Here is a 57,671-nt window from a genome sequence, read left to right as displayed (position 1 = left end):
GAAGACAAAGAAGGCGTAAAGCGCTATACCACGGATATCCGTGTAGAACAACTCATGTTGTTAGGTTCCAAATAAAAATAACTGCCGGCAGGAGCCATCCTGCCGGTTTTTCGTTCCAAACACCCAATCACAATGAAAACGAAAATATTTAAAATAAGACTCACCGATGGCCTGATACAGCAGGACCAGGCAGCGCTTGATCTCTTTCTGGCCGCTCATCATGTATTGACCTATGAAACCGCATTCGTGAAGCAGGAAGACGATTGTTACTGGTCCGTCATCCTGTACTACGAAGAAATGCAGGTGCGTATCCAGGAAATGCCGCCCGGGAAATATGCCGCGGAGCAGGAGCAGCTGAATGAAGATGAAATAAAGATTCTCGATTCCCTGAAGTTATGGCGCAGCGAAAAGGCGCGGGAGAAAAAGATTCCGGTTTACCTTGTGGCGACCAATAAGGAGCTGCTCTCGATAGCGAAATACCGGCCGGCCAAAAAAGAGGAACTGGTGGATATTAAAGGTTTTGGGAAATACAAAATCGAAAACTACGGTTCCGAAATTCTGGAAATTCTGGAAATGGTCTGAATGCGGACGCGCGTTCCTGTAGTTACGGCTCTTCGCCAGCTTGGGTAATCATTTGCGTTTGCGTAATTTTGCGCCTCAAGAAACTACCGCTTATGAAACCAGGACTGGCTAAAGGAACGCGCGATTTTTCCGCACAGGAAGTCCAGCGCCGTAAATATATAACTGATATACTGCGCCGTAATTTTGAACTCTTTGGATTTCAGCCGCTGGAAACGCCCAGCTTCGAAAACCTTTCCACCCTGACCGGAAAATACGGTGAGGAAGGTGACCGGCTGATATTTAAAATCCTGAACAGCGGCGATTATGCTGCGAAGGCAAATGATGCCGATTGGGAGGCGCGGAATTCGCAAAAGCTTACGGCACAACTCAGCGAAAAAGCTTTGCGTTATGACCTCACGGTTCCCTTCGCCCGGCACGTGGCCATGAACCACGGGCAGCTTACCTTTCCTTTCAAAAGATACCAGATCCAGCCGGTCTGGAGGGCAGACCGTCCCCAAAAAGGCCGTTACCGCGAATTCTACCAGTGCGATGCGGATGTAGTAGGCAGCGAGAGCCTGTGGCTGGAAGTGGAGCTGGTGCAGCTGTACCTGAAATCATTTCAGGAGTTAGGGGTCCCGGTGGTATTGCACTTAAATAATCGCAAGATCCTGTCCGGTCTGGCGGAATATGCCGGGATCGGCAGTCAGCTGGTTGATTTTACCGTGGCACTGGATAAACTGGATAAGATTGGCCGGGAAGGCGTTGTAAAAGAATTGTATGAAAAAGGAATTTCTGAGGAAGCGGTGGCTAAACTGGAGTTCCTGTTTACACCGACAGAAGATGCGCTGGAAAGCATACAGCTGCTGAAGGAGAAATTTGCCGGTAATGAAACCGGCAGCGCAGGTGTGGCAGAGCTGGAATTCGTGTTGGAGCAAAGCTTTGGGATGGGTGTCCAGCGTGATCAACTGCGGTTTGATGTAACCCTGGCGCGTGGCCTGGATTATTACACCGGAGCAATTTTCGAGGTGAAAGCGCAGGGCGTGCAGGTAGGTTCTATCGGCGGCGGCGGCCGCTACGACAGCCTCACCGAAATGTTTGGTGTGAAGGAAATGCCGGGCATCGGAATCTCTTTTGGTCTCGACCGCATCTACCTGGTTATGGAAGAACTGAATCTGTTCCCGGAAGACGCCGTGCATCAGGCACAGTATCTTTTTGCCAACTATGGAAAAACAGAAGCACTGGAAGCCTTGCAACTGATCATGCAACTGCGCAGCGCCGGTATTGCCGCCGAACTATATCCGGAAGACGCCAAGCTGAAAAAGCAGTTTACCTACGCTGAAAAGAAAGGAATCCCCAATCTAGTCTTCTATGGTGACCGCGAGATCGCTGATAAAATGATTACTATTAAAAACCTTAACTCCGGCGAACAGCATACCATTGCATTGGAAGATTTTCTGACCGGCGTGCGTACCGGTTTGTAAAGTGTGGGCGTGTCTTTTATCTGGCCATGCTTTAATTCTTTCTTAAGCAAAAAAGATTTGCGCCGATTGGAATTATTTTCGTAACATTGCACTTCAAATTTACAGGCACCGCTTGCAATATTTGAAAATGGGGGATTAGCTCATCTGGCTAGAGCGTTAGACTGGCAGTCTAAAGGTGGTCGGTTCGATCCCGATATCCTCCACAAGCCGTTTGCATTTGCGAACGGCTTTTTTATTTGTGCTCGTCTTTATTTCTCCATAAAAAACCACCCGTCATTCAGGTGGTTATTGTTTAAGGAGATATAAGGATGCCGAATATCAATTACCAGCTTTCGTCTGCGCTTTCATCATAATCTTCTTCATCCTCGTAGTCATCCTCTTCGTCGTATTCATCATCATCATCCTCATCTTCAAAATCATCGTCGCTGTCTTCCTCTTCCGCTTCGAAGTTAATGAACGATTCGGCGATATCGGTCAGTTCAAAATCTGTTTCTTCTTCTTCTTCCAGCGTATCTTCGAGCAGGTCCACGGCTTTGTCGTAGCCAAGCGTAATTGCAAGCTGTACCAGGCCGCCGTAGGTAGCGATCTCATAATGCTCGATTTTCTGGGCTGCGATAATCAGGGCAGCATCTCTGGTCATCGAACCATCCGGTGTGGATTTTATGATTTTTTCGGCTTCTTTAATTAAACCTTCGATCGCGTCGCATTTCTGCTTCGCAGGTTCTTCACCGATCTCGCGGAACACTTTTTCGAGCCGTGTAATCTGGCGGCGTGTCAACAGTTCATGGTCTTCAAAGGCGTCCTGCAGTTCCTCGGTGGTCGCGGCTTCACGCATCTTTGGAAGCTTTTCTACCATAGCGTGTTCAGCATAATAAATATCTTTCAGTGCGCTCACAAAAAACTCCATCAGTGGTTTATCTTCATTCTGCGGACTACTGCTGCTGCTGTCTGTGGAGGTGGTGCTTGCGCTTTTGTTCTCACCTGTGTTTTTGTCTGTACCTGTACTGGTCGTGCCTGCCGAATCGGTGGATGTGCCGCTGGTTGTTTTAGTGCTTTTATCACCGGTTGCTGCTGCAGAAGCTGTTTTACCGAGCTCGCTTTTGCCTGCCGCTGCTGTTTCGGTTCCGGTCCTGGTATCGGTGTTTTTATTTTTATCAGCTGCCGCCGCTTTTTTACCCGTATCAGTTCCGGTGCTGTTTCCGGAAGTTGCTGTTGCGCTGTCGGTGCTGGTGGTCTTGGCTGTTGTGCTTTTATCTTTATCAGTTGACTTTTCCATTGTATTTTTTTTAATGTGTAAGAAAAATAAAGGAGACCCGAAGCCTCCTTTATCAGGGTATATGAATATAAACTAAGAGTTGTTTCCTCTTCTTCCGAAACCGGATCTGCCCGATCTGGAAGAGCTGCCGCGTCCGCCACCGTGTGATGCGCGTCCGCCCATGGCTGCAATTCTTCTTACTTCAGATTTCGGCATGGAAGCAAAACCTCTTCTGGAAGTGCCGCCGCCGGAATTACCTCTTCCGGAACCTGAGCCTGAAGAACGTCCGCGTCCTGAGCTGCTGCCTCCTGAGTTACCGCCTCTGCCGGAGCTACCGGAATTTCCTCTGCCCGATGATGATCCGCGTCCGCCGCCGTGAGAAGCGTGTCCGCCCATGGCTGCAATTCTTCTTACTTCAGATTTCGGCATGGAAGCAAATCCTCTTCTGGAAGTACCGCCGCCGGAATTACCTCTTCCGGAACCAGAGCCTGAAGAACGTCCGCGTCCTGAGCTGCTGCCTCCTGAGTTACCGCCTCTGCCGGAATTACCGGAGTTTCCTCTGCCGGATGATGAATCGCGTCCGCCGCCGTGAGAAGCGTGTCCGCCCATAGCGGCAATTCTTCTTACTTCAGATTTCGGCATGGAAGCAAAGCCTCTTCCGCCGCCGGAATTACCTCTTCCGGAACCAGAGCCTGAAGAACGTCCGCGTCCTGATCTGCCGCCTCTTCCTGAATTATTTCCTCCTCTTCCTGAGCCACCGGAATTTCCTCGGCCGGATGATGATCCGCCGCCGTGTGAAGCGCGTCCGCCCATAGCGGCAATTCTTCTTACTTCGGATTTAGGCATAGAAGCAAAGCCTCTTCCGCTACCTGAACGGCTGCGGCCTGAAGAACCCCGGCCCGAACTGCTTCCTCTGCCGGAAGATGATCTGCCGCGTCCGGAGCCGGAGCTACTGCCACCGCTGGTAAATCTGCCCTGGCTGTCTCTCATGCGGCCGCTTCGGCTGTCGTAGTGGTCGTCTTCATCGTCATCATAGTCTTCGTCATCATAGTCTTCGTCGTCGTAATCTTCGTCATCATCATAATCATAGTCATCGTCATCATAATCATCGTCGTCGTAATCATCATCATAATCATCATCATCATACTCGTTGTCGTAATCATAATCATCGTCATCATAATCATCGTCATCATAATCATCGTTGTCATAATCCTCATCGTAGTCGTCATCATCATACTCATCTTCATCATAGTAATCATCATAATCATGATGCTGTGACTGGTATCTGTGGTCGTCTTCGTAGTCGTGGGATTGGGATCTGTTGCTTCCTGAACGTGAATTGTTCGATCTTCTGCGGTTCATAGTAAAAATTTTATGTTAATAATTGGTGAAAGAAAATCACCGGAGCAGTAGCTAGCATTTTGCTCCGATGATTCGTTATGCAGAGCATCAAGTAGAATGCCAGAGAAATGATAAATACACTATTGTGTAACAAAAATTATTAATATTATATGTTTAATATATATATGTGTTAAATATATGTTAATCATAAATAAAAATACCTGCACTGTAATGGTGTTAACCTTTGCCGCCATTTTGCCTTAAAATTGAAAAGTGGCCAGAGCGTAATTGTTGAGAATTTTCGTGCCGCCTTCAAAAGGAATTAAAATAATTTAAGAACAGCAGACAGAGTGGAGTTTAATTGTATAGGAAAACCGCAGATGGGTGGTTGTAGTAAAACTACTACACTTTTCAAATTTTAGGTCTGAAAGCCGATTTAATTCAATGAAAGCTGGTACATTTACGAGAGTGCCTCTAAACAATGATCTTTATTGATGTCTTGACAGAAATAGAAATCAGACAATTATTAAGGTAATTAAAAGTTATTATGACTGGCGGCTGAAAACAGAAAGGAATTTTTCGCGTACTAATCTCCTGATTATATGCTTTGCTTCTGTTTTCGGTGCTTCTAAAAAAATCCGAAGCTATGACTACAATGAGTTCTGACCCTACACCTGCGCGAACCGCTTTCACCTACGCCTGGTATAAAGAGGCTGAGTATGCGATGCGGACCCGTTCCTATATGACGCTGGGCACAGGCAAAGCCAATGAAACCCAAACGGAAGAAATATGGACCTTGCAGCCCGGCGAATTTAATCAACTGGATCTGCATATCTCACCGAAAGTGTACCCTCAGTTTGACCGTCAGATGAAGCCGTTTTATGATCTGCTTCATTCAATTGAAGCGGTGACCCGACACCTCGAATTGCAGTTGGGCTTGGATAAAACCGTTTCGGGGATCCGCAATCAGGAGGAAATCTGGCAGAAATGGGAAAGTGTGAAAGAAAAAGAGTTTAAATTTCTGGAACTGATTAACCAGAACAATAAACAGGTCATCGATACATATGATCAGGAAATTGCACAGACCGGTGAGAACCTGCGGCGCAGCCTGATGTATCAGTTGATGTTTTATCCGTTTTCTGAAGACCAACCGGAGAGCGGCCCGTTCGCTGCACGCGAAACTCCCTCGGTGCTGTTTCCCGGTGAGCTGCTTACGTACGCGTCCTCGTACGAAATTAAAGAGGCAGCTGCAGGCTATGAAATGAAAGTGAAGGGCGCTGCGGAAACGGTTCCGCCTCCGTTCCCGAAACGATATGAGCAGGAATATAAGGAAATGCTCAACCTGCCGCTGGAGTACGATTTTAGTCTGGAAGGTAGCTATTCCTTTAATGGCGACTCGGTTTTAGCAGAAGCTGTCTTTCATGTGAAAGAACGATTGAATGACCTTATGTTTTATGTATGTGAATACCATATTGAACTTTTAAAATAAGTACGGAATGAGTCAGTTATATATAGCGCAGGATACGCCGCTGAAATGTACAGACGGCAGACGTCTGATCGGAATCGGCGTGAGTTCACAATCATCTGTATTTCTGAAAGGCGGCACCAAATTAATGGCTACGGAAAAAGACCGGTTTAAGGATAACTTCATTTGTCCGAAAATGATGGCGGCCGGCGCCATCGCCGGTGCAGCACTGGCGGCTGCTTTTTCCGGGGGCTTGTTTATGATTGCTGCAGCTGCCTTCGCCGGGAGCGCCCTGATTGATGATGCGCTGAACATCTGTTCGTTGCTGTGTAAAGGCAGCCAATGGTCCGGTACGCATCCGAAAGTACGGATTGAAGGGAAGAAACCCTTGCTCCAGGATTCAAAACTTAAATGTTTCCTCGGCGGACAGGTAGGTTTCATGCTGTTGTCGGCGCCGGAAATTCAGGAGGCCATGAATGCTGCTAAAATGGCGCAGGATTCGTACCAGGACAATGACGCCAAAAATCCGGCGCAGATCGGCGATTACACCCGTGTAAATACGGACAGCCAGGCGGCGCTGGATGAACTGTTCGGGCCGGGAACCTTAACGCCGGCTGATTTTAATACCAATGCCAAAAATGGTTTTTATGCATCACTCTACCGCAACGGTGAAACAGGCGATTACTTTGTGGCTTTCCGCGGCTCCGAACCAAAAGGCTGGCAGTTTTATCATGACTGGTTTATCGAAGATGGCGGCCAGGCCTTGGGTTTCCGTACCCCGCAAATCGAAAAAACCAGAATGCTGGCTGAAAAAATATCGCGGGCGGCACCGGATAAGGTGCAGTTTACGGGCCACTCGCTGGGCGGTGGTAATAGTGCCATGGCCTCCTACTATACAGGATTGCCCGGCTATACCTTCAATGCCAGAGGGGTGCACCGCCGCACCCTGGAATACCTGGATGAGAAGCAAGCCGTGGGAAGCACGGATCAGATTATTAATTACAGCACGAGCAACGACATACTTAACGCGCTCCAGAACAACCGAGAAGGCTTGCTGGCTACCATCGGCGGTTCCCGTTTCAATCTTTTAAAAGCCCTCGGAATCGGAGGTCTCGCCGATGGTGCCGTGCCGCGTGCTTTGGGACAACAGAATGAAATCTTCGGATACATCGATAAAAATGAAGGACTCGGCCTGAGTACAATTGGCAGCGGACACAGTGCTTATGCCGATGCCCTGGAGGCGATGGTCGCTGCCATGAATACCACCGTACTTGCCAAAAATGTTTAGACCATGAAAAAGAATCTTTTATACTTAATACTTACCCTTATGTTTCTTACTGCCTGTCTTGATAGCCGTTCCCGCCGCAAACAAAACCGTGAACAATACCCGCCGGAAAGAATGTTTACCAATGTGCAGCTGGACGCGGCCAAAAGTATGTATAACGGCAACCTGGCCAAAATGGAAGAAACGCTGCGTGCACATCCGGCGCAAATCAATCAGCTCAGCCCTCAGGGATATACACTGCTGATGTACGCCGCCATCATCGAAGATCTACCCGCAATGGAAAAACTGCTGGAACTGAAGGCGAACCCGGATATCATCACTCCCTTTCAGGGGCTGAATGATACGCCGGTAAATCAGGCCGTTGCGACTAATAATTATGAAATGCTGAAACTTCTTTTAAAATACAAAGCGTCACTGAATCCGGCCTTAGGAAAGTCGCCGCTGGTGGTGGCGATGACGCTCGGTGATGCAGCTACCGAGAGAAAAATGATTGATTTTCTGCTGGAACACGGTGCGGATGTAAATCATCAGGCGATCAACGGGGATAATATCCTGGAGGCGGCCGCGAGTGATGATCTCGAACTGGCCGAATATCTGCTCGCCAAAGGAGCACAGCCCATGATCCCGGGTACGACGCTCGTGCCGGTAGCCAGCTTTGTGGAATGGAAAGAAAGTCAGTTAAAAAAAGCAAAGAAAACTGATGCAGATTATCAGTCCCGCTTGCAGGGGTTTAAACAAAAACTTCAGCAAGACTATAAAGTGTCCTTTCCGGTCCGGAAAGATCCTGTGCAGGAAGCGCAGCATTATATAAGATTATATGAGAAACTAAACCCTGCCGATAAAACCACCATTAATTTTGACAATAACTATGGTCAAAACCGGTACGAAGAGAGCCGACGGCTATTGGCTAAATAATCTTCCGGACTATATATAATAATGAATAACAGAAAGATGCATGAAAATTGCTACTGAAATTTATTTAAACTTCATCTGTGATCAGCTTCAATTAATGCGCTAAATTATCATCGTAAACTAATTATAAATCTTAATTAAAAAATATACTTCGCCACCTTTTTAACTTCTCCAAAACACAATATTATGCTTAACAATAACTCTAATTCCGGTATGAACGGTGCTACGGTGCAGGAAAGCAATCCGAGAAAACAGCCTGTTTCTAAAATTTATAACGCGGCCGCTATTGCAGCCAATCAGATCCTGGGTATTAACCGGGTGGTTAATCTGAAGATCATCGTGGAAGGATATATTATCCGGCATTTTGATTATTTTACTTTAAACCAAAGTGCTTCGCGCCATCATGAGTTCGAATTAAAATTGCCCGGTGACGCGCTCGATCAGTATGAAAATCATGAACTGAATGAAGCACAAAAGTTTCTGGGAAAACGGCTGACGGTGGTGTTTCATTATAAAGATGTAATGGACAGTCCGGAGCGAACTTTTGTAGGTGTCATTACGGAAGTGGGGTACGAGCAGGAGCAGGGAAGTCTGGGTAAAATAGTGCTGACCGGTTTTAGCCCAACTATATTGCTGGATGCGGCACCGCATACCCAAAGCCTGGGCGGCGGACAACCGATTAGTCTGAACAGTGTGGCTTCTGAACTGATCAGTCAGGGCCTGGGCACTTCCAAATATGATGTGCGGGTTGAATGCGGATATCAGAAAAATTTGCCATACACGTCGCAATACAATGAAACTCATTTCAATTATCTCGCCCGGATGGCGGAGGCATACGGTGAACAATTCTTTTATGATGGCGAAGTGCTGCATTTCGGGAAACTGCCGCCGCCGCAGAAATCACTTGAATTTGTGTACGGCAGTAACGTAACGGATATAAAAATTAAGATGCGCGCGGTGCATGTGAAGCCTACTTTTTATGGTTACAACAGTGCAAACAACGAGAAACTGACCTCGGGCGAGTCGCCGGTGCGCCACGTGTCCGATATTGCCAACAGGGCTTATCAGATTTCGCAGCAAACCTTCAGTACTCCTTCGTTACGGGTAGCACCGCTGAAGGCAGAAAATTACCATGATGTGGAAGCATCGCAAACGGGAACGGCCGGCAGCAGGGCGGCGGAAGTGTTCGTGACCAGCGGCAGCACGTCTATTCCTTTTTTATATCCCGGCTGTACGGCCGAAATCAATATGCGCAAACGCGACACGAACAGTACGTCCTATTTTACCAAACTGATGGTTACCCAGGTGACGCACAAAGTGGACGGGCGCGGCCATTACGAGGGCGCTTTTGAAGCAATCGCAGCGGACAGCGGTTTTTTACCACGCCCGGAATTTACCCTGCCGATGGCCGAGGCACAGACCGCCACGGTGATCAGTAATTCAGATCCAGCGAACCAGGGCCGGGTGCAGGTGCGTTTTGACTGGCAGATGCATGACGTTACGGATTTTATCCGTGTGATGACACCCGACGGCGGGGGCAGTGATAAGGTCAACAAGAACCGCGGTTTTATGGCCATCCCCGAAGTGGGTGATCAGGTCATGGTAAACTTTATCCACAACCACCCGGACCGCCCCTTTGTCATGGGCGGCATGTTCCACGGCAAGGTGGGCGGCGGCGGTGGCCAGGGCAATAACGTGAAAAGCCTCAGCAGCAAGAGCGGGAATATAATCTGCTTGAACGACGGCGCGGGGATTGAGATTAAGGATAAAAACGGGAATTATGTGACTTTAAGCGGGTCAGGTGATGTGACCACATTTGTGAGCAATGATAATACGGAAGATATCGGGAATAATCATACAACGAATGTTACGACAAAAACTACAATCAACGTAGGTAAAGATCAGAGTGTTCTGACTATGGACAATGGTGGGAAAATAAGTGTAAAAAGCAATACTGAAATAAAATTGGAGACGGGAAGTAGCTCAATCACTATGGATAAAGATGGAAATATTCTTATAAAAGGAATTAATATAACTGTAGAAGGAACTACAACAAAAATAATTGGAAGTTCGCTAACAGAAATCGGTAAAAAGGGAGCAAATGCAGGAATGAAAATTGATGGAGATGTTACTATTAAAGGAGAAAAAATTATTGAAAACTAATAATGAATAAAATTCAGTTAAAAGAAAAAGCTAGTATTTCTGATATTGCCAAAGATTTAGGATTAGACTTAGCAACTTTAATAGAGTTTCATAATGCAAATTCACAGCCTCATGAATGGATTAGAAGAGATTTTACTGTGGCTTCATGGGTTAATGAATTATTGATACCAGATACTGTTGAAAATTTAAAAGAAAAAAAGCTTCAGCAAGAGTTTCCACATTTTGTGAATCTGGATCAAAAAGAATTTGAAGAAAGATATAAAATTCTGCAAAAAATAGATTTAAGTGTTGCCGGAAATAGCTTGGTTGATTCTGAAACAAATATTATCTGGAAGCTCAAAAAATTAAAAAAGTATAAATATTTTACAGTAAATGTACAGCAAGAACAGCATGAAGTGAATTATATTAAATCTATGTATCGTCAGTTGGCTGAATATATGCAAAAGTTTAATCGCCCTTTGGAGATACTTGTTTTAGCTCTGAATTCCGATGGTTCGATAAATTCAATATTAAATCAGGAAGAGATTAAAATGGAATGGGACATTTTAAGATCAGAACTAGCATCCGAAATGATTGGAACTTTAGAAGAAAAAAATATGTTAGATAATGGGGAGCAAGACTTTACAGATACATTACCATTATTGAAAAATAATTTTCTGTATAATTTATTCTTTAAAGAATTGTTTCAGGAGTATCATGAGGTAGGTAAATTTGTTGAGATTCCTTCTCATACTTACATCTCTCAAATTTTCAGCAATGAGAAAGTTAATTTGATTACAAAGAGAAAAGTTGAAAAAGAGGGTGATATTATTAAAATTAAATTTTATTCAGAATCTAAAAACAATCTTAACCAACATTTAAAAAGAATTTATGACAGTAATCTAAAAGACTTTCTTCGTGAAGATTTCAATTATCTTTTAAATTGGTCTTTAGAATATCATTTTAATAAAGAAGGTAAGCTGTTATTTTGTCAGTCAAAAACAAAAGAACAAGCTACAAATCAATATTCTCATATTATGGAACATATTATTAATATTGTTTAAAAAAAATTATAATGAGCAAGTTATATGTGCCTGATGGAGCATGGTTAGTATGTTCTAAAGGAATGAAAAAACAACAAATAAAAGTTACAAGCCAAAGCAAAATCACTATTGCCGGAGGATATTTAAAAGCAACCATAGATGACAGGCCGGGAGGCAATTTTATTTGTGGTAAAATGATGCTTATTGGGGCGGTAGTGGGTGCAGCATTGGCAGCAGTATTCATAGTAGGAACCATTGCTACTGGGGGAGCTCTGGCTGTTGGAGCAGGTGCCCTTATGGCAGCTGGTGCAGCCGGAGGAGCTGCAGCCGGAGGATTAATTTCTTTAATTCCCTCCATTTGTGCTATGGGATTAGATAAATGGACACCGTATGATAGCAATGTTCTTACTTCCGGAATACATCCATTACTTGAAAACTCTACTATTCCGTGTATATTAGGTGGGAATGTCATTATACTATATTCAGAAAAAGCAGCAGATGAAATGACGGATGTCATTATTGGTGATACTGCTATTGGAGTAATAGGAACCATAGCATTCTCATATCTTATGGGGCCTGCAATCCAGGCAATAGGAGGTATTGGAGCATCTGTAGTATCAATATCAAAATCTTTTGGTTTTTTTAGTGCTGCGATGGGTAATCATGGGTTAGGTATTTTAGGGACAGGCGGATTGATTTATGGAGCCAATGAAGTTCTTAGCGGTATTAAAAAGGTAGCATACGAAAATATCCCAGTTCCAGGTACAGAAAGAAGTTATGGTGATTACGTTGATGGTTTTGATACTGATGTTGCCCAACTTAGAGAAGAAGGACTGAGAAAACCCAGTGATGATTCCAAACCCAATCAAGAAATCATTAATGACGCCGGTTCTGCGGGAGATTTGGGGCAAAAGGCAGTAGGAAACAGAACTTCTAGTTATAGTGTAGACGAAAGAATTACCTCTGTACGCTTAGATGATATTGAAGAGCATGGCCCAACTGTCCGTACTGAAAATGGAAGGATTACAGGATCTTACGAAGGACGAAACCCTACCACCAATTCAAGTTCTAGAATTTTAAATCAAGATTTTGGCGGGCGATATCAAGAATATGAAAGAATAAATACAACCACAAATGCACAATACAATCCTCTAAGAGTAAATGATGCTTACAGTACTAGTAGAACAAGTATGGTAAATTTTGCAAAAGATCAATGGGGAAGACCCCAATTCAATAAAGACGGAGCCAGTGGCGGAGGTCTTTTGCTAGGACTTGTTCAGGATGCAGGAAAAGCTGTAAGTAACTTTTTACTTGAGAGACAAGCAAATGATGTTATTGAAGCCATGAAAAATGAGGAGCGGGAAGCAAGAGAAAAAATTACCGTATTAGCGGGTAAAGACTAAGTTTGATGGAGAAATTAAATGCAAGATTAACTGTATTGTTTTCTTTAGCGTGGCTAATATATTTATTATTTACGATTATACAATCATTTGTAGATTTTCAAAATGTTAAAAGGATTGATTGGCGCAAAGTCGAAAACGTAAGTTTTATATATACAGGCTACAAAGCAACCATTATTACCAGAGCTTATAAAAAAGATAATACAATTATCAAAAGAGATTATGGCTTTTTAGGACAAGGTATTAATATGGCTTTTTCAGGAGTTGATCAAAATAATAAAAACGTAAATCTTACTTTTTATGTAAAAAACAAAGACTATTCTCTGAATGAACAAGAAAAAACTGAAATTCCGTATTTTGCTTTACGAGAAATAGATCAGCCTGCCAGTTTTTTCTTTGTTCTTTTAGACTTATGGAAATTTAATTATTCCAAAACAATTGCTTTTATCATTTTATTTTGTCCTCTGATGCTCATATTTTTAGTTTCGAAGATTAAAAAGGATGAAAATTTTAAAGTAGAAAAACTTAATGTCAATAGTAAAATTGTAAATTATTCGTATATCTTTTTTACGATATGCCTGTTGCTTAATTTTATTGTGTAGAACTATGAAAAAATACTTATTAATATGTTTAGGAATTATTGCCTTGCTCGTAATAATTGCTATTATTAAAAATAATTATCTCTTTTCTTTCGGAGATACAGAGAGGATTGATAAAGGCTGGAATGCCTATGAAAAAAAAGATTATAGCAATGCTGTAGTTCAATTTGTGGCTGTGGATTTAAATAAAAATCCAAATATCATTTTTCCATTGGCAGATTCATATTTGGAGATTGGAGAGCCCTACAACGCCATAAAATATTTAGAAATAGCCTACAAAAGTAAAAATTATAGTGTAGAACAACAATCACAGATTACCAATTTGCTTGGTATTGCTTATACAAATGATAAAGATTATAATAAAGCAAGAATCTTTCTTAATGAATCGGATAAGCTAGGAAATCAAAAAAGCAAAAAAAATCTCCAGATTTTAGATTCATTGGAAAATACGTCTCATAAGTAAATTGATTTTATTTATTTTCTTTCAATACAAATAACTAAGAATATTATTTTTTTTTAAATCAAGTAATTTATTTGAAATGCTTTACTTATTTTAAACTCAGATTATTCGTGATTGAGTATCCAGATTTTCAATTCTTAAAGCTGAAGCTCAGTTTGCGAAAGTTACCGCAAATGCAGATCCATTAAACCAGGGAAGAGTTAACGTTCAGTTTGATTGGCAAAGCGGACAAGATACATCAGAATTTATCCGTGTGATGACACCCGACGGCGGCGGCAGTGATAAGGTCAACAAGAACCGCGGTTTTATGGCCATCCCCGAAGTGGGTGATCAGGTCATGGTAAACTTTATCCACAACCACCCCGACCGTCCCTTTGTCATGGGCGGCATGTTCGACGGCAAGGTGGGCGCCGGCGGTGGCCAGGGCAACAGTGTGAAAAGCTTGAGCAGTAAGAGTGGGAATAAACTGGAACTGCACGATGGAGAAGGTTCTGTATTTTTAACAGATAAAGGCGGTGCGAATATGAAATTTGATGGCGCGGGGAATGCGATTACAAATGCGAATAATAACAAGACAGTAAAAGTGGGTAATAACAACAATATTCACGCTGGAGGGTTGCATTGTACTGATGTTGGTGAAGGGCAAAGCGTTTTAACAATGGGAAAAGACGGTATAATAGATCTTAAGGGAGCCACAAAGGTAACATTCAAAGTAAGTGAAAGTTATATTGAAATAACAGGAACAGGAATAATGATCAAGTCAGCAAATATAACTGCAGACGGAGAAACGACTAAAATCATTGGAACTGAAAAAGCAACTCTTGGAAGTTATGAAGGTGATCCTGGCGTTGTTGTAAATTCCAATGTAACAATTAAAGGTGGTGAAGTTGATATAAATTAGAAGTATGGATTTTATAAAATACAATATAAAGGAAGAAAGCTCGTTGGAATCAATTGCAAAAGAAAAAGGCGAAAGCGTAAAAGAATTGCTAGATTTTCACAATTCAAACGCTTCAATTACAGAGCAAATCTATGCTGATTATATTCCTTTCCACATCAAAAGCTTGTTTTTACCCGGAGTAAAAGCAGCAAGAGGAGATTTTGAGTACGACAAATCTTATAAAAGAAGTAATGCGAGATACAGGACTGAGCAGGTTAATATCACAAGAATTGAAGAAGAAGTAAAAAGCTATTCCAAATTAAAAAAAGAGTATAATTTTAAACTTAATCTTTCAAAGCAACAAGTTGAAGTTAGTCTTCTTGATTATTTTTACGAATTTAATCCCCCTGCACTTTCAAGAATTTTTGATTTTATCTCTAAAATTGATTTTATAAGAAACAATTGTTTGATCAAAATCAATACAGCTGGAAGATTTTTAAAAATTGATAACAAAGAAGTACTCCAGAAAAAGTGGGAGCAGTTTAAAAAGCACGAATTATCTGACATTGAATTTGTAAAAGTAATAAAACAGACAAAACCGCAGGAATATGAAAATCTACTAAAACAAGGAGATTTACAGTTTTCAGAACTTTATGATGATGAAAAAGACTTTAATAGAGATTTATTTTATCTGGTATTACTTGATAAATATCTTAAAGTACCTCACGATCAATTGGAAAGTGAAATTTATGAATATCAGTCTCAGTTGTTTCCGGACGTTGTAGTGCCTATGAATATGAGATACGATATTTTAAAGATAGAAGGAGATTTGGTGACCTTGAGAAAAGTTTGGGAAACCATTGAATCTGATGAATTATTGGAGAAGATAAGCAAAGGTTACGAAAAATATCACCAGCCTTTAATTAAATATAAGTTTTCAAATTATAAATTGGATATGAGAAATTTGTTCACATTTAATCATAAAACAAAAGTTATGATTAATGCTGAACTTACAATTATTGAAAATATAGAGAATAACATTAAGTCTGAATGCATCTTTAACTTGAAAAAAATTGGGGATGAAGAATGAGGAAATATTATTAACGACGCTTCCATCCAATAATAGTAAATCAATAGCTTTTTCTGTTGCGGTCCTTTTGGTAATTATTTTTTCTTATTTTGTACCTGGATGGAATTATTTGATTGAAGTAAAATCATATGTGATACAGCAATTGAGTCTTATAATGGTTTTTCTGCTGCTTCTCAGTTTTTATTTTCTCCTCTTTATTTTATTCTACCAGATAATTTGCGAATTATTTTCAAAAAATGCTGTTTTGAAAATTTCACAAGATCAAATAATAACTCTATTTATAGAAGGTATAGGTGATTTTACTATCAATAAAGATCAATTGTGCATTGAAAAGAATGTTATAAAAATACGTGGTGAAAAACAGATCGATTTAAAAGTAAAAAATAGGAATAGAGCAGCGCTCCAAAATCTATTGATGCGAAAGAAAAAATCTATACAAAATGCAGCAAGAACATCTTTTTTGGGTGGATTTAGGGCGCTTAGCGAAGTATATATTTATTTCATTTTTTTAATAATAATCTACACTTTAACTGCTATTTACAGCTTTAAATTTATTACGCCATATATTGCAGATCTTCAAATCTTATTTCGGGCAAAAGGTGCTTTGCTAATGATTATAAGTGCTCTTCCTTTTATTTTGATTTTTGTTGTAGCGGCATATTTTTTTACCAATAGAATGTTTTTCAGTAAAAGGCAAATCAATTTTAATTTTTTAAAAACAAATTTAACATTGTGGACGGGAAAAAAAATACTCGATTTTAATAAGAATGAAATTAACAAGACTGTTTTTTTCAAGAACAGTACGAATGATGTAATAAAATGGATCGTTATCTACAGCAAAACAAAAAGAAATTACCTTATATACAGTAAAGGGATTGACATGGGTTTTCAAGATTTTGCAAATGATTACAAGATCTTTTTTGATATAAAAGATAAAGATGCGATCAGATCATTTTCATCTCCGAAAAGTGTTTTGTATAAAGAAACTTTTTATCATGAGTAAATATTTGCCACAAGAATCATTCATCGTATGTTCACACCAGGTTAATCCATCCCCGGGTGTTCTGCTTGCAGATCCAAATCTGTGGAAACTGAGTGTTATTTATAAAGCAGAACAAAAACCTTTATTAACAGAAGCTGATAAAATCTTAAAAGAGGACTTTGAATGTAAAAGTAATTGGGGACAAGCTGCAGGTTGGGGGTTCTTTTTTGGAGGACTCATTGCAGGTCTGGCAATTGCGGCTGCAGTGGCATTTTCAGTTTTAACTTTCGGTGTGGGGGCAATTATAATAGGTGTATTGGCAACTGCTGCTATAGGAACAGGAGTGACTTTAGCACTGGCTTCAAACAGCACAAAGTGCAATCCTAACCTAGTTGAATGGGTGAATTCGCATTCGAAAGTAAAATTTGAAAATAATAAAGCATTAACCCAAAAGTCTTTTTTGACATGTTCTGCGGGACCGGGAATTTTAACTCCTTTTATCGATGAAACTGAGGCAAAATCTGCAGCAAAAAATATTTCTTTCAGAAACATGGGTGAAATTAGTCTGACCGCCGCAATAAGTGGGTTGTTTGGATTCACAGTAGGTTATACAGGTGGCACTGCTTTGGCAGGCGGAGGATTAGGAGCTGGACTTCTTGCAGGTGGAAAGGAGATTGCTGTGGGAGTAGTCGGTGCTTACCTTGTTTATCAGCCAGTTTCGAGCTTAGAATCTAAAGGCATGCAATCATTATACGGCAGCAAGAATGGAGATCAGACTTATGATGAATTGCTGGATGCCAGAAGAGATTTGGAAAATAGTTTTGTAGTAGATACACCCGATGATCCATATATTGGTACTTCACAGACAACCGCTGTAGGTAATATAAAAGATCATTCCTTTGATCTTTACCGTCAAAAGCAAAATGAAAAGTACATAAAAGAAATAATGAACTTAAAAGGTACTCGTGCTGAAAGAGAAGCCAGAACTGCGGAAATTGTAGCTGAGATGAAAAAAACAAGATCGGGATCTGAAGCTGTTGAGGCAATGAAACGAAGAAATAGTGGAAAAATCTATCCAAGAGAAAGAACCAGCAGAAAAGGAATTAGCGTTATAAATCAACATAAGTCTGAAACAACAAAAGCCATAAAATCTGAGGCTGCAAAAGGTTTCAGCGGAATGAATGCCGTTGGTTTAATTTTACCATTATTGGTTTCACCTGTGAGTGAATGGACTTTCAGTGTTCTGGCAGATTCTTTTGCGAGCCAATCTGGTGGAGGAATGACAATAAATTCCACCCAGAATTAATTCAATACGCGAAAGTAAATTCTGAAAAAAACAGCTGTTGTGCAAAGTCTCCCGAATGTTAGTGATTCCGCCCAGATATGTGTAAAAACATACTATAAAACTCTTATTTCACCAAACGGATAATCACCGAATACGCACATGAAGTAGATGCAAAGTTTTCTACAGTGGCACTTTCAACGCCGTTGCAGCAGATCCGAACTATCTTCCCCCCCCGTCTGTAATTTACCATTTCAACTGCAGGATTCTAACCTGCAAAAATAACTTGGAATTCAGATCCCACGAGCCAGGGCCGGGTGCAGGTACGCTTTGATTGGCAGATGCATGACGTTACCGATTTTATCCGTGTGATGACACCCGACGGCGGCGGCAGCGATAAGGTCAGCAAGAACCGCGGCTTCATGGCCATCCCCGAAGTGGGTGATCAGGTCATGGTAAACTTTATCCACAACCACCCGGACCGTCCCTTTGTCATGGGCGGTATGTTTCACGGCAAGGTGGGCGGCGGTGGTGGCCAGGGCAATAATGTGAAAAGCCTGAGCAGCAAGAGCGGGAATATAATCTGCTTAAACGACGGCGCGGGGATTGAGATTAAGGATAAGAACGGGAATTATGTGACTTTAAGCGGCTCAGGTGATATGACCACGTTTGTGAGCAATGATAATACGGAAGATATCGGGAATAATCATACAACGAATGTTACGACAAAAACTACAATTAATGTAGGTAAAGATCAGAGTGTTCTGACGATGGACAATGCGGGGAATATTTCTCTTGAAGGCAAAACTCAAATTGAGCTTAAAGTTGGAGAAAATAAAATAACCATCAAAGAAGATTCGATTATCATCTCTGTAGGAAGTGGAATGCTTGATATGAATTCTGAAGATAATGCATTGCTTGTGACGCAAAATAATTTGAGTCTGCACAGTAAATCTGACACGTCAATTAATGCGACGGGCAATACATATGTTACCGGAACCCAGGTTGATATTAACTAAAATGAAATATACTACATACCAAATTCAGAAAGATGATACCCTGGAAAGTATTGCGGAAAAGCAGGGATGCACGGTGAAGCAGTTGGTGCAGTTTCATAATCAGCATGTGGAAATGACGCAGCAGATATATGGGACGCATATTCCGTTGCATATCGAAAAGCTATATATTAATGATCTACCAGATAAAACAGAATTCGATATTAATGAAATATCGTTTGATCAAAAGGCTAGATACCGTTGCGAGCAGTCTGTAATGACCTACGTCGGAGGGATTTTAATCAACCATATTGATACGAAACGAGAATTTCTGGTAGATAAGTTTCAGAAGAATGGCGAAAGTTTTGTGAATACAAAGCTGGTAGAGAATATTATGAATTATTATCCGGAAGAAATGAAAGACGCTGTTGATTTGATTTCAGATATAGATTTACTTGCCTGTAATTTGCAGGTTTCTTTAAATAGAGAAACCGGAAAAATTGATAAGCTAATCAATCACAATAAAATTGTTGAGAATTGGAAACTGCATAAAGAAAACCTGAAAAGCAAATATGGTTTTTTAAGAAACTCTGAGACAATAGAAAACTTGCAACTATTTCTGCAAACTAATGATGAAATTTTTTTGAATGCAGGAAAATTAAAAGAATGGGTAAACAACAAGATGTTTTTTGATTTGTTCTTTGATAAATATTTGGTGAACGATGAGGATGTATTCAGTCCTTTTAAAAAAAGTTTTATACTCTCAGCTGTTCGAAGGGAAACCAATTCCATTTGAGTTCAGACAAGATATTATTACAGAAACCCAAAATACAATTAATGTAAGGAAAGTTGGGGAGATGATAAAAGACAGCGTAAATACAGCTTCATTGGAAGAAATATATGATATTAAGTTTAAACCTCTGGTTAATTATAAGTTTTCTGAATTTAAATTCAGTTATAGAGAAAATTCTACTTATGATTTAGAAAATACTTGGATTACAGCTTCAGACGTTACAATTATTGAAGAAATAAAAAATAATGTAAGACTGATGATCAGTTATAAATTGACAAAAATAGAAGTATAATGGCAGAGTCATACGTTCCACAAGATACAACGGCTGTATGTACGATGATGACAAACGGTGCTCCACAAATGATTAAGATTACGAGCCTGAGTAATGTGATGTACAGTACCAAAACACAGCCTTTTTTAACAATTAGAGACAACAAATTATCTGGTTCTTTTCAGTGTAAAGCCCCTGCAAAATTTTGGGATGGTCTTCAGGCATTAGCTTTAGGAATTGCCATTGGCGCTGCTATTGTTCTTACAGGGGGAGCTGCAGCAGTGGTTATTGTTGCTGCGTGTGCAATAAGTGTTGCAGCAGGAGGCGCGGCGCTCTATAAAATGGCGCACGATTGTGATGCTACTTTAGATAGAGAATGGCAAAAAGTACATGAAAAAGTTCGCTTCAATCAGGGAAAGGCTATTTTAAATCGTTCCTATTTAGATTGCCCCAAAAAAGGTAAGATCACCATTATTATGGATCCTGTCATTGCTCAGAGAGCAGCAGATTTCTTAAGTAACAACAATAATAAAGAAGTTATGATGCAGATGGGAAGTCAGCTGGTGATGGGGGTAATTACAGGTGGTACAGTGGGTGCTTCTGTAACTGCAGTTGGCGTTACAGGTGCGCTTACTTTGGCTTTATATACGCCAAGTGAAGCATTTGGAGATACAGATTTTGGATCTAATAATGAAGGAGCAGCACGTATAATTTCTGCTGTGGGAAGTGATGTTGTAACAGCTGGTGTTGGTGCAGGTCTTTCGGCTACACATATAACTACCGAAGTTGGCGGAACAATAATTAATTCAAATGTAGGAAATGCAGAAGGTGGTTTAGTACAGTATGGTGCTGGTTCAGCTACCGGAAATATTACCAGGAGTTTTGAAGGTGCTATCCGTAATTTTATTGGTCATCGAGGTTTAAAAGATAAAAAATTTGCAGGTTATAAAGGTATTGCTGGATTTATAGCTAATATAGCTATAGGTACTTTCGCCGATAAATATGAAAATAGTTTAGCGGCAGAAACAACATTGAAGGCCCAGAAATTTAATGAATCAGATATGAATAAAGGTATTAACGTTATTGCCACAAAAGCTTAAAATATGAAAATTGTATATAAAATTTTAGGATTAGTATTAATTCTTTTAACGCTTAATTTTCTTGCTACTTGGATTTTTGTAAGTAAAAACAATGGTAAAGATTATGTTGAAGAATATATAAAGACTTCAAAACAAGTTAAAATTAAAGTGAAACGAGAAAGCTTTGATGAAATGTTTAATGGCTACAGTTACCTTAAGCAGATCATTTTTTTTAAAGGAATTTTCGGAGGTAGTAGTAACTATACTTTTCAGGATGAGTTTACTAAGCGATATTATAAAATTGTTCGATTTGATAAGTATGGAAAAGAATTTAGTTTACCACAAACAAGCGATATAGATAATCAAGAACTTTACGTTAAAGTAGATCCTTCTCAAATTAATAATCCTTCTTTTGGTACAAAAGAAAATCCTATTCTTGTTTTTTCTTATATGGGAATAAACAAACAATTTACAGTTGATATACAGACTGATATAAAAGGAGATGACGGTTTTTATTTAAAAAAAATTGTACCCCTTTCTCCTACAGAAGAAGAATATCGTTACAACGTAGAACAGTATTTAACTTACATAATGCCTAAAGAAGAGTTTAAACAGCGTTTTAAGTAGCAGTGAGCTTACAATATGAACTTTACTTTGAGTACCTCTTTAATAGGCTTTGTGTAAATGATTTATTAAAACGGTACTTTAAAAAAAACTTTTTCCAAAAAAATAAATTCCAGCACTTTTTTTTAACACGAAATTTCATAATATCCTCGCTATTTAAATAATAAGGTCGAAGGAATATCTAAAAAAAACCCTAAAAGATCCGCTTGTGCTGGTGACAACCTCTGCATAAGTTCAAAAACCAATACTCGATCAGGCTTAGCTATTTCGATATGAAAACCAGTCCGCCATTTTCAAAAATTCTCATCAGCATTAGTTTACCAACATTTGCACTGCCGGCCGAAACCGTTGATTGTCGTTCATACACTTGATATCAGCAAGAAAAACACCCTATTACCTCCCATATTTACAATGACTTCAAACTAATGTTTATTTTTTAGTAAAAAGCCATGGCGGCATCGAAATATTTTTCCTAACTTTCCTCAGTGTTTCAAACCATGGGTGTATGCAGACAATGACCATTCCAGACAAGCAGTATAATATCCTGAGTACCGATTTCCGGGTGGAAACGGTGGCTGCTAATCTGCTGAAATATTACGATGCCAATGCTTCCCTGTTTATTCGCAGGGTGGGAACCAACGATCGCCCGTACCTGAAGGACATTAAAAGGATCTATAACGGCCATCATTTGCTGGACGAAGAAGCGGTCATTATGGAAACCTACCGGGAATCGCTCTACGATTATTTGCCGGAAGGTCTGTTTCACTCGCCCTCATTGGGGCATGCCGGTCATCAGGTGGACAGTGTGGTGCGCGAGATGCGCCGCCAGAAGCAGGTCGAGGAACATGCCCGCCGCTTTTTTCAGCCTTTTGAACTGGAGTTTTTTTATACCGAAATCACGGCGCTGTTGCGCGAAACCGAATTTGATATTCGCGATAAATCAGATGTGTTGATTGATACACTCGCTGAACTGTGGCCGCTGCTGACCAAAGTGGATCGCGGTACGGCGAAGATATTTTTTTATATCCTGCCGTTTCTCCACGAAGTTCGCGGAAACCGCCGCTGGATTGAGCGTTTTCTGACGGCTTTCCTCCAGGTGCCGGTGCTCATTGATTTTGTGCCGAATACCATTACCGCCAGCGATGATACGGCCGGCCTGGCACGCCTGGGAAATACACGTCTCGGCCTGACCCTGATTCCCAACGGAGCACATCAGGACGGCGTGCGCAACTGGCAGGTAAACATTGGCCCGATTCCGTATCTGAAGATTCCGAATTATGTGAAAGGCCATCCCTTCCGGGAATTGCTGCTGGAAATATATGAATATGTAATGCCGGTTTCGGTTAAAATAGAAACGCGGTTCATTACGGAAAAGTCACCGGAATCATTTGTGCTGCCACCCCGCGCCTGCGCAAGATTAGGATTTTCCACCTTTATTTAAAATATAAAAAGAGTTCAACAGACAGATTAATAATACCATATGCAGTTCACCTCTCTGAAAGGAATTTTTCTCAGTTATCTGCTCATGCCACTCATCGCCACGGTGATGGTGTTTATTTTAAGTGCGCTGCGCCGCAGCCGTCCGGCCATCCGGGTGCGCAATATTATTTTGTATGTGCTCATTGGCGGACTGGCCCTGGCGATTCCGGGCTTTCTGGGATTCTCCGGCAATCTTTTTAGCCCCTGGTGGTATCTGGTGGCCATGCTGGTGTACCTGGGCCTGGGGATTCTGCATGTGAATCTATTACACCGGTTTTTCCGTCGCCATTTCAATATTATGTGGAAAGCAGTACTGTTTGAAGTGCTGCTGAGTCTGACCGCTTTGGGCGTCGGCGGATATATTTTTACACTTATTTTTAAGTGGATGAGCAACGGAATGGGGAACGCACTGATGGCTGCCACCAGCGGAATTATTTTCGTGGTACCCTTGGCTTTTTATTATTGCTATCTGCAGTTCGTCAGTATTCCTTTTGATATTTATAAAACCTGGCAATACGATCCGGATCAGAAACCGCACAACTTTCAGGGAGCTGATTTCGACCGACTTATGGTTTTAAATGTGGAGCTGAGTAAGAATTCTCAGGATCCGCAGCGGTTCAACATCAAAGCTAAAACATTACCCACAGGCATTACCTTCGGCGACTGGTTCCTGCGCGTGGTGGATGATTATAACTTTAAAAACGGGAATTCGCCTATCCAGTTGCGTGATGCTGCCGGACAGTCCTTTTATTGGATATTTTATGTAAAAAAATCGTTTTTCAGTATGCGGAAGTATATTGATTTTGAAAAAGATATTACCGAAAATAATATATCGCAGAATGAAACCGTAATCTGCAAACGTGTGATTAATCATAAAGAGGCCGAGTAAGCCTTCATTATTTTATTATAAAGATTTTAGGAATGATACAGTCTGTAAAACATTTTGCCGTGAACTGGGTTGATGGGATGAAAGTTTCCCGTGAACATTTTACCCAGCAGGAAGATTTTATGCTTGATGCCCTGCGGGACACGGCTTCTTTGCCGCTCAATGCTTTTAATTATGGTCTTTTGCCGGCAGCAGATCCGTATGATAAGCATACACTGTATGAAATCCGCAGTACCGCGACCAATGATGCCCAACTCATTATCCGCAAGTGTGCGGCCATCACCATGGCCGGTCACCGCGTGGAAATTGCCGATTATGAAAAAAACCTGCGCGAAATATCTGCGCGTCAGCAAGCAGACTCCGGCGAGGCAGATGGCGAGTTTTATATTCTGGCTTCCGTTAATCCGTTTGACAAAATTCCTTTCGGCGATATTGATTCTGAAGAAATTCCGCCGCGCCATCCTTTTACGCGGTCCAACTACCGTATCGAACTGGTGGAAACCGCCGTGCTGCACAGCAGTTTCTCGGGCGGGAACTATCTGGTATTGGGCAAGGTGGATATCCGGTCCGGCATTGCGCGCATTGATCCGCATTATATTCCGCCGTGTACATCCGTGGAGAGTCACCCCAGACTGGTGGAATATTATGAAACCTACAGCGGCATCTGGAGCAACCTGCGGCAGTACTGTTTCCGTATTTTGCAAAAAGCCGCACACCAGAATCAGAATAATACGCTCGCAGAAAATGTGAAGACATTGTGCCGGAGCCTGGTGGGCCACCTCAGCGAAAATTATTTCCGTTTCCGCAATATGGTGCCGTCGCAGCCACCGGTCTATTTAATTAATATTTATTCCCAGCTGGCGCTGCGCCTGTACAATGATACCCAGATGATGGTGCCGGCCGAACTGGAAGAAATGCTGAATTACAGCTTGGAATGGAGCGAAGTGGCACCGCATACTATTTTGAATCAGCTGACCTCCGTGGCAGAAATCCAATACACCCATCATGACAGCGGAGAAATCTTCAGCAATATATTGCTCCTGTTGAAGAGCCTGGAGCAGATCATGGGTAAACTCAGTGAGCTGGAATATATCGGCCAGCGCAAGGAAAATATTATTGTGAACGAGCAGGCGGTCCGCACCGGTGTGGATCCGCGCAAAGGCTGGAGCGTTATTGATTAATGCACAATTCAGCAGCGGGCCACCCGGTGGCATTAAGTAGTTATTTAAAAAAACAGGACAGGTGAGGTAGGAAGATAGGGTAGAGGGACACCTAAAAAAAACAATACAGGCTTATGTTAAAGGAACCAAACAGTGCGGTACGGTTTTCTATTGCCGAAAGCGATTTTTATTTCAAGCAGTTTCTCACCAAAATGTTGCTGGAGAATCCTTTTTACAGCATCGTGAATGACTGTAATAACGGAAACGAGCTGATCAATCGGCTCTACCGCCGTCAGGAAGATGTCTTTATTCTGAGCCTGTACATGCCCATTCTCAGCGGTATCGAAGCCATCCGTTTCATCCGCAAATCACATCCGGAGGTTCCTATTATCACCTATTCCGCTACCTACCAGGAAGACATGGCCGGGTTGCTGGAAGAAATTCCGCATGTGTACTATTGCCAGAAAAGCAGCATTATCATCCGCGATATTCTGCGGAACTGTGTCCTTTCTTCGCAGGACAAATACGACGATTATAAAAAAGAATGGGCCGCGCAATCCGAAGCGGTGCAGGAATACATGAGCCGGCAGAAGGAGCAGCAGAAAGAACTGTCCGTCACGGAAATTCAGATTATTAAGCTCTGTTATGAAGGATACAGTAACAAGGAAATTGCAGAAATGCTGTGTCTCAGTAATCGAACCGTCGATACTTATATCAACCGGCTTACCGAAAAGCTGGGCCTGAAGAGTAAGATCGATCTGGTGCGGTTCTGTGTGGAAAACGGATATTATAATTCAAGCATTTAATCTTATGAAATCATACGGACAAAAAAAATTAAATACACAGGAAGTTCGGAACGCCACGCTTCGTTTCGTACTCTCCTTCGCGCTGCTGGCCGGCCTTACCTTTCTTACGGTCTTTATGTTTTTTAAAAGCTCCCGGATGCAGGCTAAAAATGTACGTCAGGAACTGGAAGAGTATCGAATGATGCTGGGACGAAATGAACTCCTTAAACAAAAAATGGATACGATTTATGTGAAAATGTCCAAACTAAGTATGAATAAGGTAGAGAACGATATTTTTCTGCGTAATTCCATTATCGAAGATATGACGCTTTGCCGGCAACTAATCGGTGTGGATAGCACGGAAAGGCTTAAACACTATTCGGCGCTGCTGAATGATTTGCAACCCATGCTTACCTATAAGAATGATTTGATTAAAAAGAAAATGGAAGAACAGTCTGCCAGCCGGCGTTTGAAGGAATGCATGGGAAATGTGAGCCGTGTTACCAGCCAGATCGATTCGCGCCGTGCAGCCGCGGCTACGCGGGGTGGTCGTTTATTTAAGTCTAATTCAAAATAACAGTCATGCAGATCCAGATCACCTTATCCCGAAAAGAAAAAAGATATTATTTCCTCTATTTGCTGGGAATGCTGTGTTTTGCCGTGGGAGTGGTGGCCGTAGCCGTATTGTACAGCCATCCCTCGCCGTTCTCAGAATCAGACATGCATGCGATTTATACCCTGCAGGAGAAAAACAGATTTGAAGAAGCCCGTAAACCTTTCCAAAAACAAACCGACAGTACCTTTTCTAAACTTGAAAAATTCGATGCGGAAAAGACCTCTCCGCTGGAAGAAAACGATATTAAAATGGGAATCAGCGAGATTCAGAATGCGTTTGCACTTACCAATGTGAAAGATCCGCGGATTTCTGCTTTTGAGCAGATTGGCCGGTTCTATAAGATGTTTTATGATGATAAGAAGAGTGCGGCCGTGATTGAAGATAACATCCGGATTTTTGAAAAACAGTTTGATGATTGTTCTGTGGGCTACCGTGACCGCCGCCAGCAGATGATGCAGCGTGAAAACGCTGAATTGATGAGCAACCGAAGATAAAATATAACTATGAACTATTTACAAAAAAACAGGCGCACAATTACTTTCATTGTTCTGGGGATTGTGCTGTTTACAGCGCTGCTGATCTGGGGGATCAGAAAGCAGGAGTACACGCCCGAAGACATTTCGGCGACGGTGTATCCGATTTCGTTGAATACAGGTGAAACCATCACCTTCGAAGACAAATCGCCTTTTGGCCAGACCCGCAAATGGCTGCTCGGCGACGGCTTCGAAAGTGCGGAAAGAAAAGGTCAGCACGTGTTTAAAAAACCGGGTTATTATCAGGTCACGCTCCTGATTGATAATAAACTTTCCCGCACCTTTCCCGTACTCGTATCTTCCGGCGTGGTGGAAGTGGACACGGAAAGAGCACCGACCTTGATTGATGCTCCGACGCAGGCGATGCAACTGGAAAATGTGCTTTTCCGCGCAGTGTCTTCAGATGCCAAGGTCTATACCTGGAAGTTTGGCGAGTCCGGCCAGATTGACGCCAAAGAAAAAATGGCAACCTACGCGTTTAAAAATCCGGGTAACTATGTCGTGACTTTATATACCGACGCTGATGCTGAGCCGCTTATTCACCAGATCCGCGTGTTACCTGCCTATCCTGCATTGGAAGATGAACCCGAACTGGCGCCTGCAGGACCTACGGAAAGTGAAATTCACAGCAAAATCAACGATGATTTCCGCTACCATTTACAGCAGATTGCCAACGGTAATAATTTTAATTATCATTATAACTATCTGCTGACCACCTACTTGTGCAACAAAGATAATGTGTCTGTTTCGGTGAATGATAAAAACAATTCTTTCTATTATTACTGTACCGGTCTGCAGTTCGATAAGAATAATCTGATCCAAGAAGTAACCACCACTGTGGATACTTTCCGCAACTGCATCAGTAAAGTTGAAGTTAAACAAAGTAAGCAATAATCATGAAGAACTATACTCCCGCTCCGCTCAGCACAGTTGCCCTGGCGCTCGGCGCTTTCATAATCGTGAGTTGCCATGTGCGCATTCCGTCCCATTCCACACCCAAGCCCAAGGCGTATGGTGCCATTGATCAGATTGAAGTTTCCGAAGGATATCCGCTGAAAGCAGAACCCTGGGTGGTGATCTCCGACCGTGGTAATAATACCGTTTTTATGGACCGTGGTGATGAGAAATCGCCAAAAGAACTGGCCTTTTTGGAACCATTATTAGTTGTAAAGCACAACCGCAACAAAGGTTTGGTTAAGGTCGCGCAATACAACCCCGATGCTCTGCTCAAAAAATTACCGGCCAATTCAGTGAAAACGTATGGCTGGATTCCGATGAATCAGTTGTTGCTGTGGCGGAATGCCGTACCGAACCGCGAAAACGGATTTGCTTTAAAAGGAACCCTGGTGCCGCGCAATTCCGATGTGTTGAAATCCGGAGAAAAATATATGAAGAATGATTCGGTGCTGCTTTTCTCTTCGCCGGATCTCACGATGGCACTGCCAAAGAAATTACCGGTCGGACAGCTGGTATACGTTTATAAAAATGCGGAAGAAAACCGCCGCTACCTAGTCGGGAAAACACCATCGATTCCATTGGATAGTATCGACAGTAATGTGTATGGCTGGGTAAGCAGCAACATGCTGGCTGCCTGGGGCGACCGTACCGGCCTTCGCGTGTCACCGGATTATAATTATACCGAGGAAAACGATCTTTCCCTGCAGAAAGATGTAACCGACGGTACTTCCTCCAATGAACATTTTAAATTATCTGAAGCGGAAAGCCGCTCCGATGTGGAAAACCTGATTGGTGTGCGGCCTGCAACAATGCGGAAGACAGCCCGCGCCAGATTCTTCAGCAATGCTTTGGATTATTCCAAAAACTTCGTCTATAATGTTTTGGGCGAACCTTTATATTATCCGCGCTACCGGGAAATTACCAACCGTAATAAAAATCTGAATATCGTCTTCACCATGGATGTGAGCAACGAAAACAGCCAGAATGCGGCGGTGGCCAAATCAGCTTTCCAGGATTTTCAGTTTAAACTCAAAGATCTTGGCTATTACCGGAATGTACATTTTGGAGCAGTCTTATTTAAAAATAATACCTGCGGTGAGAACGTAGCTGTGTCAACCTTAAGTTCTGATTTTAATAAAATCGCGCAGTTCATTGATGAAAAATCGATGCAGATGAACTGCAACACCATGGGCGGCCAACCCATGCAGGAAGGCCTCGAAGCAGCAGGCGACCTGCTAACGCCCTACCGCGACGATACCAATATCGTGGTGCTGGTAGGTGCCAGCGCAAATATGTCCGGCAATACGGCCAATGCAGTCCGCAGCCTTTCCAAAGCAAGAGCAAGGCTGGTGTCGTACCAAACGGTTTCCGGCTCGGCTGATACGTACAATAACTTTGTGCTGCTTTCAGAAAATATCGTGACCAATTCCGCACGGAATATCGCTGAGCTGGAGAAGCAGCGAACCATCGCGCAAAACACAGTGATGAACCGCAATAATTATAACCTGCAGAAGGGTGAGGAAGGAATTTTCTCCCTGGATTACCCGAACAGCAGCATGACACAGGGCTTCGTAATTTATCCTAAAAAAGGCGAAATTAATTCAAACGCAAGGCTTGCTCGCTCGCTCGACAGTCTGATTGCCCAGGCCACACATCAGAACAAGATAACGGATGCCATGCTGACAGATTATTTCAAATCACCGCTTGGCTCTTCCAGAACGGAACTGAAAGCCGAGTATCGTCCACAGTTTCCGGATGCGCCGGCACTTATTCCGGTAGAAACCGCCTCACAGCTGGTGGTGTACAGCAATCCTTTTCTCACCAAAGGAAGCTATACTGCTGAATACGAAAATTATTATCCGGCGGTGCAAAAAGGAATTCTTATTTCCGAAAAGGAATATGAAGATTTAAAGAAAATGTACCAGTTGATTTACCAGGAAACCAAGCCGTATGGAAATGAGTTTTCACAGGAACGTGCGGTGAATGCGTATTTAAAAATTTTAAAGAGTGAAATGGGCGACAAATATAAGCGCCGTACGATGTTAGAGAATCCGATGGCCTATTCCGTCGCGGCGGTGACCGGCTTTGATAATTCCGGTGAGGAACTGCTGTCTAAATATAAGCTGGAAGGCTGGAAAAAGTCGAAGGTAGTTCCGTCTGATGCTGTGCGTGCTTATTTTAATCAGTACCGGATGCTCGCCAACCGCATGCTGGAAAACAAAGGCAACAGTAAAATAATTATAGACCAGAACGGTGAGAAGTTTTATTGGCTGAACGCGTATTTCATGCCGATGATCAATCCGGTGGACCAATTGTAAACTAGAATCAATTTTAAATTGAGTTCAACAATAAATTTTATAAAAAAACAGATAAAGAGATACAAGTTTTAGCATAGTTGGTATCTCTTAAAAAAAATTCCTACTTTAGGGAAACCAAATCATTAAATAATTAATTAAAACAATACATTATGGCAATGTTTAACTACGGTGTAGGGGGCAATGAAATAAAAGTAGATGCCAATGAAGCCATACATCAGATCCAGGAAAACCGGTCACTGCTGGTAAGCAAACTGACCGAAGATGAACCTTTTGTACCGGAAGTGGTCAAAGGATTGAAAACAGTAGACGATGTTTTTCGGCATTTCGAGCCTTCGGTAGGAGTACAGCACGAGACCGAAGACGGAACAATCGTGGATGAAGAATTCCGATTTCACCATTTGGCGGATTTCACACCGAAAAATCTGGTGCAAAACTCTGAATATCTGAAAACGCTGAGCATCGAACAGGAACAGTACAATAAAATCTTGCGTCAGCTTAAAAATAATAAGTTGCTCCGCACGCTGCTGCAGAATGAAGAGACCAAAGATGCCCTAGTGGAAGTATTAAAAGAAGTAGCCAGCGAACTTGATAAATAATCTGTAAACAACCTGATCATGAGTAATAAACAAGAAGCTGAACAGCAACAACAACACCAGCAGCAAGTCCAGACGCAAACCGTCGCGCCCAAAAAGCAGGATGCACTGCAGGTTCTGAATAAAGTCGGAGGTTTTAATTTTGTGGAAACGGTGGTAGATGGCATCGCCAATATGAACCCGACCCGCAAAGCCCGAAAAGAAATTTTCCTGAATGACAGTTCCAAAAAAACTGAGCGCAAAGACCTGCTTAAAAAATTAAATCTTTGGATCTCTCTGCTGGAAAATCACAGCACGGCCGAAGAAATGGCAAATACCTGCCGTACAAAGGCTACAAGTGCCGAACAAAATTTAAAAAAGAACCTTAAAAATACCCTGGATACCGTTCGCGAACTGGAAACTAATTACCGCACCGTGGCACAGTTCTACAAGAACACGGAACTGGATAAGGTGGATAACGTGAGCATCGTCAATGCCTCGCTGGAACAAATGGCTGATTTGGATAATCCGCTGTTCATTGAAGCGATTGCGGAGGAATTTAAGCAGAACTACGACCGTCTGGACCTGCGCGATAACTATTCGATTCTGGCAATTCCGGGCTATCTTGGCTCCAATAAAGTCGTGGAAAAATGGGCCAAGATCTGCAATGAGAACAAAGTAATGATGGTGACCGACTTTGCCAACCTTGATAAACCGGATGATGTGGTGGATCTTTTCCATTCCGCTAATCTCACGGGTGGTGAACTGCACCGGAGTAATGTGATCATGACTGCTAACTGGCTCGTGGGCCGCGGTAGGGCAGAAGAGGTAGGCGAGGAAGAAAACGTGGATCTTCCGCCGTCCACTTCGCTGGCTGGTAAGATTTATAAAACCCTGATGTCTCAGGTAGCAGCCGGTAAAAAACACGGAAACATCAATGAAGTGGATGCCGTGAAATTTGACCTAAAGAAAAGTGAAATTTCGCAGCTGGAGAAAATGGGTCTGGTGCCGATGGTAAATGAATATGGTAAAATTATGGCGTTCTCCGCCAAGACGTTGTTCACTGGTGATAATATCGGCTTGCAGACGTATTCGGTGGTCCGCGTTTTCGATTATGTAACCAAGGTTCTGCTCGACTTCCTGAACCGTCGCGCGTTCGAAAACTGGAATCCGCGTAATGAAGACGATCTTCGCCGTCAGATCGTAACCTTCCTGGACGGAATTAAAGGTCCTGATAAATTAATTGAGAAGTTTAAAATCGTTCGTTTTGAACAGGATAAAGTGAATAAGGACCGCGTGTGGCTGGACATCCGCATGACGCCGTATTTCCCGACCAAGAGTTTCGTTATTAAGCTCGATGGTCATAAAGGAGATGATGGCAATGAATGGGAAGCAGAGTACCAACAGGAATAATACAGAAGCCGCTAAAGGCGGGTTTTTCTTTGGACTATATTATCGATTTGCACCATGGGATTATAATTATCGACAATATCAATTGGAAATATCAAAAATAAGCTCTAAGTTTACATCGCTTTAGAAATCAACCTCTAAAGCGCTTAAATTTTTTTTCATCATTTGTGTTTGGGAACCGTCTTATGTAAATAGGACGGTTCTTTTTATTTGTTTAATCTTTGATACTGCAGCAACAATTCTACAAAATAAGAATACGTGATGCTGCCTTCCTGCCGGTTCGACTTTAAGAACAAATCGTTGGTGAAACCGAAGAACAATTCAACCGGTCCGCGGTGTTTCTCGGCAAATCTCAGTTCTGCTTCACGGTCACGTTTCATCGCCGGAGAATACTGATTAAGAACTTTCTCTACGAACTGCTTTTCAGTTTCCGGCAGGGCACGTAACAGAGACTTTAAAGTGAAATACGAGGTGCTGTATCGCAAGGCCGCATTATTGGATTGCATCCCGGTGAGATAGCCAATGAAATTTGCTTCCTGCTCGCGCGCAAAGCCCACCTGATGCGCCGCTTCATGCGCCAGTGTAAACGGCAGGGAACTGTGCGGCATCTCTGCATTGTATTGTGCTTCGGTGGTAAACGGATTATAATATCCCATGATGCCGGAGTAGCTCATCAGGCCGGAAAAAAGACTGGGTTTAATGGTTTTCACCGGAAGTTTCATCTGCGGACCAAAGGGCTCTGGCAAAGATAGTTGAGCTTCCCGTATATTGACTTTTATTCTATACACGTCATCAATCGTAAATACACCGGTAATGTCCTCTGTGCACTGCGCACGGTACTTTTTGCTTAGCTCGAGATAGTCGGTCGCTAGTTTTTTGATAGTGGCCACATCTGAGGCACTTTTCGGCAGCTGATCGGAGAGCGGTGGTTTGAAATACATCAATCCCCAGGCACAATAATACCAGAAAGTGAGCGCATTCAAAATGATCAGCACAAAAGTGATCATGCGTTTCCGGCGGTATTTTTTAAAATATAAGATAATACCAACCGCAAAGATGATCAGCAACAACCCATAAAAAAGATCACCCAGCGAAAAAGAAACAAAAAAGGCCAGCGGCTCCCACAGTTTTTGTAACCAGCCAAAAACCCGGGCAGCCAGTTCAACTGCGCGATCAGACCACGAGAGCAACGAGAACAAAACAAACTGGGCAAGTAAAATACCTGCCCAGATCCAATTTTTAAGCGACTGTTTCCTCAACTTCTTTTTCTTTAATCTGATCCAGGCTGATGCCTTGTGATTTCAAAATTCCCGTGACGCGCACGGCATAAAAGGCGAGGTATGCAAAACAGAGAACGCCCACAATATAACTAAAGTGAATATTGGTGAGGTCCGCCAGATATCCTTGGATCCAGCTGATGATCCCGCCCCCCATAATCATCATAATTAAGGAGCTGCTTCCCTGATTAGTGTGTTTCCCCAGGCCATTGATCGCCAAAGCAAAAATACACGGCCATAAGGTTGAACAGAATAACCCCACACTCGTAAATGCATAGACGGAAACCATTCCGGTAGTGAACATCCCGATCAGCAGCGCCAGAATTCCCATGCAGGAAAAGACCAGCAGCATGCGCGCCGGGTTTCCTTTGCTCGCAATGTCAGCCGCAATCATCACCAGGATAATCACGGAATAAATATAGAACGGCTGCAAATCATGTCTGGCAATTGCGTTCACCGCCAGGAAAACGCCGAAAGCCAGGTAGGGCGCCAGAAAACGCATGATCTTGCGCATACCGGCAGTCACATCAAATGCTTCCACGGCACCGGTCCAGCGGCCAATCATCATCGACGCCCAGTATAAAGAAATATAAGGTGCTACATCTTTGGTTTCAAAACCCAGTGAATTCTCCATGTACGCAGGCAGGTTGCTCGCGGTGGAAACTTCCACACCCACATACACGAAAATGGCGATCATGCCCATGATAAGTTGAGGATATTCAAACGCCGATTTTCTTTCGGTGCCGGTCGCTTGTGTTTTCGGTTCCTCGTTGCTGGCCGCAGTTACCTGCGGCAGCTTGGAAAATTTAATGAGAATCGCCACGAGCAAGAAAGCAATACCCAAGCCGATATACGGCAGTTTCACGCTTTCAATACTCGCTTCTGTATTCGCAATGGCAGCCGAACCAAAAATGGCAAAGGAAACGATCAGCGGACCGACCGTTGTTCCGAAATTGTTAATACCACCAGCCAAAGTTAAGCGTTGGGAGCCTGTCTCGGGCCGACCGAGTGCAATGGCCAGAGGATTGGCTACGATCTGCAGCAGGGAAAATCCAAGCCCGATCACGAATAATCCTGAAATCATTAATAAATACGAACCCATATTTGCGGCCGGAATGAAAAACAAGGTTCCCAGCACGGAAATAAGCAAACCATATATTAACCCGTTTTTATATCCGATCCGGTTAATGAGATCCTGACGCAGTGACTTTGAAATTAACATATACAATAGCGAACCTACCGTGTATGAAATATAGAAGGACAGCGAAACCAGCTGGCTCTGACTTTGGGTCAGATTAAAAGCTTTCTTAAAAACCGGAATCAGAATATCGTTGCTGGCAGCTATAAATCCCCAGAAGAAGAAAACGGTAATCAGCGGCAGAAACTGGCCCCAATTGGTTTTTACAGGTTGTTGAACAGGCATATTTTCAGTATTTTATAGAAACAAATATAATTAAATTTACCGCGCGGCCTCCTTCACTAAACTGGATTTAAGTAAAGAGTAGGCACGCTCTTTCAAGGCAGTCTGGGAATCGCCGGGTTCCAGAATATCAAGTAAAGTTACACGCACTTTTCCGGGATGGCCTTTCCCTGAATCAAAGGGAAACATCTCCTTCAAACCATGAAAAGCAAAAACAGCAATCGGAACCTGGAATTTATAACTTAAGGTAAAGGCACCATCTTTAAAATGGTCGAGAATTACGGAAGTGTCATCGGGTACACCCCCTTCCGGGAAAATAACAATGCTTTGGCCTTCCGCCATTCTTTCAGCGCAGCGCCGGTACACATCTGCGCGGCTGCGGGCAGAACTGCGGTCCACCATCACGCAGATCCGTTTATAAATCGTTCCGAAAATCGGGATGTTCACCAGTTCTTTTTTTCCCACATAACACAGCGGATGGTGCGGCATCAGCAAACAGGGCAGCATTACATCCATAATCGAAGTATGGTTTGAAATAAAAACATACTGCCGCGCCGAATCTATCTTTTTATCCGTTTCTCTGATGTATTCGTAACGGAAACCCATGCCGTAAAACATGCCGAAGCACCAGAAACGGATAAATTGGTAGGCGTAAGGATAATGCTCTTTCCGTACAGATAACAGCAACACCGGAATGCCCATTGCGATCGTTAGTACAGCACCGAGCAAAATCATCCAGCAGCGCCAAAGGTAATTCAGTAATCGACTCATGACCGAAAGTTACAGATTATACCAATGTAACGCGGTGTACATCCCTTATCCATTAAAAATAATTTTCTTTTTGACCGTATAATTCAGTACAGAAACCACCACAATCGCAGATATTTTACTTAAAATTTCTCGGCTGAACACAAATACGGGCGTCGGAACATCGTGCAAAATAATGTATCGGAAGAAGAGCTGGAAGAACGCAAGGCTCACCAGGGTCGATAAAAAGGAAATGCCCATGAAGTAAGCAAACTCTTTTCTTTTGCTGTGCTTCCCGCGTTCAAAAACGAACCAGATGCTCAGGAAATAATTCGTGATAATCCCCGAGCTCGTGGAAAAAATATTACTAACCGGAAAATGGATTCCGTGGAAATCACGCTCCTGCGAAAACAAGACTGGCAGATACAGGCTCAACAGTTTAAAGGTACCAATTTCTACCACAGCACTAAGGGCGCCGGCGATCCCGAAAAAGAAAATTTGTTTTTGTTTGAGAAGAAGTGTTTTCATGCCTGACTTGCAAATTTAAAACTATATGTTAAACAATCAGAAATCTTGTTAAATAATTTTTCTGCCGGGTATTATTGTTTAAATTTATTTTTTCTAAGCCGGAAAAGGTTGATAAATCATTAAAGTGCAATGGGTTAAATCACCCTCTCCGGCTTGGCTGCAGCCATCACACACACACTACCAAACCACAAAATATTATTATCATGATTGCAGACAGAACGTACCGGAAGTTTAAACCGCAGCAAAAACGGATCGAAGAGCTTGAACAGCAACACCCCAGGTTCCGGCGTGTATTTAAGGAATACGAAGCCCTCTCCGGTGAACTTTGGAATACCGACCCGAAAGCACATCGCAACCTGCCGGACGATTTTCTGCAGGCGCTGGAGATACAGACTGAATATCTGGAAGAAGAAATCGAGAAATGGCTTCGCGAACCTGAGTGCTAACGCGCACCTGCTTTCTGCCGGCTGGCTTTTTATTGCAGAAGTTTTACCTTTGCAGAAATTCCGCAGGCAGTTCCATGATCATCAATCTTAAGCAAAATAAAAACTTTTCACTTTTTAAATCAATTTCCCAGGTGGCGGCCGGCCGGCAACAGTCTGTCTATATTGTGGGCGGCTACGTACGGGACCTGTTGCTCAAGCGTCAGGTACCCTCGGATATTGATTTTGTAACGGAAGCCAACGGAATGGAACTGGCACAGGCTGTCGCAGCATCGTTGTCTCCCTCCCTGAAAGTAGCTGTTTTTAAGAATTACGGAACGGCGATGTTTCGGTACAAAGGCCTGGAACTGGAATTCGTAGGTGCCCGAAAAGAGAGCTACGCCGAGCATTCCCGCAATCCCGCGGTGGAGCCGGGCACGCTTCAGGACGATCAGCAGCGCCGCGATTTTACCATTAACTCGCTGGCGATATCGCTAAATGAAGAGGATTTCGGTGCGCTCATTGATCCGTTTAACGGGCTGGATGATTTAGAAAATAAAATTCTGCGGACACCTCTGGAACCAAGCCAGACGTATACCGACGATCCGCTGCGTATGATGCGCGCGATCCGTTTTGCGAGTACGCTCCAGTTTACTATTGAGCCTGACTCACTCGCTGCAATTCAGCAGGAAGCTTCCCGCATCCGCATTGTCTCGATGGAGAGAATCATGACGGAATTCAATAAAATCATGCTTTCCAGGAAACCGTCAGTTGGCTTAAAACTGCTGGAAAATACGGGCATTCTCGAAATTATTATGCCGGAACTTACCGCGCTGAAGGGCATTGAAGAGGTGGAAGGACAGACCCATAAGGATAACTTCTGGCATACGCTGGAGGTGGTGGACAATATTGCCGAACATACCGATAACCTTTGGTTGCGTTGGGCAGCGTTGTTACACGATATCGGCAAGGCGCCTACCAAAAAGTTTGTGGAAGGCACCGGCTGGACTTTTCATGGGCATGAATTCCGGGGTTCCAAAATGGTGGGCGGCATGTTCCGCCGGCTGAAGCTGCCGTTGGGTACTGATGCTAAATATGTGCAAAAGCTCGTGAAACTTTCTTCGCGGCCAATTGCACTGATTGATGACGACACCTCTGATTCCGCTTTGCGCCGTCTGCTGTTTGATGCCGGCGATGACCTGGAGGATCTGTTCACTTTGTGCAAAGCAGATATTACCACCAAGAATGCGGCAAAGCAAAACCGCTATAAAAAGAATTTTGAACTGGTCGCCCAGAAAATCCGCGAGGTGGAAGAAAAAGACCAGGTCCGCAATTTTCAGCCGCCTATTTCCGGGGAAGAAATCATGCAGATGTTTGGACTGAAACCCGGGCGTGAAATCGGTATCCTGAAAGAAAAAGTAAAAGAAGCGATTCTGGAAGGTGAGATTTTCAACAGCCACGAGGAAGCCAGAAAATACGTCGAAAGAGAAGGACTTGCCCTTGGCCTGACCTTACAGGCTTAGTGTTATTTACATACAATAAAAAGCGGGGCAACCGAAGGTTGCCGCGCTTTGATTATCAATTATTTAATTTTTGTAGAAATTGCTGGAGCCGAGCCCTGTGCTCAGTGTGTTTAGCAAAGTGCCTGAGGTGCTATACACAGCCACTTCACTTGCCTCAACGAAACCTTTGCCATCTGAAATATAAATTTTCCCGTCAATCACATCCATGCCGTACAGCGCAGACCATCCTGTATCAGCTACCGTAATAATCGGCGCAGTAGGCGCAGTGGTGCTGTTCAGATCCATTGCATATACTTTATATTGAGAGCTGAAATACATTTTGTTACCGTCAATAGCCAGGTTGCTGCCTTTTTTAAAACCGGTGAGGGCTACCGTGGAAGTCAGCGTGCCTGTTGGGCTGTATTTATAAATGTAACTATCGTTCGCATCAGACGAGATCACGTACACATGACCGGCGTGCGAAATGGTCTTCTTAATAGAACCTTTTTCTACCGCAACTTCAGTTTCAATACTATTAGATTCCGGATTAATGAAGGTTAATTTATTCCCGGTTCCGAACGAGGCATTCTGTACAACAATTCTGCCGCCAGCTTCCACAATTCTTTCAGCGGTGTTGGCCAAAGTAATTTTTGTGACGAAATTGTTATCAGCAACATTATAGACCGAGACATATTTTTCTCTGCCTTTGCTGTTCGTTACGTAATACTTGTTTTTAGAAAAGGTAATATAACGTGGCTGAGAAATTTCCGCAGAAACCGTGCTTTGCTTTTTGAAAGTATAGCGGTTTACCACCTGGATAATATTGGAGTTATTCATCACCAAATATGCGTGATCACCATAAAACCCGATGCTTTGCAGTACATCTCCCGGTTTTTCATTATCATTATTTAAAGAGTAAATGTTGTTTTCCACTTGTGACAAATCTGCCGAAATATAGGAGACATCCGCATTGCTTTTGGTAAAGTTCCCTTCATTGCCCACAATAATTCCGTTCTCATAGGCACCTTTCGGTTCCGCGAACACAATTTCGTCATCGCTACACGAAACGTTGAAAGCGAGCGTCAGTGCCAGTACCGGCATCCATAATTTAGAAAGTTTCATAAAATATAATATTAAAAATTAATACGAAGATGTAAACTGTAATTTCTCTTTGGCATCGGGAAAGATTCCACCGTTTGATACACCGTATCGAAGATATTGTTCACCTTTAGGCCTAAAGAATAGTGTTGAAGGAGTGTATAAGAAAGGCCACCGCTTACCACTGTGTAATACGGCAGCGCGGTAGCTGTATTTTCATCCGAAGTCACGAAGACCCGGCTGGTAAACAGCGCCTGGCCAAATAGTTCCAATCCTGAGTATAAGAAGGCTGCAGATCCAAAAGCTTTATGCTCAGGAACATACATCAGGAGCCTGTCGGTCTCTGCATCAGCCGAACGGGTGTAACTGTAGCCACCCTGTAGCTGCAGACTGCTTTTGCTGAATGAGTGTTTGTACTGCACAGAACTTTCCACACCGTAGGATTCCACCTTATCCGTATTAAAAGGCGACCAATATCCTTCTGCGGTAGGCAGCCAGCGGATCATGTCTTTTATGTATAGATAAAAAGGGGTAATGTTAATCTCAAATCCTTTAAATCTGAACCTATTGCTCAGGTCTGCCTGATTTGAAAATTCTGGCCGGATCTTGGGGTTCCCGCCCGGCTGCCAATACAGATCATTAAAAGAAGGTGCCCGGAAGTTTTTGGAAGCATTGAGCGTCAGCTCATAAAAATCTGCAATCTGAACCTGACCGGCAAAGGAATATAAAAAAGGGGCTTCATAATTTTCGAGCCATTCCTTTTTTAGTCCGGCTTCCACGTGCAGGCGCGGATTTATATTCCAGCGCGCCAATGCAGCCGCAGAGCCGCTGTTTCGCTGAACCTGCTGAATGCCGGATTGGTATCCTTCTGCCTCATCCAGCCGGTAGGTTGCCAGTAGGTTAAGCGACCAGTTTTTGCCCGCGAGCCAGTTAAAATCGGTTGACGCGAGATAGCTTTTGGTGGTGGCACCGCTGGATTTGGGGAAATCAGTGTCCTCGAAATAGCTGTAGGTGTCCTCAAGATAAGCCGTTTTCAAACTGTTGCGGATTTTGCCGCTTCGGTAGCGCCAGTCTACCACCGTGCGGAAGGTATCCGACAGATATTTGGTCGGGGTTCCAAACTCCGACGTTGGATAATGCTGGTCACCATCGAAGAAAACGGTTTGCCACAGGAAGGTATGCTCCGGATTCAGCCGGTAGCCGGCACCCAAGCTAAAAGAGCGGTTATCATATTGCCCGTTGCGGTTCAGGTATTTTTTTTCGGGAACTTCGTAATTGTTTTCACTGCTGGCCAATGCAAAACCGCCTTTAACAGAAAATTTATCATCGCTGTAGGAAGTTTTAAGAACCGTATTGAGTGTTTCGAAAGAACCGTATTCGGCGAACAGGGTTCCGTTCAGCCCTTTATTAAAACCTAAATCATTATTCAGATGCACCGTTCCGCCGATAGCGCTGCTGCCGTAAATTACACTACTGCCGCCTGCCCTGAGCGCCACATCATCATAGATCAGCATGCCCAGATTATTAATATCTCCCTGGCCGAGCGTGACAGAATTTACATTAATTCCGTTCCAGATAAAAGCCGTCTGCTGCGCACTGGTTCCCCGGAAAGACGGTGATGAAACCATGCCGCGCCCATTCTCTTTAATATAAACAGGTGACTGAAAACGAAGTGCTTCCGATAAGTTTGTGCTGTTACGCAGCAGGTCTTCCTGACCAATTTTGGTGATGTGCTGAAAACGCTGAGAATGGTCCAGCTGGGTATCGAAAAGATAAACGGTATCAATCTTCTGCTCCTGGCTGTACACATACAGAACGGAAAACAGCAGCGACACCTTCAGAATCCGGTGTAATTTCATAGTTCAGGCTTTTCCTCCGAAAGCTTTTATTTATAATTAATGAATAGCTTTCAGCAAGGTCTCCTGACTTTCACCAGACGGCGCCTTCCCGATTCCTCAGTGGCAATAGAGCAGTCTGCTTGGTTGTGATTTACAGTTGCGGGGACAGTCCGCGAATTTCACGCGCTTCCCTTTTCTGAAAGTGGTGCAAAGATACAGTTTCTAAACAGAATTTCCCAGTGCAGATGAGAAGAGCAAAAGAACAGCAGTTACCTTTTGTTCTTGTCACCCTGCATTTTCAGATGTTGATAGATTTCGTGCTGTGAACGAAGTGGTGGCAAATCATTGCAGACATAGGTGTTCCTCATTTTTTTATCGAGCAGGCGCGCTTTCATGTTGTCCTGAAGTTGCAGCTGCAGTTGCGCTTTTAATTCCTTTTTAATCTTTTTATCGAGCACCGGAACGGCAGCTTCCACGCGATAATCCATATTGCGCGGCATCCAGTCGGCGGAGGATACGTACATTTGCTCCTTTCCTTTATGATAAAAATACAGAATCCGGGAATGTTCCAGAATTTCATCTACAATGCTGATGGCTTCTATTTTCGTTTTAAAATTCACCCGGTTTAAGGCACAGTAAATTCCGCGCACAATCAGCTGAATCTGCACGCCGACTTCCGCAGCCTGGTACAACTTATCAATAAGTTTGCGGTCGCTCAAAGAATTACATTTAATAATGATATGCGCTTTATTTCCTTTTCCGGCTTCTTCAATTTCAAAATCGATGAGCTTTTCGAGGGAAGAACGCAGCGAAACAGGAGCCACCAGTAGCAGCCCACATTTTTTTAGCATTACGTTTAAATTCTTATCGGGTTTCTCTAATGCTGTGAAGATCACTTCCATATCTGCCAAAATTCCCGGGTGCGCTGTCATCAGAAGATGATCGCCATACAGTTGAGCCGTATCTTCGTTGAAATTACCGGTACTGGCAAAGCCATACTGAACTGTTTTTTTATCTGTCTGTTTCGTTATAAGGCAGAGTTTGGCATGCACTTTTTTATCATCGGGGCCGGTGAGTACGGTAACGCCCGCCTTTTCTAAAATATTTTTCCAGTGGAGGTTGTTTTCTTCATCAAAACGGGCACGCAGCTCGAGTACGGCGGTTACCTTCTTTCCGTTGCGCGCGGCAGCAATCAAAGCGCAAATTATATGTGACTGTGTCGACAGGCGATATGCTGTGATTTTAATTGCTGTAACCTCGGGATCAGTGGCGGCTTCTCTCAGTAAATCGATCACCGGCCGGAAACTCTGATACGGAAAGGAGAGTAATAAATCCCGCTGCAGAATCGTTTTGCTGATCGGGCTTTTCAGTGACGGCAGGAGCAAAGGATCTTTTTTATGAATCGCATGTTCCGCTGAGAACACTGCCGGAAACTTCATAAAGTCTTTAAAATTATGAATACTGCCGCCCGGAACCTTACTGTCTTCCGAGGTGAGTTTGAGTTTTTCGACAAGCAACTGCAGCAACTCGGTATTCATTTTCCGGTCATAAGAAAGTCGGGTAGGGCTCCCGTCTCCTCTTTTTTTGATGCCTTTGCGGATTTTTTCAGCCAGTGAAACCGTGATGTCATTATCCAGGTCCAGCTCTGCATCGCGTGTAATCTTAAAGCTGGCGGCGGAAAAGGTCTCATACGGCAGGTGCCGGAAAATATCCGGAAGCATGGAGACGATAATTTCTTCCAGTAAAATGAGATCCGTTCTTACATCATTTTTTAAAATATGAAAACGGCCGGCTTTCTCAGCGGGAACTTCTAATATCGCAAAGCCGGTGTCTTTATTTGTTCTTAAAGTCACACCGAGATACAGCACGCGGTCCCGCAGCTTCGGCAATGGTTTATCTTTAGCCAGAATAACAGGAATGACATGCGGTTCTATTTTTTTCCGGTATATCTCTACAATTTGATTTTTCTGGTCAACAGTAAGTTCTTTGGCTTCCACCAGGTGAATGTTCTGTTCTGCCATCTCTGCGCGGACTTTTCTCCAGGTTTTATCAAAAGTTTTTTGCTGTTTCAGTACTAAGGAGTTGATCTTTTTCAGGATGGCAGCCGGTGCTTCGTAAAATGATTTCTGTGTCGTTTTTTCTTTAAATGCAGCCGCACGCTTGAGTCCCGCAACCCGCACGCGGAAAAATTCATCAAGATTGCTGGAAAAAATGGAAAGAAAACGCAGTTTCCATTCAGTGGGCACCGACGGATCACGGGCTTCCTGCAAGACTCTCGCGTTGAAAGCCAGCCAGGAAATATCGCGGGGATGATATTTGTGCGCCATCGGATCATTTTTTACTGATGTAATATTAACCATTTCTGTGCAAACACCGCCGGTATCACCTGCTGCCGGATAATTTTCATTAAATTTGACTAAAATGTCTGAATATGTTTACACGTGAACTTTTGCAGGAAAATAAGATCCCGCTGCTGCATCTCCGGAAGAAAGATTTTCTGTTCCGCGAAGACCAGCAGGCCACGCAACTGTTTTATTTATTTGAAGGAAGTATAAAAGTATACAACATCGATTCAGACGGCAAAGAGTTCCTGATCAGCACTGCCGCCAAACATCAGTTTCTTGGTGAGCCTCCGTTCATGCTGGGCGAGCGCTATCCTGCCAACGCTATTTGTACCAGTGATACAGCGAAGGTGTACGGTTTCAGCGAAGCGCTCTTTACGCAGTTTATGATCGGCCATCCCGAACTGCTGATTCGCTTTACCCGGGAAATCGCGCGCAAGGCATACGACAAAACGATGAAACTAAAAAGCATTGTGCATCAGTGCCCGCGCGAGCGGATTATTTCATTTCTTAAAATTCACAAGCGAAATATTGGTGTCGCGCCGGAGGAGAAAGTGCTCATCGATGTGACGCGGAAGGACGTGGCCAACGCCACCGGACTAGCTGTGGAAACGGTAATCCGAACCGTGAAGAAAATGGAAAACGAAAAACGAATTGAATTAATCAATCATAAAATCTATTACTGATGAATCGCTCATTCTGGATGAAGTTCGCGCTGGTAAACTTCTGTATTGTAGCTGTGCTTGGCGTAATCATGCGTTATAAAATATTATTCTCGCTTCCCTGGCTGGATCAGAAACACCTGCAGGATGCGCATTCCCACTTTGCTTTCTACGGCTGGATTACGACGGCCATTTATATTTTACTGACGGACTATCTGCGCAAGACAATGCCAAATGTCGCGATGAAGAAATACCGTGCCCTCATTATTGTGAACGTGGTTTCGGCGTTTGCCATGCTCGCTACCTTTATTTACGGCGGTTATTTCTGGGCGAGTATTGCGGCTTCTACGGCAGCGCTGCTCTGCAGTTTTGTGTTTGCCGGCGTGTTTTATAAAGATACCGCCGGATTGCGGGATGCCAGCAAAATATGGTTCCGCAGTGCTTTGTTCTTTGCGGTAATTTCGTCCTTTGGTGTGTTTAATCTGGCTTATATGAAGATGACCGGGACAGTTTCACAAAGCATGTACCTGGCATCGGAATATTACTTCCTGCATTTTCAGTACAACGGCTTTTTTATCTTTTCCTGTATTGGCTTATTGCTTTTTTCGATGAAAGAAGCAGGCGCTGTTTTAACCAAAAAAGAAAACAATATTTTGTTTTTCCTCATGTTCTTTGGCTGCCTGGTCGGATTTGGTCTTTCGGTATTATGGATGGAAATGCCGGCGTGGGTTTTTGCATTGATTATCATTACGACGGTGGGTCAAACGATAGGCGCGCTCATGCTTTACAAATATGTTCGTAAGCACTGGACCAATCTGGTGGTGAAATGGTCGCCGATGCATCGTTTTGTGCTGATGTATGCTGGCTTTGCCTTCGCGGTGAAAACGCTGTTGCAGCTGGGGTCCAATGTGCCCGCGATCAGTCAGTTCGCGTTCGGCTTTCGTAATGTGGTCATTGCGTATCTACACCTGGTGCTGCTGATGTGTATTGCAACGTTTTTGGTGAATCAGATTCTGGCAACCAACCGTTTTAAAGTGACGTCTACAGTGCTCACCGGCTTAAAATTATTGCTGCTGGGAATTTTTCTGAATGAATTGATTTTGGGACTGATGGGCGTTTTCTCTATCAAATATGTGGCAGTACCGTATGCCAATCATGGCTTGCTTGCCGTTTCCGTGCTGATGCTGGTTGCTTTAATCATCATCGTGGGTACCCTGAAAAGAAGGGAACAAACCTAAAGCATTATTAACCAAACGATATAAAATGAGGCGGCTCCCGGATTATCCGGGAGCCGCTTCGACTATAAATAAAGCAAACTAGTAACCTTCTCCATTGTGGCAGCAGCGCTTCGTCAATGGCGTAGGCATTTCAGCCTTTCAGGCTTGCAATTTTGCAACGTTGTGGATCACGAAAGAAAGACAATCACAAAAGAAATCTGCCAAACCTATTATGTGTTGAACAAAGAAACCGCCTCAGTATTGAAACGGCTTCTTCGACATTAAATAAAACAAACTATGAACTTTCTTTATTGTGGCAGCAGTACTTCATCAATAGCGTAGACAATACCGTTGGAAGCAGGAACCGTGGCAACAATTTTCGCCTTACCGTTGATCACCGGTTTGCCATCTACCATCGTAATGGTAATATTCTTACCGTTCACCATTCCCAGACTTTGCCCATCGCTCATCTGATCTTCTTTAATGACGCCCACGTACGTATGATAACTCAAGATATCAGAGAGTTCATCTTCTTTCTCCGGTTTTAGCAAACCTTCCACCGTACCGGCGGGCAGTTTATCAAACGCAGAATTGAGCGGCGCGAAAACGGTAAAGGGTCCGGCATTGCTAAATGATCCGGCCAGATTGCCTGCATGAACCGCTTTCATCAGGGTGGACAAATCGGGGTTTTTCACGGCCAGCTGTAGTACATTCGGGTCCGAATCACTGTCCTGCACAGCGTCCTGCCCCTGAGCGGTGAGCTCCGTATCGTGCTGTGCGCCATCGTTGGTTATTGTTTCAGGAAACAAGGGCAAATCCAATAATGCCCAACAGGAGGAATGACTTTTTCATCTGCTTTAATTTTGATTAAAAGTACACCCGATTTTGGACGGTTTGCTATGATTGCAGTAATATGAAACACCTGAAAACCAATGACATTTATCAGCAGCTTTAAAGGTCTTTTTTATTGAATTTCATCAAAGAAACAAGGAACGGTACCAATGCCCAGATCAGCAGCACTACCAGCGAAATTCCCATTCCGCCGCCACTGCCGAATACCTGACGAAAAATAGCGCCACTGTAGCCGAGCATGGCTGAAATATCCAATTGCAGCAAAACGAATATACGGGACAAGCCAACGGGATTCAGTCCGGCGACGGTTGCCATAATGCCTTCGATGGGGTAATCTGCAAACTGAAACATCAGCACGAGCAGGATGCCGTCATAAATAATACTGAAGAACATCCAGACGAAAATGGCGATGCCGATTCCTTTCGCACGGTCACGGCTGGTGATGGCAGCAAGCATGGCAAATGAGGTGAAAATAACGGACAGCAGTATTCCGATAATTATTAATGAAAAGCCGGTTTCCACACTGGAATATAAAAGAATCGGCAAACCGCAACCCAGCAGGAAGGCCAGCGTGAGCGCCGTGGACAAGCCGAGGAAAATATTAAACCAAACCTTTGGCCGCGCAATAGGCTGACTGAGCAGCAACTCGATAAACTGGCTGCTGTTATAGACATAAATGGTGGAAAAAATAATGCTCACCAAAGGAACTACCAGCAGCACCACGTTCAGCAGGCTTAGCGTAGCTTTTGTGTAGTTTTCTTCCAGCCCTAAAACAGACCAGGAAATAATAAATAACAGAATGGTGTAGAAAATAACAATCTTATTCTTTAGAATATCGAATAAAATAAAACGGGCAATTTTGTTCATGTCAAATATACAGGAGTTGGGCCTGCTCTTTTACGTAAGCAGTTGCTTACTGTTTCATTTCTTTGAGAATACTAATAATGGAGTCCGAAATTTTCTGCGAATTGCGCTCGGTCATGAGATCGGTTACAGATTGCTGAATCAGAATTTTTCCTTCATTCATAAAAACGACTTCACTCACAATGTCATCCAGTTCGCTCAGCAGATGCGATGTGATGAGAATCAGTTTGCCGCGGTTTCTTTCACGGATGATTTTATTTTTTAAAATTTCGGACGCAAGCGGATCCAGGCCGGCCGTGGGTTCATCCAGAATGATAATCTTGGGATTAAACATAAAAGCCAGCACGGCACTTACTTTTTGGGTCGTACCCCCGGAAAGGTTTCCCATTTTTTTGTCGTACAGAGAAGGCAGATCAAATTCCTCCAGTAATTCGATATCCAGTTCAGCGGACGGCATATTGCGTGTCTCCTGAATCATTTTAATGGTTTGCAGGATGGACATATTCTCCGGATAGCGCCCAATCTGCGGCATGTAGCCAATGTTCCGGCGGTACAAATGATCTTCTTTAACGCTGGTGCCATCTACCAGAATGTCACCGTCATCCACCACATTTAAACCAAGAATAGATTTAATCAGCGTCGTTTTACCGCAGCCGTTGGGACCGATTAGAGCGGTAGAATGTCCATCGGTGAAGGTGACCGAAAGATCGTTCAGCGCGGTGAAATTCTGGAATTTCTTGGTGAGATTTTTTACTTCAATCATGAGAGTTGTTCTTTGAAAAGCCTGCGCTTTAAATAATTTGCTTTTTCATCAGCGGCTGCTCATCCACAAAGTTTTCTGGCGTTAAGCTCGGGATGATTTTTTCGGTTTTATCCAAAAGGTCTACAATAAAGGTCCGGAACAGCAGCATCACGCCGGGATTGTTTTCCACGAGTACGGCATACAAACTGAGCGGATGGAAGGGGATATCACCAATTTTATCGCGGTTCAGGTCATAACCTTCATACTTGTCCCAGTAATTTCTTTTGAAATCGTTCATGGACATGCTGCCGGTGGTGCTGACATCAAATGTGTTATTGATAAAGTTATTATTGGTCAGCCGGTTTTCCATGCAGTTGGAATTAATCTTCATTCCCCAGCCGTTGTTGGCAAACTCATTTTTGTAAAAATCAATCTTGGTGGCACCGTCCATAAAGATAGCGGTGGTATTATTATTAAAGGTGTTGTGCTTGATTTTACTGAAGGAAATATCTTTCAGCAGTAGGCCATAATTCGCGTCGCCCCAGTTGTTGATAAATTTATTCCCGACCATGCCTACATTATTGCTGTACATCACGGCCACACCCGCGTTATTATTATCGAAAATATTGTTCACGTACACGTTATCGTTTGCGAACATAAAGTGCAGGCCGTAGCGCAGATTTTTTTTGGAAAGGTTCCGGTAAATGTACGAGCCTTTTACTTTTTCCAGATAGATGCCATCCTTGTGGCCTTCTATATAATTGTTTTTAACCCAGATTTCCTGACTCACCCAGGCATGAATACCGTCGCCGACGCCTTCCTGCGAGTGGGACCGGTTCGTGGTAATGTGATTGTTCCGGATCAGGCAGCGGTACCCGCGCTGAATATAAATTCCGAAGTAGTTGTTTTCAAAAATATTGTTTTCAATCACCGAGAAGTGGCTGTCGTATAACCTCACCGCGCCGATGTTTGCCACCGCATCTTCGCCGGAGTTGATGATTTTAAATCCTTTTAAGACAATATTCGGTGCCCGGAAAGAAACGATTTCGTATTTCATTTCGCCATCTAGTACAGGACGACCAATTCCCATAAGTGTGACGGGTTGCGTCAGGTTCAGGTTGCCCTCGCGATAGGTTCCTTTGTGCACCTCAATGGTGTCGTGTGGTTTAGCAGCGGCCAGCGCCTGCTGAATGGTCGTATAATTTTTGCCTTTGCCCACCGGCAGTACTGCAGAGAACAGCCAGACGGGCAAAAGCAAAAACAATAATCTGATCATGAATTTTTATTTTGTGAGTGTCGCACCAAGTTCTGCTGCTGCTTTTTCTGCCTGTGCCGGATCCTTGTATGCTTGTGTGTTGCCGCCCATAGGAGATTTTATGCTGCCACCGGTAATCAGGGTAGCCTGTGACTTTTCTACAAACTCACCGGTTGGAAAATCTACCACGTATTGCGTAGCTCCGTCTGCTTTATCGGCGTTGGCGCTTTCGTACATCGTCAGGCAGCTCACATCATCAAATTTATAGGCACGGCCCTTGGACGTCAGCAGTTCTGCGGCATAGGGTTTTTCCGTAATGGTCATTTTACAGTTGTCGCACTGGTCTTTTCCCAGATTAATCTCGGCCGGACCGCTTTCTGAACACGCGGTAAAAGTAAATGCCATTCCTGCGGCCAGTAAAATTCTTGTGAGCTTCATACGTTTGTAATTTTAAATAAGGTAAATAATTAAAGGACCGCCGTTTCTTTTTTAGTGTTGCGGTATTCGATAAAGGCTAAGATAATTAAAATAACAGCAACGCCCATCATGATGCCCCCGCCGACGTTCGGATAGGAGTAAGCACCAAAATTCAGTAGTTGTTTAAAGCCAAATAAAGGAGGCTGATAAGACATGCCCGGTACCACGATCGCTGCATTAGGATCCAGGTTGTGGCCGTAATCGTATTCCCAAAGCCAGAAGTCCACCATAAACGCGATTCCAAAAACGATAAACAAGGCAGTGACGATATAGAGATATTTTCTCTTGTTTAAAGCTGCCGCCAGAAAACATAAGGCTGCAAAGAGGCCCAGCGCATACGGCAGGACTTTAAATTCCCAAAAATCTTCTTCGTGAATGGTCTTCATGCCGATGTAGTGATTCAGGCCGTTAATAATTTCGTATTCACCGGTGATTTTGTTCGGCCACAGAAACATCGATAGTCCTTCCGGGTATTGAGGTGCCTGCAGATAAATAGACCACAATGGTACGAAGATGGCAACGATCAGGGATATTCCACAAACAGCAAGCAGAATACGAGTAAGCTTTTGTAGGGGGTTGGTTTTCATATCAGTAAAATAAAGAAGGGCAGAGTAACTCTGCCCTTCACTTGTAGTTATTATTTAGTTTCTCCGGCTTTCACGGGAAGCTGGGCATTATCCTTCTTGTTGTTCAGCGAGTAAACCAGCGGTGTGTTACTTCCGGCCGGCGATACGCGAACATATCCCTGCATTTCCTGGTGCAATGCACTACAGAAGTCAGTACAGTACATTGGGTACATTCCGGCTTTCTTCGGTATCCACTTCAGCGTGCAGGTTTCACCCGGCATAATGAGCAATTCAGCATTCTCGTTTCCTTTGATTGCGAAACCGTGCGGTACGTCCCAGTCCTGCTCCAGATTGGTTACGTGGAAGTACACTTCATCTCCTACGCGGATTCCTTCAATATTATCCGGTGCGAAGTGAGAACGGATGGAGGTCATGTACACATGTACTTTGTTTCCTTCGCGTACTACCTTACTTTCAGCTTCTCCTTTGGTTGCATACGGGTGCTTGTTTTCCGCAATGTTAAAGAATTTCACCTGGTTTTTAGCCAGCATATCTCCCGGCAGCGCCTGTGCGTAGTGTGGTTCACCAAAGGTCGGGTAATCCAGCAGCAGCTTCATTTTCTCTCCGCTGATGTCATACAACTGTGCAGATTGCGCCAGTTCAGGTCCGGTTGGCAGGTAACGGTCTTTGGTGATCTTGTTATAAGCTACCAGGTATTTCCCGAATGGTTTCTTGGAGTCTCCGCCAGGAATCATCAGGTGACCTACGGAGTAGTAAGTAGGTTGTCTGTCAATAACCTTGAGGTCTTTAATATTCCATTTTACTACTTCAGAAGATACAAACATGGAGGTGTACGCATTTCCCTGACCATCAAACTCGGTGTGCAGCGGGCCAAGGCCTGGCTTCTGGACTTCACCGTAAAGGGCAGCTTCGTACTTAATCACTTTCACGCCGTCATAATCTCCGGAGAAGGCTTTGTCGGCAATCGCTTTCTGAATTTTATCAAAACTGAAAACAGGAATCAGAGCCGCCAGTTTACCGGAACCAATGATGTATTCGCCTGTTGGATCCACGTCGCATCCGTGAGGAGATTTTGGGCAAGGAATCAGATACATGGCATCCTGCATATCTTCTACAGAGAGTACCAGTACTTCTTTCTTCATCGTGGAAGTCGCGCTGTGCGTTTCTTCGTTGAATTTATTGTGTGCGTACTCTGTAGTAACTTTACGTCCTTTTCCGGATTTAGCAAGTTCAGCTGCTTTCTTCCAGTTTACTGCCATGATAAAGTCTTTATCATTTTGGGAAGCATTCACTTCCAGCAGCGTATTTGCTTTTTCAGAGTTGTAGCAGGAGAAGAAGAACCAGTCACCTGATTTTCCTTTACCGGCGTGTGAAAGATCAAAGTTGATGCCCGGCGCTTCGATCTGAAAGGACAGATCCATATCCCCGGTTTGCTGATCAATACCGATGAAGGAGATCACACCTTTAAAGTTTTCTTTAAAAGAATCAATTGGCACGTCACCGTTCATATCATCCGTTGGTACCGCAAAGCGCGTTCCTGCGACCACATATTCTGTGTTTTCGGTCAGGAAAGGAGAAGAGTGGTTCCCGGCAGAGTTCGGGATTTCCAGTATTTCAACCGTTTTAAAGGTTTTCAGATCCAGTCTTGCAACCCGTGGTGTATTGTTGGCATTGGCAAAGAGCCAGCGGCCGTCCACTTCACCATTGGTCTGAGACAGGGAAAGGTGGTGTTGGTCATCCCAGGGAATAAATCCATGGGAAGTCTCCAGCATAGGTTTGGTTTCCTCGCTAAAGCCGTATCCGTTTTCAGGATTCAGGGAGAACACCGGCAGTACTTTCAGCAGTCGCCCGCTGGGAAGTCCGTACACATTTACCTGCCCGTTGAAGCCTCCGCTGACAAAGTTGTAAAACTCATCGTATTTTCCGGGCGCGACATACACTTTCTCAGCAGCATCTCCGGTCACGGCGCTCTCAGCACCTTTTGGTTTACAGCCTGTCAGCGCAGTTAAGGCAACAAGGGATGTGAGTCCAAATAATTTAAGACTTTTCATTATATATAACAATTAAAATTTTTTCGGGGGGGGGTTATTTTGCGCCGTCGATCTCCCGCATGTATTCCAGGATTTCGCGAGCTTCAGTATCATTCAGACTTTGGTTAGGCATTCTTACCAGGCACAGTTCTAATTGCTTTTGCAGTTCAGGGTCCACATCAATCATCGGATCAGGGTTGGTAATGAAGTTCATAATCCATTCCGGTGTTTGTCTTTCTGTAACACCTTTCCAGCCTGGTCCTACCAATTTTTCTTCTGTTGGTTTGTGGCAGGAAGTACATTTTACTTCAGCGACTTTTTTACCGGCTGCAGCCATGGCAGGGTCGAATGAACTTACGTCCACATTTTCGTGTTTACCGATACCGCGTTTCGGATCATAGGTTGCCGGATCGCTGGCGTCAGTTCCTGCCGGTGTTTCGGTAGCAGCTGTTTCGCCGCCTGCCGGAGCCGTCGGGATTGTGTCATTCTGTTTGTCGCCGCCGCAAGAGAAGAGGGCGAAGCTAAGGGTTGCAATTGCAAGTGTTTTCAACGTTTTCATAATGTATTTTATTTATGGTTCAAAGCTACAATGATTACAAGCTGGTCTTATATGACTGCAGTCATACGAGTGGTATGACAATTGTCGCCTGTTTATTTATATTTATGTAATTTAAAGTTAGTAAATTTGTTAAAATTAGAAAAAATGAATAAGTATTTAGCAATTATTGGAGTTTTCGCCCTGGTTTCATGTTCAGATAAAGCTGATGATCCTAATAAGGAAAGCAACGTGATGCTGCCGGAGCCAACAGCCATTGGTGCAGATGATCCTGCCGCTGCCGGTAAACACGAAGGTTTAGCCCTTATAGAAGGGGCAGACTGCCTTACTTGCCACAAAGTTGATGCCAGAGTAGTGGGCCCTTCATACCAGGAAGTAGCGGAAAAATATACAGACGCAGACCTTGATTATCTAGCTAAAAAAATTATAGAAGGCGGAAGTGGAGTCTGGGGTGAAATTCCAATGACGCCGCACGCCGGAATGAGTGAGAAAAATGCCAAACTTATGGCTGAATATATTCTTACCCTGAAAAAATAACCACTCCCAAGCGCCACCAACAGGCGCTTTTTTAATTTCTACTATTGCTATTATGTCATTTTGTCATTATTTTTTCCTTGGTATAGTACTTGAGTAATTGAGAGCATATTAGTAATAATTAAAAATAAAAAATATGAGCAAAATAATCGGTATTGACCTGGGAACTACGAATTCCTGCGTCGCAGTAATGGAAGGGAAGGACCCGGTGGTTATTCCAAACGCAGAAGGAAAAAGAACAACTCCTTCTATTGTAGCTTTCACCGAAGATGGTGAAAGAAAAGTAGGTGATCCTGCGAAAAGACAGGCGGTAACCAACCCGACCAAAACCATATATTCAATCAAGCGTTTCATCGGTACACACTTTAAAGATGATACCAATGAAATCGGCCGCGTAGCCTATAAAGTCGTTAAAGGACCAAACGATACAGTTAAAGTTAAAATTGACGATCGCGAATACACGCCTCAGGAAATCTCTGCGATGATACTTCAGAAGATGAAGAAAACTGCGGAAGATTATCTGGGTCAGGAAGTAACCAGAGCGGTAATTACAGTTCCGGCTTATTTTAACGATGCACAGAGACAGGCAACAAAAGAAGCAGGTGAAATTGCCGGCCTTAAAGTTGAAAGGATTATCAACGAACCAACCGCAGCCGCGCTTGCGTATGGTCTTGATAAAAATCATAAGGATCAGAAGATCGCTGTATATGACCTTGGGGGTGGTACTTTCGATATCTCTATTCTTGATTTAGGTGATGGCGTATTTGAAGTATTGGCAACCAATGGTGATACGCACCTGGGTGGTGATGACTTTGATGATGTGATCATCAACTGGCTGGCAGACGAATTTAAATCTGAAGAAGGTGTTGACCTGAAAACAGATCCAATTGCGCTGCAGCGATTGAAGGAAGCTGCGGAAAAAGCGAAAATTGAGCTTTCCTCTTCTGCGCAAACGGAAATCAACCTGCCTTATATTACAGCTACAGCAACAGGCCCTAAACACCTGGTGAAAACATTGACCAAAGCTAAATTTGAGCAGCTGGCTTCCGACTTGGTAAAACGTTCCATGGAGCCTTGCAAAAAAGCATTATCTGATGCAGGTTTGCAGCCTTCTGATATTGATGAAGTAATCCTGGTGGGTGGTTCTACCCGTATTCCGGTGATTCAGGAAGAGGTGGAAAAATTCTTCGGTAAAAAGCCTTCCAAAGGAGTAAACCCGGATGAAGTTGTAGCCGTAGGTGCTGCCATTCAGGGGGGGGTACTGACAGGTGATGTCAAAGATGTATTGCTGCTGGATGTTACACCACTTTCTTTAGGTATTGAAACCATGGGTTCTGTCTTCACCAAACTGATTGAAGCAAACACAACGATTCCAACCAAGAAATCTGAAGTATTCTCTACAGCCTCAGACAACCAGCCGGCGGTAAGCATCCGCGTGGGGCAAGGGGAGCGACCAATGTTTAATGACAATAAGGAAATCGGACGATTTGATCTGACCGATATTCCACCGGCACCAAGAGGCGTTCCTCAGATTGAAGTTACCTTTGATATTGACGCCAATGGTATTCTGAGCGTATCCGCAAAAGATAAAGGAACCGGCAAAGAGCAGTCTATTAAAATTCAGGCGAGCTCCGGCCTTTCCGAAGATGAGATCGAAAGAATGAAGCGCGAAGCTGAAGAAAATGCTTCTTCTGATGCTAAGAAGAAAGAAGAAGTAGAAATATTCAACAAAGCGGACGGCTTAATCTTCCAGACAGAGAAGCAACTGAAGGAGTTCGGTGACAAGCTTTCTGCTGACAAAAAATCAGCCATCGAATCTGCGGTAGCCGATTTGAAAACAGCTTTCGAAGCGAAAAACATGGACGACGTGAAAACCAAAACTGAAGCGCTGGATGCAGCGTGGATGGCAGCTTCCGAGGAAATGTATGCAGCCGGCCAGCAAGGCCAGGCAGGTCCGGATATGGGCCAGCAAAACACCGGTAATAATGACGGCGGCGCTGACGATGTTCAGGACGCTGACTTCGAAGAAGTGAAGTAATTATTCCGAAATAACAGATAGAATTCCCTGAGCGTTTGCTTGGGGAATTTTTTGTTTATAGGCCAGATTTCCAATGATAAAGTCTTTTTTTTTGATTTATAAAAATCACATTTTATTTCATTGGTGGTTTCGCATTCCCGAAAGGATTGTTGAAATTTACATCACAAAATACATTATGATGAACACAGCTAATCAAATAGAAATTTATCAGGCCGATGATAGCTCCACTGAAATTAAAGTACAGTTTGAACAGGATACGGTTTGGCTTACACAGGCTCAGATGGCGGAACTCTTCGAGACGACGTCCCAGAACATAACGATGCACTTAAAATCTATTGATGAAGAAGAAGAACTTGTGGAGCATGCAACTTGTAAGGATTTCTTACAAGTTCGAAAAGAAGGGATAAGAACAGTAAAAAGAAAACAGCTGCACTATAGTTTAGATGCAATTATTTAAGTAGGATACCGTGTGAAATCTAGCAGAGCAACCCAATTTCGCATCTGGGCAAATAAAATCCTGAAGGGATATCTTGTAAATGGATACGCTGTTAATTAAAAAAGATCAGCACAGAAAAAGCAGGAAGTTCGGTACCTGACAAACGGGATCCAGATTCTGAGCCGGGCGATTGAAGAAAAAGCCGCTGAAAATGAATGGCTCTCGACTTTTTCCAAAGGTTTACAATTGCTGGATGATTATGATCACGAACTATTAGACACCACAGGATTAACGAAAAAGCAAGCCATTTATCCATCCAGAGAAGATTATCAGGAAATAATTGATGAAATGGTTATAGATTTTGATTCACAAGTATTCGGAAAACAAAAGGATCAAAATTTCCAGAGCTCGCTTGCTCAAATAGAGAAAGGATTCGGGTAAGAAGATTTTTATCCAACCTTAGAAGAGAAGGCCACCATGCTTTTATATCTCGTAGTGAAAAATCATTCCTTCGTGGATGGTAATAAAAGAAAAGCCGCAGCGTGTTTTCTGAAATTCCTGCAAGTCAATCAAATGCTTTTTAACAAAAAAAATGAACTGCTCATTGAAAATGGGACACTGGCAAGCTTGACCTTGCTTTTTGCTTCGAGTAAACCGGAAGAAATGGATACGGTGAAACGGTTGGTGATCAGTATCTTGAACAGAAATAAATAGACAGTCAAGACCGGAAAAGTACCGCAACGCCTGATGTTTATATTAATTTTTTAATATAAATGATCACATCATACTTGCAAAATGGCCCAAAATTGATGAAACTAATAATTCTTAAACGTATGCTCAAAGTCCCATGATAGAGCCAGACAACTATGGTTTTAAGTGGAAAATCCCATCCGCACCCTGCTACAAAATCGCTACCTTCGCACCTCTAAATTTTCTCTATGCTTACCAGATTAATTATTCATAAAGTCGGCAACAAAATAAATCAGGAATCGCTCATCCTTTCGCAGGCAGAATATCCGCTCAACGAGGAAATGACCGAAATGCTCGAAGATTTTTTCCTGAAAGGTTTTAAGTCCGAAGAACAGTTTCAGTTTTACAGTGATACGTATCTCGTAAACAATCCGGTTTATAGTTCGGTTTCTGAAATTTTTGAAGATCCTGCTACGTTTGTTTATGAGTCAGAAAATATCGCGACCCATCTGTACGATATAACTGAAAATCCGCGCGTGCAGGCGGGCGAATTGTTCGTTGCGTACTTTACGGGTGAAGAAACCGATGGTGTCCGGATTGACAGTATCGGCATTTTTAAAACAGAAAATAAAAGCCCTTTCCTGAAAATATTCCCGGAAGGTGAATCTTTTGATATTGAAAAGGATTATGGAATTGGTCTGAATAAACTGGACAAAGGCTGTATAATCTACAACAGTTTCAAGGAAAGCGGATTTGCCGTTTCCGTAATCGATAACAACAAAAACGGCGATGCCTATTATTGGTTTGAGGATTTCCTGAAAGTAAAACAGCGCGATAACGAGTACTTCCACACTCAGGAAACACTTTCTGTCTATAAGGAATATATTACCAAACAGCTACC

Annotated in this window: 56 protein-coding genes, 1 tRNA gene, 1 pseudogene and 1 riboswitch (2 of these 59 running past the window's edge); of the genes and pseudogenes, 41 read left to right on the top strand and 17 right to left on the bottom strand. The window is 43.2% G+C overall.

Translation table 11 applies throughout. From position 1 onward, the window contains the following. From MVI27_RS08570 to MVI27_RS08555, 4 genes are all read left to right on the top strand, one after another. Nucleotides 1-75, top strand: partial view of a single-stranded DNA-binding protein gene (locus tag MVI27_RS08570; protein WP_246960812.1) — the end only. 255 nt of this gene lie to the left of the window's left edge; 75 of the gene's 330 nt are visible here — the last part of the coding sequence; its start codon lies off the left edge, out of view; it ends in the stop codon at nt 73-75. Between the two features lie 57 nt (nt 76-132). Continuing rightward, nucleotides 133-582 (top strand): HRDC domain-containing protein, encoded by a 450-nt coding sequence (locus tag MVI27_RS08565; RefSeq protein ID WP_246960809.1) that lies wholly within the window; start codon nt 133-135, stop codon nt 580-582. A gap of 92 nt (nt 583-674) precedes the next feature. After that, on the top strand, nt 675-2,042 hold the full coding sequence (gene hisS / locus MVI27_RS08560; protein ID WP_246960806.1) for a histidine--tRNA ligase: 1,368 nt from the start codon (nt 675-677) through the stop codon (nt 2,040-2,042). A 129-nt stretch (nt 2,043-2,171) separates the two neighbouring features. Further along, nucleotides 2,172-2,245, top strand: a tRNA-Ala gene (locus MVI27_RS08555). Between the two features lie 119 nt (nt 2,246-2,364). Here MVI27_RS08555 and MVI27_RS08550 read toward each other — a convergent pair. Together MVI27_RS08550 and MVI27_RS08545 are read right to left on the bottom strand one after the other, a co-directional pair. Continuing rightward, complete coding sequence (locus tag MVI27_RS08550) at nt 2,365-3,318, bottom strand: ferritin-like domain-containing protein (RefSeq protein ID WP_246960803.1); 954 nt, start codon at nt 3,316-3,318, stop codon at nt 2,365-2,367. Between the two features lie 72 nt (nt 3,319-3,390). Then, on the bottom strand, nt 3,391-4,659 hold the full coding sequence (locus tag MVI27_RS08545) for a KGG domain-containing protein (protein ID WP_246960800.1): 1,269 nt from the start codon (nt 4,657-4,659) through the stop codon (nt 3,391-3,393). Between the two features lie 625 nt (nt 4,660-5,284). Between MVI27_RS08545 and MVI27_RS08540 the strand changes: the two genes are divergently transcribed. The 27 genes from MVI27_RS08540 to MVI27_RS08410 all read left to right on the top strand — a co-directional run bounded on the left by MVI27_RS08540 (nt 5,285) and on the right by MVI27_RS08410 (nt 32,659). After that, entirely contained in the window at nt 5,285-6,127 is an 843-nt protein-coding gene (locus MVI27_RS08540) for a hypothetical protein (protein ID WP_246960797.1), read from the top strand. Nucleotides 6,128-6,134: 7 nt separating this feature from the next. Then, complete coding sequence (locus tag MVI27_RS08535; protein ID WP_246960794.1) at nt 6,135-7,391, top strand: Tle-like phospholipase domain-containing protein; 1,257 nt, start codon at nt 6,135-6,137, stop codon at nt 7,389-7,391. 3 nt (nt 7,392-7,394) lie between these two features. Then, nucleotides 7,395-8,303, top strand: coding sequence for an ankyrin repeat domain-containing protein (locus tag MVI27_RS08530; RefSeq protein WP_246960789.1), 909 nt, complete (start codon nt 7,395-7,397; stop codon nt 8,301-8,303). A 183-nt stretch (nt 8,304-8,486) separates the two neighbouring features. Next, nucleotides 8,487-10,463: a type VI secretion system Vgr family protein gene (locus MVI27_RS08525; protein ID WP_323134618.1), complete on the top strand. Its 1,977-nt coding sequence runs from the start codon at nt 8,487-8,489 to the stop codon at nt 10,461-10,463. Nucleotides 10,464-10,465: 2 nt separating this feature from the next. Next, nucleotides 10,466-11,506: a hypothetical protein gene (locus MVI27_RS08520; protein WP_246960786.1), complete on the top strand. Its 1,041-nt coding sequence runs from the start codon at nt 10,466-10,468 to the stop codon at nt 11,504-11,506. Nucleotides 11,507-11,517: 11 nt separating this feature from the next. Beyond that, nucleotides 11,518-12,888, top strand: coding sequence for a PAAR-like protein (locus MVI27_RS08515; RefSeq protein WP_246960784.1), 1,371 nt, complete (start codon nt 11,518-11,520; stop codon nt 12,886-12,888). 5 nt (nt 12,889-12,893) lie between these two features. Further along, nucleotides 12,894-13,487, top strand: coding sequence for a hypothetical protein (locus tag MVI27_RS08510; protein ID WP_246960783.1), 594 nt, complete (start codon nt 12,894-12,896; stop codon nt 13,485-13,487). Nucleotides 13,488-13,491: 4 nt separating this feature from the next. Then, complete coding sequence (locus MVI27_RS08505) at nt 13,492-13,947, top strand: tetratricopeptide repeat protein (RefSeq protein ID WP_246960781.1); 456 nt, start codon at nt 13,492-13,494, stop codon at nt 13,945-13,947. A 130-nt stretch (nt 13,948-14,077) separates the two neighbouring features. After that, nucleotides 14,078-14,845, top strand: coding sequence for a phage baseplate assembly protein V (locus MVI27_RS11915; protein WP_323134622.1), 768 nt, complete (start codon nt 14,078-14,080; stop codon nt 14,843-14,845). 4 nt (nt 14,846-14,849) lie between these two features. Beyond that, nucleotides 14,850-15,914: a hypothetical protein gene (locus MVI27_RS08495; protein ID WP_246960779.1), complete on the top strand. Its 1,065-nt coding sequence runs from the start codon at nt 14,850-14,852 to the stop codon at nt 15,912-15,914. Next, nucleotides 15,904-16,917: a hypothetical protein gene (locus MVI27_RS08490; protein WP_246960777.1), complete on the top strand. Its 1,014-nt coding sequence runs from the start codon at nt 15,904-15,906 to the stop codon at nt 16,915-16,917. Before MVI27_RS08495 ends, MVI27_RS08490 begins: the two co-directional genes overlap by 11 nt. Then, the gene (locus MVI27_RS08485) at nt 16,910-18,202 is read left to right on the top strand and encodes a PAAR-like protein (RefSeq protein WP_246960775.1); all 1,293 of its coding nucleotides are present in this window, start codon (nt 16,910-16,912) and stop codon (nt 18,200-18,202) included. The genes MVI27_RS08490 and MVI27_RS08485 overlap by 8 nt, the downstream gene beginning before the upstream one ends. 257 nt (nt 18,203-18,459) lie before the next feature. Continuing rightward, nucleotides 18,460-19,197: a phage baseplate assembly protein V gene (locus MVI27_RS08480; RefSeq protein WP_266213265.1), complete on the top strand. Its 738-nt coding sequence runs from the start codon at nt 18,460-18,462 to the stop codon at nt 19,195-19,197. Between the two features lies 1 nt (nt 19,198). After that, nucleotides 19,199-19,969 (top strand): LysM peptidoglycan-binding domain-containing protein, encoded by a 771-nt coding sequence (locus tag MVI27_RS08475; protein WP_246960771.1) that lies wholly within the window; start codon nt 19,199-19,201, stop codon nt 19,967-19,969. A 61-nt stretch (nt 19,970-20,030) separates the two neighbouring features. Then, entirely contained in the window at nt 20,031-20,258 is a 228-nt protein-coding gene (locus MVI27_RS08470; RefSeq protein ID WP_246960768.1) for a hypothetical protein, read from the top strand. Beyond that, a complete protein-coding gene (locus tag MVI27_RS08465) occupies nt 20,258-21,337 on the top strand; it encodes a PAAR-like protein (protein ID WP_246960765.1) in 1,080 nt (359 codons plus the stop codon). Before MVI27_RS08470 ends, MVI27_RS08465 begins: the two co-directional genes overlap by 1 nt. 3 nt (nt 21,338-21,340) lie before the next feature. Then, entirely contained in the window at nt 21,341-21,943 is a 603-nt protein-coding gene (locus tag MVI27_RS08460) for a DUF8188 family protein (RefSeq protein WP_246960763.1), read from the top strand. 502 nt (nt 21,944-22,445) lie between these two features. Continuing rightward, nucleotides 22,446-23,381: a hypothetical protein gene (locus MVI27_RS08455; RefSeq protein ID WP_246960760.1), complete on the top strand. Its 936-nt coding sequence runs from the start codon at nt 22,446-22,448 to the stop codon at nt 23,379-23,381. A gap of 39 nt (nt 23,382-23,420) precedes the next feature. Continuing rightward, nucleotides 23,421-24,308, top strand: a complete 888-nt coding sequence (locus tag MVI27_RS08450) for a TssN family type VI secretion system protein (RefSeq protein WP_246960756.1) — start codon at nt 23,421-23,423, stop codon at nt 24,306-24,308. A gap of 32 nt (nt 24,309-24,340) precedes the next feature. Further along, complete coding sequence (locus tag MVI27_RS08445) at nt 24,341-25,486, top strand: hypothetical protein (RefSeq protein ID WP_246960752.1); 1,146 nt, start codon at nt 24,341-24,343, stop codon at nt 25,484-25,486. Between the two features lie 113 nt (nt 25,487-25,599). Further along, nucleotides 25,600-26,271 carry a response regulator transcription factor gene (locus tag MVI27_RS08440; protein WP_246960749.1) on the top strand — a complete coding sequence of 224 codons (672 nt, stop codon included), beginning with the start codon at nt 25,600-25,602 and terminating at the stop codon, nt 26,269-26,271. Nucleotides 26,272-26,275: 4 nt separating this feature from the next. Beyond that, complete coding sequence (tssO, locus tag MVI27_RS08435; RefSeq protein ID WP_246960746.1) at nt 26,276-26,827, top strand: type VI secretion system TssO; 552 nt, start codon at nt 26,276-26,278, stop codon at nt 26,825-26,827. 5 nt (nt 26,828-26,832) lie between these two features. After that, on the top strand, nt 26,833-27,360 hold the full coding sequence (gene tssO / locus MVI27_RS08430) for a type VI secretion system TssO (protein ID WP_246960743.1): 528 nt from the start codon (nt 26,833-26,835) through the stop codon (nt 27,358-27,360). Between the two features lie 9 nt (nt 27,361-27,369). Then, nucleotides 27,370-28,293: a PKD domain-containing protein gene (locus tag MVI27_RS08425; RefSeq protein ID WP_246960740.1), complete on the top strand. Its 924-nt coding sequence runs from the start codon at nt 27,370-27,372 to the stop codon at nt 28,291-28,293. 2 nt (nt 28,294-28,295) lie between these two features. Then, the gene (gene tssR, locus MVI27_RS08420; RefSeq protein ID WP_246960738.1) at nt 28,296-30,674 is read left to right on the top strand and encodes a type VI secretion system protein TssR domain-containing protein; all 2,379 of its coding nucleotides are present in this window, start codon (nt 28,296-28,298) and stop codon (nt 30,672-30,674) included. Between the two features lie 149 nt (nt 30,675-30,823). Continuing rightward, complete coding sequence (locus MVI27_RS08415; protein WP_246960736.1) at nt 30,824-31,270, top strand: type VI secretion system contractile sheath small subunit; 447 nt, start codon at nt 30,824-30,826, stop codon at nt 31,268-31,270. A gap of 18 nt (nt 31,271-31,288) precedes the next feature. After that, nucleotides 31,289-32,659 (top strand): DUF5458 family protein, encoded by a 1,371-nt coding sequence (locus MVI27_RS08410; protein WP_246960733.1) that lies wholly within the window; start codon nt 31,289-31,291, stop codon nt 32,657-32,659. 203 nt (nt 32,660-32,862) lie between these two features. On the opposite strand, the gene MVI27_RS08405 is transcribed toward MVI27_RS08410, so the two are convergent. Genes MVI27_RS08405 through MVI27_RS08390 form a run of 4 tightly spaced genes read right to left on the bottom strand, consistent with a single transcriptional unit; the run spans nt 32,863 to nt 36,628 of the window. Next, complete coding sequence (locus MVI27_RS08405; protein WP_246960731.1) at nt 32,863-33,915, bottom strand: DUF3810 domain-containing protein; 1,053 nt, start codon at nt 33,913-33,915, stop codon at nt 32,863-32,865. After that, nucleotides 33,896-35,356 (bottom strand): MFS transporter, encoded by a 1,461-nt coding sequence (locus MVI27_RS08400; protein WP_246960729.1) that lies wholly within the window; start codon nt 35,354-35,356, stop codon nt 33,896-33,898. The genes MVI27_RS08405 and MVI27_RS08400 overlap by 20 nt, the downstream gene beginning before the upstream one ends. Nucleotides 35,357-35,392: 36 nt before the next feature. Next, complete coding sequence (locus tag MVI27_RS08395) at nt 35,393-36,124, bottom strand: lysophospholipid acyltransferase family protein (RefSeq protein ID WP_246960727.1); 732 nt, start codon at nt 36,122-36,124, stop codon at nt 35,393-35,395. 45 nt (nt 36,125-36,169) lie between these two features. Next, nucleotides 36,170-36,628, bottom strand: coding sequence for a GtrA family protein (locus MVI27_RS08390; RefSeq protein ID WP_246960725.1), 459 nt, complete (start codon nt 36,626-36,628; stop codon nt 36,170-36,172). Between the two features lie 203 nt (nt 36,629-36,831). Between MVI27_RS08390 and MVI27_RS08385 the strand changes: the two genes are divergently transcribed. Next, nucleotides 36,832-37,074, top strand: coding sequence for a hypothetical protein (locus tag MVI27_RS08385; protein ID WP_246960721.1), 243 nt, complete (start codon nt 36,832-36,834; stop codon nt 37,072-37,074). Between the two features lie 74 nt (nt 37,075-37,148). Then, nucleotides 37,149-38,573, top strand: a complete 1,425-nt coding sequence (locus tag MVI27_RS08380) for a CCA tRNA nucleotidyltransferase (RefSeq protein ID WP_246960718.1) — start codon at nt 37,149-37,151, stop codon at nt 38,571-38,573. A gap of 63 nt (nt 38,574-38,636) precedes the next feature. On the opposite strand, the gene MVI27_RS08375 is transcribed toward MVI27_RS08380, so the two are convergent. From MVI27_RS08375 to ppk1, 3 genes are all read right to left on the bottom strand, one after another. Continuing rightward, complete coding sequence (locus MVI27_RS08375) at nt 38,637-39,674, bottom strand: DUF5074 domain-containing protein (protein WP_246960716.1); 1,038 nt, start codon at nt 39,672-39,674, stop codon at nt 38,637-38,639. A gap of 11 nt (nt 39,675-39,685) precedes the next feature. Continuing rightward, the gene (locus tag MVI27_RS08370; protein WP_246960713.1) at nt 39,686-41,509 is read right to left on the bottom strand and encodes a TonB-dependent receptor plug domain-containing protein; all 1,824 of its coding nucleotides are present in this window, start codon (nt 41,507-41,509) and stop codon (nt 39,686-39,688) included. A gap of 36 nt (nt 41,510-41,545) precedes the next feature. Continuing rightward, nucleotides 41,546-41,729, bottom strand: a riboswitch (cobalamin riboswitch). Between the two features lie 28 nt (nt 41,730-41,757). Next, nucleotides 41,758-43,815, bottom strand: a complete 2,058-nt coding sequence (gene ppk1, locus MVI27_RS08365) for a polyphosphate kinase 1 (RefSeq protein WP_246960709.1) — start codon at nt 43,813-43,815, stop codon at nt 41,758-41,760. A gap of 104 nt (nt 43,816-43,919) precedes the next feature. Here ppk1 and MVI27_RS08360 point away from each other — a divergent pair, with 104 nt between their 5' ends. Then, nucleotides 43,920-44,516: a Crp/Fnr family transcriptional regulator gene (locus MVI27_RS08360; RefSeq protein ID WP_246960705.1), complete on the top strand. Its 597-nt coding sequence runs from the start codon at nt 43,920-43,922 to the stop codon at nt 44,514-44,516. Beyond that, nucleotides 44,516-45,730, top strand: coding sequence for a hypothetical protein (locus tag MVI27_RS08355; RefSeq protein ID WP_246960702.1), 1,215 nt, complete (start codon nt 44,516-44,518; stop codon nt 45,728-45,730). The genes MVI27_RS08360 and MVI27_RS08355 overlap by 1 nt, the downstream gene beginning before the upstream one ends. Before the next feature lie 287 nt (nt 45,731-46,017). On the opposite strand, the gene MVI27_RS08350 is transcribed toward MVI27_RS08355, so the two are convergent. The 8 genes from MVI27_RS08350 to MVI27_RS08315 form a co-directional block, all read right to left on the bottom strand. Then, a complete protein-coding gene (locus MVI27_RS08350; RefSeq protein WP_246960699.1) occupies nt 46,018-46,518 on the bottom strand; it encodes a fasciclin domain-containing protein in 501 nt (166 codons plus the stop codon). 142 nt (nt 46,519-46,660) lie between these two features. Continuing rightward, nucleotides 46,661-47,428 (bottom strand): ABC transporter permease subunit, encoded by a 768-nt coding sequence (locus MVI27_RS08345; protein WP_246960697.1) that lies wholly within the window; start codon nt 47,426-47,428, stop codon nt 46,661-46,663. A 46-nt stretch (nt 47,429-47,474) separates the two neighbouring features. After that, complete coding sequence (locus MVI27_RS08340; RefSeq protein WP_246960694.1) at nt 47,475-48,188, bottom strand: ABC transporter ATP-binding protein; 714 nt, start codon at nt 48,186-48,188, stop codon at nt 47,475-47,477. A gap of 28 nt (nt 48,189-48,216) precedes the next feature. After that, entirely contained in the window at nt 48,217-49,443 is a 1,227-nt protein-coding gene (locus tag MVI27_RS08335; RefSeq protein WP_246960691.1) for a nitrous oxide reductase family maturation protein NosD, read from the bottom strand. Nucleotides 49,444-49,449: 6 nt separating this feature from the next. Then, complete coding sequence (locus MVI27_RS08330; RefSeq protein ID WP_246960688.1) at nt 49,450-49,860, bottom strand: nitrous oxide reductase accessory protein NosL; 411 nt, start codon at nt 49,858-49,860, stop codon at nt 49,450-49,452. 29 nt (nt 49,861-49,889) lie between these two features. Continuing rightward, nucleotides 49,890-50,486: a hypothetical protein gene (locus MVI27_RS08325; RefSeq protein WP_246960685.1), complete on the bottom strand. Its 597-nt coding sequence runs from the start codon at nt 50,484-50,486 to the stop codon at nt 49,890-49,892. A gap of 50 nt (nt 50,487-50,536) precedes the next feature. Continuing rightward, nucleotides 50,537-52,537: a Sec-dependent nitrous-oxide reductase gene (gene nosZ / locus MVI27_RS08320; RefSeq protein ID WP_246960682.1), complete on the bottom strand. Its 2,001-nt coding sequence runs from the start codon at nt 52,535-52,537 to the stop codon at nt 50,537-50,539. A 34-nt stretch (nt 52,538-52,571) separates the two neighbouring features. Then, nucleotides 52,572-53,075, bottom strand: coding sequence for a c-type cytochrome (locus MVI27_RS08315; protein WP_246960679.1), 504 nt, complete (start codon nt 53,073-53,075; stop codon nt 52,572-52,574). 144 nt (nt 53,076-53,219) lie between these two features. Between MVI27_RS08315 and MVI27_RS08310 the strand changes: the two genes are divergently transcribed. From MVI27_RS08310 to MVI27_RS08290, 6 genes and pseudogenes are all read left to right on the top strand, one after another. Then, nucleotides 53,220-53,609 (top strand): c-type cytochrome, encoded by a 390-nt coding sequence (locus MVI27_RS08310; RefSeq protein WP_246960676.1) that lies wholly within the window; start codon nt 53,220-53,222, stop codon nt 53,607-53,609. Nucleotides 53,610-53,742: 133 nt separating this feature from the next. Next, a complete protein-coding gene (gene dnaK / locus MVI27_RS08305; RefSeq protein ID WP_246960674.1) occupies nt 53,743-55,644 on the top strand; it encodes a molecular chaperone DnaK in 1,902 nt (633 codons plus the stop codon). Nucleotides 55,645-55,819: 175 nt separating this feature from the next. After that, nucleotides 55,820-56,101 (top strand): virulence RhuM family protein, encoded by a 282-nt coding sequence (locus MVI27_RS08300; RefSeq protein ID WP_246960672.1) that lies wholly within the window; start codon nt 55,820-55,822, stop codon nt 56,099-56,101. A 12-nt stretch (nt 56,102-56,113) separates the two neighbouring features. Beyond that, nucleotides 56,114-56,200 carry a virulence RhuM family protein gene (locus MVI27_RS11860; protein ID WP_266213266.1) on the top strand — a complete coding sequence of 29 codons (87 nt, stop codon included), beginning with the start codon at nt 56,114-56,116 and terminating at the stop codon, nt 56,198-56,200. A gap of 342 nt (nt 56,201-56,542) precedes the next feature. Further along, nucleotides 56,543-56,794, top strand: a pseudogene (locus MVI27_RS08295) (Fic family protein); the annotation flags it as partial. Nucleotides 56,795-57,018: 224 nt separating this feature from the next. Continuing rightward, nucleotides 57,019-57,671, top strand: the 5' portion of a protein-coding gene (locus MVI27_RS08290; RefSeq protein ID WP_246960668.1) for a nucleoid-associated protein. 361 nt of this gene lie beyond the right edge of the window; 653 of the gene's 1,014 nt are visible here — the first part of the coding sequence; it begins with the start codon at nt 57,019-57,021; its stop codon lies off the right edge, out of view.

Origin of the sequence: Chryseobacterium salipaludis, assembly GCF_022968825.1 — a bacterium.
Lineage (GTDB): Bacteria > Bacteroidota > Bacteroidia > Flavobacteriales > Weeksellaceae > Kaistella > Kaistella salipaludis.
The sequence above is the reverse complement of the archived record's forward strand: the minus strand, read 5'-3'. Positions and strand labels throughout refer to the sequence as shown.

Coding starts and splice junctions, on each gene's coding strand:
- MVI27_RS08345 (WP_246960697.1), bottom strand. CDS start 47,428: ATGAACAAAATTGCCCGTTTTATTTTATTCGATATTCTAAAGAATAAG.
- MVI27_RS08440 (WP_246960749.1), top strand. CDS start 25,600: ATGTTAAAGGAACCAAACAGTGCGGTACGGTTTTCTATTGCCGAAAGC.
- MVI27_RS08360 (WP_246960705.1), top strand. CDS start 43,920: ATGTTTACACGTGAACTTTTGCAGGAAAATAAGATCCCGCTGCTGCAT.
- ppk1 (WP_246960709.1), bottom strand. CDS start 43,815: ATGGCGCACAAATATCATCCCCGCGATATTTCCTGGCTGGCTTTCAAC.
- MVI27_RS08415 (WP_246960736.1), top strand. CDS start 30,824: ATGGCAATGTTTAACTACGGTGTAGGGGGCAATGAAATAAAAGTAGAT.
- MVI27_RS08550 (WP_246960803.1), bottom strand. CDS start 3,318: ATGGAAAAGTCAACTGATAAAGATAAAAGCACAACAGCCAAGACCACC.
- MVI27_RS08495 (WP_246960779.1), top strand. CDS start 14,850: ATGGATTTTATAAAATACAATATAAAGGAAGAAAGCTCGTTGGAATCA.
- MVI27_RS08315 (WP_246960679.1), bottom strand. CDS start 53,075: ATGAAAACGTTGAAAACACTTGCAATTGCAACCCTTAGCTTCGCCCTC.
- MVI27_RS08380 (WP_246960718.1), top strand. CDS start 37,149: ATGATCATCAATCTTAAGCAAAATAAAAACTTTTCACTTTTTAAATCA.
- MVI27_RS08460 (WP_246960763.1), top strand. CDS start 21,341: ATGAAAATTGTATATAAAATTTTAGGATTAGTATTAATTCTTTTAACG.
- MVI27_RS08530 (WP_246960789.1), top strand. CDS start 7,395: ATGAAAAAGAATCTTTTATACTTAATACTTACCCTTATGTTTCTTACT.
- MVI27_RS08455 (WP_246960760.1), top strand. CDS start 22,446: ATGCAGACAATGACCATTCCAGACAAGCAGTATAATATCCTGAGTACC.
- MVI27_RS08355 (WP_246960702.1), top strand. CDS start 44,516: ATGAATCGCTCATTCTGGATGAAGTTCGCGCTGGTAAACTTCTGTATT.
- MVI27_RS08545 (WP_246960800.1), bottom strand. CDS start 4,659: ATGAACCGCAGAAGATCGAACAATTCACGTTCAGGAAGCAACAGATCC.
- MVI27_RS08520 (WP_246960786.1), top strand. CDS start 10,466: ATGAATAAAATTCAGTTAAAAGAAAAAGCTAGTATTTCTGATATTGCC.
- MVI27_RS08425 (WP_246960740.1), top strand. CDS start 27,370: ATGAACTATTTACAAAAAAACAGGCGCACAATTACTTTCATTGTTCTG.
- MVI27_RS08410 (WP_246960733.1), top strand. CDS start 31,289: ATGAGTAATAAACAAGAAGCTGAACAGCAACAACAACACCAGCAGCAA.
- MVI27_RS08400 (WP_246960729.1), bottom strand. CDS start 35,356: ATGCCTGTTCAACAACCTGTAAAAACCAATTGGGGCCAGTTTCTGCCG.
- MVI27_RS08475 (WP_246960771.1), top strand. CDS start 19,199: ATGAAATATACTACATACCAAATTCAGAAAGATGATACCCTGGAAAGT.
- MVI27_RS08540 (WP_246960797.1), top strand. CDS start 5,285: ATGACTACAATGAGTTCTGACCCTACACCTGCGCGAACCGCTTTCACC.
- MVI27_RS08510 (WP_246960783.1), top strand. CDS start 12,894: ATGGAGAAATTAAATGCAAGATTAACTGTATTGTTTTCTTTAGCGTGG.
- MVI27_RS08490 (WP_246960777.1), top strand. CDS start 15,904: ATGAAGAATGAGGAAATATTATTAACGACGCTTCCATCCAATAATAGT.
- MVI27_RS08485 (WP_246960775.1), top strand. CDS start 16,910: ATGAGTAAATATTTGCCACAAGAATCATTCATCGTATGTTCACACCAG.
- MVI27_RS08395 (WP_246960727.1), bottom strand. CDS start 36,124: ATGAGTCGATTACTGAATTACCTTTGGCGCTGCTGGATGATTTTGCTC.
- MVI27_RS08340 (WP_246960694.1), bottom strand. CDS start 48,188: ATGATTGAAGTAAAAAATCTCACCAAGAAATTCCAGAATTTCACCGCG.
- MVI27_RS08525 (WP_323134618.1), top strand. CDS start 8,487: ATGCTTAACAATAACTCTAATTCCGGTATGAACGGTGCTACGGTGCAG.
- MVI27_RS08390 (WP_246960725.1), bottom strand. CDS start 36,628: ATGAAAACACTTCTTCTCAAACAAAAACAAATTTTCTTTTTCGGGATC.
- MVI27_RS08375 (WP_246960716.1), bottom strand. CDS start 39,674: ATGAAACTTTCTAAATTATGGATGCCGGTACTGGCACTGACGCTCGCT.
- hisS (WP_246960806.1), top strand. CDS start 675: ATGAAACCAGGACTGGCTAAAGGAACGCGCGATTTTTCCGCACAGGAA.
- MVI27_RS08505 (WP_246960781.1), top strand. CDS start 13,492: ATGAAAAAATACTTATTAATATGTTTAGGAATTATTGCCTTGCTCGTA.
- tssO (WP_246960746.1), top strand. CDS start 26,276: ATGAAATCATACGGACAAAAAAAATTAAATACACAGGAAGTTCGGAAC.
- tssO (WP_246960743.1), top strand. CDS start 26,833: ATGCAGATCCAGATCACCTTATCCCGAAAAGAAAAAAGATATTATTTC.
- dnaK (WP_246960674.1), top strand. CDS start 53,743: ATGAGCAAAATAATCGGTATTGACCTGGGAACTACGAATTCCTGCGTC.
- MVI27_RS08385 (WP_246960721.1), top strand. CDS start 36,832: ATGATTGCAGACAGAACGTACCGGAAGTTTAAACCGCAGCAAAAACGG.
- MVI27_RS08310 (WP_246960676.1), top strand. CDS start 53,220: ATGAATAAGTATTTAGCAATTATTGGAGTTTTCGCCCTGGTTTCATGT.
- MVI27_RS08445 (WP_246960752.1), top strand. CDS start 24,341: ATGATACAGTCTGTAAAACATTTTGCCGTGAACTGGGTTGATGGGATG.
- MVI27_RS08535 (WP_246960794.1), top strand. CDS start 6,135: ATGAGTCAGTTATATATAGCGCAGGATACGCCGCTGAAATGTACAGAC.
- MVI27_RS08335 (WP_246960691.1), bottom strand. CDS start 49,443: ATGATCAGATTATTGTTTTTGCTTTTGCCCGTCTGGCTGTTCTCTGCA.
- MVI27_RS08470 (WP_246960768.1), top strand. CDS start 20,031: ATGATAAAAGACAGCGTAAATACAGCTTCATTGGAAGAAATATATGAT.
- nosZ (WP_246960682.1), bottom strand. CDS start 52,537: ATGAAAAGTCTTAAATTATTTGGACTCACATCCCTTGTTGCCTTAACT.
- MVI27_RS08370 (WP_246960713.1), bottom strand. CDS start 41,509: ATGAAATTACACCGGATTCTGAAGGTGTCGCTGCTGTTTTCCGTTCTG.
- MVI27_RS08450 (WP_246960756.1), top strand. CDS start 23,421: ATGCAGTTCACCTCTCTGAAAGGAATTTTTCTCAGTTATCTGCTCATG.
- MVI27_RS08515 (WP_246960784.1), top strand. CDS start 11,518: ATGAGCAAGTTATATGTGCCTGATGGAGCATGGTTAGTATGTTCTAAA.
- MVI27_RS08325 (WP_246960685.1), bottom strand. CDS start 50,486: ATGAAAACCAACCCCCTACAAAAGCTTACTCGTATTCTGCTTGCTGTT.
- MVI27_RS08465 (WP_246960765.1), top strand. CDS start 20,258: ATGGCAGAGTCATACGTTCCACAAGATACAACGGCTGTATGTACGATG.
- MVI27_RS08565 (WP_246960809.1), top strand. CDS start 133: ATGAAAACGAAAATATTTAAAATAAGACTCACCGATGGCCTGATACAG.
- tssR (WP_246960738.1), top strand. CDS start 28,296: ATGAAGAACTATACTCCCGCTCCGCTCAGCACAGTTGCCCTGGCGCTC.
- MVI27_RS08300 (WP_246960672.1), top strand. CDS start 55,820: ATGATGAACACAGCTAATCAAATAGAAATTTATCAGGCCGATGATAGC.
- MVI27_RS08330 (WP_246960688.1), bottom strand. CDS start 49,860: ATGAAGCTCACAAGAATTTTACTGGCCGCAGGAATGGCATTTACTTTT.